The sequence below is a fragment of the Neobacillus mesonae genome, from assembly GCF_023715155.1.
Lineage (GTDB): Bacteria > Bacillota > Bacilli > Bacillales > Cytobacillaceae > Neobacillus > Neobacillus mesonae_A.
Genome location: NZ_JAMBNQ010000029.1, coordinates 1 through 57,671, shown reverse-complemented (window position 1 = coordinate 57,671; position 57,671 = coordinate 1). Strand labels below are relative to the sequence as shown.

The following is a 57,671-nucleotide window of genomic DNA, read 5'->3' as shown; positions in this document are numbered from 1 at the left end:
TATAATATAAATTTTGTGAAATAAAAAGTTTATAAACTTTATGGATTGTATGATATTTACCGATTTTATTAGTTGTATAAAGTTTATGTCTACTTTTCCTTAAAATCCCTCCCGAATCCTCCTTTTTTCTAGTCCATCCTCATTTTCTGCTTTTTGGTAATTTATGATATAGTGACATCGTACATGGTTAACTGGAAGGGTGATTCTTTTGGAGGAACTACCAATAGAAAAAATTAAACATATAGAAGATCAGTTCGTTGATAAGATTGCGGACAATATGCACACATACGGAGTCCCAGCAACAGTCGGACGTGTGCTGGGAATTATTTATATGAATAGAAAGCCAATGACACTTGATGAATTATCCCAAGCAACAGGCATGAGCAAAACCCGAATGAGTCAAGTCGTCAGAGAGATGGTTGATCTAAACATTGCAGAAAAGGTGTTTGAAAAAGGAAACCGCAAAGATTTATACAATGTAGAACAAGATTATTATCAAACTTTTGTTTCTTTATTCACTTCCAATTGGCAAAAAATCATTCAGAAAAACAAAATGTTTGAAAAGAAAATGTCTGCTGAACTGCAGATGTTATTAGAATGTGAAGAAAATAATGAAGAAATGGAACAAAAGATTAATGTTTTACTTAAAGAAACGAAAGAATGGCTGGATTATTATCATTGGTTAGCCCAATTGGTCGAATTTTTCGACAGTGGGGAAATCTTCAAACATGTTCCAAAGCCGTAATGTGCAAAGACTTACACGCAGGATGAAAAAAGAAAATGGGAATAATGCCATTTTCTTTTTTTTTATAAATTGAAACGTCAATCAGCAGTTTTTTCACCCCCGCTGATTGTTTGACTCAAATATCGTTGCTCTTGCACCGATAATGAGTCAGTAAAAACCAAATTAGCTCACCAACCGGACGCATGCGGCGGTTAATCCTTCTACTTTTGCTTCCTACTAACTCTAAGCATTGAAGCGGGATCTATACTGTCCGTTATAGCAGGATAACTTTTTAAAGGGAGGAATCATTCTTTATGCGAAAAAACGTGATTTTAACTTGTGCAGTAACCGGGGCAGGAGATACAACGAAAAAAAGTCCTCATGTTCCAATCACTCCTGAGGCAATTGCAAAATCTGCGATTGATGCGGCGAAGGCCGGCGCAACGATTGCCCATATTCATGTTCGTGACCCCAAAACAGGCGGGATCAGCCATGACCCTGCATTATTCCGTGAAGTTGTAGAGAGGGTCCGTGAATCAGATACAGACGTCATCTTAAATCTTACCTCCGGCGGCGGCGGCGATTGGATTCCGAGTGAGAAGAATCCATCTATAGGCGGTCCCGGAACAGACATGCAGACACCTGAAGAACGCCACGAACCGATTGCCGGCTGCCTGCCGGAAATTTGCACGCTGGACTGCGGCAGCTTAAATTTTGGCGATCAGGTGTACATCAGTACAACAGACTGGCTGCGCAAACAAGCCCGGCTTATCCAACAAAGCGGTGTAAAAGCAGAATTGGAATGCTTTGATACAGGTCACCTTCGTTTTGCCAATCAATTAATTGAGGAAGGCCTGATTGACGGCGATCCAATGTTCCAATTTTGCCTAGGCATTCCATGGGGAGCGGATGCCGATGCGGAAACGATGCTGTATATGCGTGACAAACTTCCCAAAAATGCACACTGGTCTGCTTTTGGCATCGGCCGAATGCAAATGCCAATAGCCATCCAGTCCATGCTTCTAGGAGGTAATATCCGTGTTGGTCTTGAAGATAATCTTTATCTTGATAAAGGCGTTCTTGCCACCAATGCACAGTTGGTAGATAGAGTGGTCAACATCCTATCTGGACTTGGTTCTGCGCCAATGACACCAGCTGAAGCACGAAAACATCTAGGATTAAAAAACCCACATGGAAAGGATGAATAACAATGGACAATCCAATCAAACAAATAACAGTAGTCGGGACAGGTGTCATTGGAAACGGCTGGATTGCCCGTTTTTTATCGCAAGGGTATGATGTTATTGCAACCGATCCGGCCGAAAACGCAGAAACGCGGATGCGGGAAGCAATTGACCGGTCCTGGCCGGCATTAGAAAAATTAGGTTTGGCCGCTGGTGCTTCAAAGGACAGACTTACATTCGAACCAGATTTAACCAAAGCTGTGGCATGTGCAGACCTGATTCAGGAGAATGCACCGGAACGGGAAGAAGTAAAACGAAAACTATTGGCCGAAATTGACCATCACGCAAAACCAAATGCCATTATTGCTTCAAGTACATCCGGACTGATGCCAAGTACTTTACAGGCAGATTGCCGTCATCCTGATCGGATTATCGTAGCCCATCCATTTAATCCAGTTTATTTAATTCCATTAGTTGAAATTGTCGGAGGGAAACAAACGTCATCCAAGGTTGTGGAAAAGGCCAGACAATTCTATCAATCTATCAATATGAAGCCGCTGGTCATCTCTGCTGAAATAGAAGGTCATGTGGCAGACCGCTTGATGGAAGCGATTTGGCGCGAGGCACTGCATTTAGTAAATGACGGAATTGCCACAACCGAAGAAGTGGATGCCGCTATTATCTATGGACCTGGTTTGCGTTGGGCTTTAATGGGTCCTTTCTTAACTTTGCATCTCGCCGGCGGTGAACAAGGGATGAAACATATGCTGGAACAATTCGGTCCTGCCTTGAAGCTGCCTTGGACCAAACTGGAAGCTCCTGAATTAACAGAGGAACTCAGTAACCAGGTGATTGGAGGCTGCGAACGCCAGACAGACGGCCATTCAATATCGTTTTTAGAAAAACGCAGGGATGACTTTTTGATTGAACTCCAGCAATTGCTTGAAAAATATTGGCCGGGCGCTAATTTGAACGGGAATATTTAGAAGGAGCAGATTCTCTAATATATAAGGTTCATTCGCTACTAGACGGGCAATTTCGCTAATATATTTCTATTCAATTTTTTAAATAAAAATTCCAGGGGGAAAACAAAATGTCACAAATCGAAAACCCTCTTTTAACTGAAACGGTCCGTAAAGAGTGGATTGATTACAATGGTCATATGAACGATTCAGCCTATGCTATTGTTTTCAGCATGGCAGTTGATCAGCTGATGGTGGAGTTAGGTATTGATGGGGTCTTTCGAGAAAAAAATCAGTATTCGATATACACATTGGAGACTCATCTATGTTATTTGCAGGAGGCCCATGAAGATCAGAAGCTGCGTGTCATTATCCAGCTGCTTGACTATGATACAAAACGAATGCATGTCTTTTTCACGATGGAAAATGACAACGGCGAACGACTTGCAACAAGCGAGCAAATGCTGATGGGAATGGATATGGAAAACAGTCGTCCCTCCCCTTTTCCTTCAGATATTCAAGCTAAAATTGAAAAACTGGGAGAATTATATCAAGATTGTCCCAAGCCTAATGAAGCTGGAAGGAAAATTGGAATACGGAAAAAATAAAACACTAAAAGGGATGCCCCTATTTTCGGATGGCATCCCTTTTTATTATTTATAATCGGTTAACTGACAAGCTTTGCTTTTTAACATTTCAAAATCACTAGCTTGATTGGCAGTCGTTTGTGTTTTATAAGGCGTTCTGTCACTAAAAGAACCTATTGGCTGCTCTATGAACTCTTTTGCTAATTACTTAGTCGTCTGTACGCCCTATTGGCTCTTTTTATATCTCTTTTACTAATCTATCAGTCGCCAACATATCTTATTAACTTCCCTATGAATGCTTTTTCTATTCTCTCAGACGTTAATACTCTTCATTGCCTTCCCAGAAACTGTTTTCCAATCCGCCTTCGACAATACTCATAAACACCTTATCAAAAATACGCTTCCCTATTGAATCCTCTCCAAAAATCTTTTCGTCCGTTCTTCTTTAGGATTCGTGAAGATTTCTTCAGGCACCCCGCGCTCCATAATCACACCCTGGTCAAAGAAGATGATTTCATCTGCAGCTTCTCTGGCAAATCTCATTTCATGTGTCACCACAACCATGGTCATACCTTCTTGTGCTAAGTCTTTCATGACCCGCAGGACCTCCCCTACCAATTCTGGATCTAGCGCAGAAGTAGGTTCATCAAACAGCATTACTTTCGGTTCGATCCCCATCGCCCGTGCAATCCCGACACGCTGCTGCTGTCCGCCGGATAATTGATGTGGATAATAATTGACTTTATCAGCTAAGCCGACCTTGGTCAGAAGTTTTACAGCCTTTTCCCTTGCATGCTCTTTTGAAATCTTTTTGACAATAACAGGTCCTTCCATTACATTTTCTAATGCCGTTTTATGGGGGAATAGATTATAGTTTTGAAAAACCATCCCTGTTAAACTGCGGAAATCCACTATTGATTTTTTATTTAACTTTTTCTGATTAAAATCCATTACTTTGCCGTCAATTTCAATGGTACCCGCGTTTGGAATTTCCAGCAGATTTAAACATCTTAAGAAAGTGGTTTTACCCGAACCTGAAGGACCAATCATTACAATTACTTTTCCCTTCTCTATCTCTAAGTTAATTCCTTTAAGCACCTCTAACTCCCCGAATGATTTGTGCAGATTTTTTATATTGATCATTGATAAAACTCCTTTTACTGCCGCCTTATTTTGTAACGTATCGTTCAAGTCTTGTTTCGAGTCTGCCTTGAATAAAGGATAAAATCGTACAGATCACCCAATAGATGATGGCTGCTTCAGTATAAAGCAGTAAAAATTCATAAGAAGTCGAGGCAATTTCTTGAGCTTTACGAAACAGTTCAGATACAAGTACAAGTGATGCCAGAGATGTATCTTTTATCAGGCTAATAAAAGAGTTGGATAATGGCGGGATTGATACCCTTGCAGCCTGCGGTAAAATAATCCGCTTTAAGCTCTGAGTATAAGTCATGCCAATGGAAAATCCTGCTTCCCATTGACCTTTTGGAATCGATAAAATAGCCGCCCGTATAATTTCTGACGAGTAGGCCCCCACACTTAATGAAAAACCAATAATAGCTGAAGGCAGAGGATTAATGGTCAAACCTAAATTAGGAAGTCCATAGAAAATAATAAATAATTGGACCAGCAATGGTGTACCACGGATGATGGAGACATAAAAGCGGGCAATCCAATTTAAAACTTTGATCGATGATAACCTTGCTAAGGCAGTTAAAACGGCAAGTATGATGCCTATGGCAAATGTGATTAGGCTTAATGGAATCGTATAGGTAATTGCTCCCTTTAACATCGGTAAAAGGGAGGATCCTGCCAAAGAGAGCAATTCTTCTGCACGTGCAGGATCCATCAAAACATTACTGAGGAGAAACATCTTCACCAAACCATTTTTTTGATTTTTTTAGGAACGCTCTGTCTTCTCTTATATCTATTAATACCCTATTTACTTTTTCCACTAGCCTGCCGCTGCCCTTTACAAATTGTAATCCCATGACATGGGGATTGTCTGTCTTCTTCATTGCTGACCTCCAAGTTTCCTTATTGGAATTTCCTTTAAAAAATGATGATTCAATTTACTATGATTTCCTTTTATTATGTATTAAATATGGTTACACCGTCTTAAACGTTTTTCTAATATTATTATCCTTTCACGATGATTGTATTTTATGTGAGTATTTTCACCATTTTTTTCAATATAAAATGGCTTTAGTCCAACTAACAAACACCCCAAACTTTTTATAAATGGAACAGTAAAAAGCGAAATCCTTTGCTTTTTACTGTTCTGCATGGTATTAGGTTAAATAAATCTTAACCATTTCCCTTCAATGCAGCAAGGACATGAATTGGTTCAGTGGCTGATGGATTTTTTAACAGTACCGCTGTCGTGGTTCCGCTGGCAGGCACCATTTTTACAACAGGCTGGTTGATGGTCAGATTGAAGGATGTTTCTGAAATGTTCATCGTCACATTTGAGTCCTGGGACGGACGTATTTGGCTAAAAATTTCAACGTCTACCCGCCCCGATGACACAAGTTGAAACCATACAATTACTTCACGAAAATTTGAGGTGTCATACTCCACTAATGCTGAACTGCCTGGAGGAATTTGATTTTCGGATGTGCCTGTTCTCGGGGCAGCCTGCAAAGAAGCTGCCACTGGATTTTGAACTGTCACAGGAAATGGGTTATCGGCGCCGCCCAGAATTCTTGAAGAACTGTCTACTACTTTGACAGGCAAAGCCTGCTTATTGGACAATCCTTGATTTACAACTAACGTTTTACTGCTTTCCTTTTTAGGCTTGTCCTTTTCATCTTGTTTTTGCTGTTTTTTTGACAAATCTCTCTCCCTCCTTAATAAACGAAATCTATACATTTTATGTTTGATCCCTTTAATTGAATAAGCAATGTAACATAGTCAAATCGCGGATTTTCTACTAATCTGGCAAGATGTGTTATTATCTAGAAAAGGAGTGAAAAATATGCAATATAAAAAATTAGGAAGCACCGGATTAAAGGTATCTAACCTTTGTTTAGGGACAATGGCCTTTGGAAGATGGATTGATGAAAAGTCCTCTGCTTCTATTATTGAAACCGCTTTAGAAAATGGGATTAATTTTATTGATACAGCCAATTTTTATGGACAAGGGCAGGATACTAAAAATCCCTATGGAACCGGGGAAAGTGAAGCAATTATTGGAAGAGCATTGAAGGGAAAACGGGACCAAGTGGTTCTTGCTACTAAAGTTGGATTACGGATGGGACCTGGGCAAAATGATGTGGGTTTATCCCGGACTCACATTATCCGAGAAGTGGAACATTCTTTAAAACGGCTGCAAACCGATTATATCGATTTATACCAAGCACACCACTTTGACCCAAGTACACCGATAGAAGAAACCTTACGGGCATTTGACGATCTTATCCGTTCCGGAAAGGTCCGCTATATTGGCTGTTCCAATTTTGCTGCCTGGCAAATTGCCAAAGCACATGGTATCAGCGAAAGAATGAATCTTGAAAAATTTATATCGGTACAGCCGCAATATAATTTACTCTCCAGGGAAATTGAAAACGAATTACTCCCATTCTGTGAATCAGAAGGAGTCGGCGTTCTTGTATACAGTCCGCTTGCAAGAGGGATGTTGTCTGGAAAATATAAAAAGAAAGAAGAATTTCCTCCTGAAAGCCGTGCTGCACATGGTGAAAGATTAATCAAACAATACTTCACCGATCGTAATTTCAGCCTTGTCAACCGCTATCAGGAATTAGCGGATCAACATGATGTCAGCCTGGTACAATTTGCAATGTCGTGGATATTAAACCAGCCGGCAGTTACCTCAGCCATCCTTGGTGCCAGCAAAGCTTACCATGTAACAGATGCTGTTAAAATCAGTGACTGGCAATGGCCGGAAGAATTGCTGAAGGAAGTTAATCAATTAACATAGCCAAAGAAAAGGCCCGTTCATTAGAATGGGCTTCAGTTATTTCATCATTTTTGTTCTAAGAAAATAGTATCCACAATTTTATTAACATGTATTTCGGTTGTATTAAATTGCGGAAACGCTAAATCCTCAGGTTTTATGATCATCGGTAATTCAGTGCAGCCTAAAATGATTCCTTCAATGCGATTACGCTCTACCATTTTCAGAATGATATCTTTAAATTTCTCTTTTGTCTCCTGCACGATGATGCCATTTTCTAATTCCTCAACAATTTTTCTATGAATATATTCCTGTTCAGCTAGGTTTGGAACATATATCTCTTTCTGATGGGAAATGAACGGTCTTTGAAAAAAGTCGTGTTCCATTGTAAACTTTGTTCCAATCAGTCCAACCCTCGCCATACCTAATTCTTCAACTCTTTTAAACGTCTCTTCCACAATACTGATCATTGGCACCTGAACCCTTTGCTGAACTTGATCGAACACAATATGAGGAGTATTCGCAGAGATTGCAACAAAGTCAGCCCCAACCCTTTCGAGCTTTTGGACCGCGTCCGTCAAATATTCAATCAAATCTTGTGTTTGTCCATGGCTGATGAAATGAAAAATTTTATACATATTAATACTATTGATGAAAAGTTCTGGCAAAGTTTCTTTACTGCCTTTTCGATTTTGAAACTTTGAAATGATTGATTGATAATAATCAACCGTTGATTCCGGACCTAATCCACCCACAATTCCAACCGTATTCATTCAGATTCCTCCCCGATAAAAACTGACTCCATTTTAACACATATTATTCAGATTTGGATTCTCTGATAAAAGTGATAAAATCCTGGGCCGCTCATTATTGACTTCTTTTTTGAACAGTTTAAACTTTTTAATAGGAGGCTGATGAACATGGCAGAGTTAGAATTTCCATTAAACGCAAAATGGTCTGGTACGGGTAAAGAAGGAGAAGGAGAAATTATAATCGGGGAACAAACCCTGACTTTTTCCGCTCCAGAGAACATGGGGGGAAAAGGGGTTGGACTTAGCCCGGAAGACTTCCTTATCGCTGGGGTTACGACTTGTTATAGCGGTACCTTATTTGCTGTTCTTAAGAAAGCTAAATTACCAGTAAAGGAAGTATCCATCCATTCGAAAGGCATTGTTACAGATTATCCTCTAAAATCAAAATTCAACGGTTTAATCGTCTCTCCAACCATCATTGGTGGTGAAGAAAGCCGGCTCGATGAATACAAGAAAGCAGCTGAAAAGGCACGCCAGCGCTGTTTCATTGGTAAAACGATTACAGGAAATGTTGATTATCGTGTTGGTGAAGTTTCCGTAAAATAATATTCTGAATGAAAAAAGGGGCTGTCCAAAAATTCGACAGTCCTCTTTTTCATTCTATTAAGAAAGGCAGCTTTCTAAGTCCGTCTGCCTTGTTATGAACCGCCAATTTATCAATAAGCTAAAGGTTGTCGTTATGTAGACCAATGACAAATAGGTTCCCTAGTACCACCAAAATGTTGTTAGTGTAAAATTCTGCGTATAAGATCCCCGTCACTGCCCAAGCTTTTTAGAAATGGCCTTTTGACAATATTCGAATGGCAACATTCACTTTATTAATCTAACAACCCTTTCCTATCCAAATATTCCTTGGCAACATCTGACGGTGCACGGCCTTCCACATTTACTTGATAATTCATTTCTCTCATTTCATCGTCTGTAATCCGACCTGCTAATTTATTCAGGGCTGCAGCTATTTCCGGGTATTGGTCCACAGTTTCTTTTCTTAACAGCGGTGCCCCCTGATATGGCGGAAATAGATGTTTATCATCTGCTAGAACTTTCAATTTATATTGGCGTAATTCACTATCTGTAGAATAAGCATCCACCAGGTTTATTTCGCCAGACTCAACGGCTACATAGCGCAATTTTGGTTCCATCGTAACGAGATTAGAAAAGTGGATATCGTACAATGATTGAATTCCCCGGTAACCATCTTCGCGGTCAGAAAACTCTAGAGTGAATCCGGCTTTTACATCATTTTCAATTGCCTTTAAATCTGAAATATTTTTCAGATGGTACTGATCTGCGAGCTTTTTTGAGACCGCCAAGGCATATGTATTGTTATATTTCATTGGTTTTAACATGACCATATTGTACTTTTTCAACAACCCGTCTTTTGCCTGCTGATATACTTTTCCACCATCAGTACTGTTTGCTGTTTCTTTTAAAAATTCAAGAATAGCTGTGCCTGTAAATTCAGGATAGATATCAATGCTTCCTGATTTCAGCGCATTAAATACAAACGAGGTTTTTCCGAGTCCAGGTTTGAGTTCCACTTTGAGGTCTGTTTCATTTTCAATAAGGATTTTATACATATTAATTAAAACTTCTGGCTCAGCGCCTAGTTTTCCAGCTATAACAATTTTTTTATCTTGATGGTGAAACATCGGGGTGACAATGATGGCTAGAGCTAAAACCGCTATACCCGCTATGGTGATCAGAGATTTCTTATACGATAGATTTTCAAATTTTTTAAGCAGATAATCAAAAAATATTGCTAATACAGCGGCAGGGATGGCTCCAAGGAGAATTAGATTGGTATCATTTCTATCGATTCCAAGCAGGATAAGATCCCCTAATCCGCCTGCACCAATTAATGCAGCTAGTGTGGCTGTGCCAACAATTAATACTGTGGCTGTACGAATCCCTGCCATAATGACTGGCATTGCAAGCGGTATTTCCACCTTTATGAGTCTTTTCCGAGTATCCATTCCCATGGCACGAGCCGCTTCTATTAAAGAAGGATCGACTTCTTTTATTCCAGTATACGTATTTCTCAAGATAGGCAGTAAAGCATACGCAACTAACGCAATAATGGCAGGCACTTTTCCGATTCCGAATAATGGAATAAGTATTCCCAGTAATGCTAGCGAAGGGATTGTTTGTAATATCGACGCCATGCCGATAATGACTTCAGCCGCTTTTTGTTTCTTAGTTAAATAAATGCCTAACGGGATGGCAATGATAACGGCAAAGAAAAGAGCAATAAAGGAAATCTGCATATGCTCCCATAATGCACCAAATAGCTGATCATTTCTTTCCTGTAATACTTCTACAAAATTATTCATTTGCCAACCCTCTATCTTGCAGTTTAGTGGAAAAATAGTGGATAACTGCCTGCCTATTTACCAAACCGATTTTTTCACCATTTTTTTCAACAATAAGCTGGTCATATTCGGATAAAAACTCCAATATCCCCTTCCATGAAGTTGAAATTGGGACAACAATGGAAGAAGCCTGCGATCGTTCTTTTTCATTCATCGGCAGCATAATTTCCGTCAAATGAATATCAAACATAGGGTTCCGATACTTTTTACCGACAAATTCTTCGACAAAGTCATTGACAGGATGATTCATAAGTTCTCCCGGCGTTCCAATTTGAACAACTCTTCCACCTTTCATAATGCAAATCCGATCCGCTAGTTTTAAAGCTTCCTGCATATCATGAGTAACAAAAACGGTAGTCTTTTTCAAATTCCTCTTTAATTCCATCATATCATCCTGCAGTTTTTCACGGCTGATCGGATCCAACGCACTAAACGGCTCGTCCATTAAAATGATTTCCGGGTCTGCCGCAAGAGCACGAATAACTCCAACCCTTTGCTGCTGACCACCAGATAATTCACTTGGTCTTCTGTCCAAATATGTATCCGGCTCCAGCCCCGCCATTTCCATTAGTTCCCGAACCCTATTTTTCATTTTTTCCCGGCCCCATTTTTTCATTTCCGGTACAACCATGATATTCTCTTCAATCGTCATATGAGGGAAAAGGGCAATCTGCTGGAGAACGTATCCAATATTCCATCTCAGTTCATGAACGTCATATTCTTTTATATCTTTACCATTAATTGTAATGGTTCCGTCTGATAATGGAATCAATCTATTAATCATTTTTAGTGTAGTTGTTTTCCCGCATCCGCTTGGTCCAATTATGACAAAAAACTCACCTTGGTTAATTTCAAAATTTAATGATTCAACTGCAGGCGTTCCATCCGGGTACATTTTTGATACATTTTTAAAGTTAATCATTGAATCCCCCCTTGTGCCTTATACTACTTAAATAATAGCAAACCCTTTTCACAGGTGTTGATTAGGCATTACACAATTGTATTTAAAAAATAGTGAGCGGCTTTAGAATGTTGAACATTTTTTAATAAAACAATACTAGGCTGCACGAATTGAACCAGGTCATTTATAGGAAGCGTCTTTATTTTGTTGTTAAAAATTTCATACACCTCAGACCTTGGTAAAATGGCTATGCCAATCTCTTCTGACACAAAATTTAATATTGAAAAAATATCTTTACACTCTAATACAATGTTTGGTACAAGCTGTTTTTCACTAAAAAAATTTAATATATTTTCATGCAATGAAAATCCTTCCATAGAACCCAACATTAGAATGGGAAAGTCATTAGCTTCTTTTAAGGTAATCGAGGTTTTATTAAACTTTTCATACCACTTAGCCGGCATGACGACTGTAAAGGGTTCTGGTTTTAACCTTTTGACTTCATACGGCAGCAGATTTGATGGAAGAAGCATAAGTGCTAATTCGATTTTCCGATTTACTAACAGATTTTCTAAATAGGAAGAGTCCCCTTTATAAACATGTATAAATACATTGGGATAGTTTTTTCTGTAAGCATAGATTATTTTTGGCAAATATTTGGCGCAGCTGGAAGAGATACCGATTGATAAAGATCCCTTCACTCCATCCTCAATATCCCGGATTTCCTGCTCAATATAATCCATGGCAGAAAGAATCTGGTTAGCATGTCTATATAAAGTGATTCCTGTTTCTGTCAGTTCCCATTCTGATTTGTAACGTTTAATTAAAGTTGTCTTTAACTCTTGTTCAAGCTTTTTCAACTGCTGGCTTAGTGGAGGCTGTGCCATATGCAGTTTCTCTGCAGCATGAGTAATATTTCCCTCATCCACGATTGTTTTAAAATATTTTAGCTGTCTAATATCCACACTTATCACCCAATCATATGAAAAACGTATGACATTATTATAAATAATATATTTTTCATATTCCAATGGAGTTGATATTATTTTCACATGGCATTTTGCTGTAAATTAAAAGAGGAGACTTGGTATGAAAGAAAAGTTATGGACAAAGGATTTTATCGGTATTACATCCGTTAATTTCTTTTTAATGTTAACATTCTATTTATTAATGGTCACAATTTCTGCCTATTCCGCAGAAAAGTTTGCTTCAAATGAAAGTGCAGCTGGCTTAGCCTCCAGTATTTTCGTCATCGGTGCTTTGGTCGGACGATTATTTGGGGGCAAATATTTGGAGATTATCGGCCGGAAGAAACTATTATTAGCTGGAATGGTTCTAATAATCATTTCATCTATTCTATATTTCTTAACAGGCAGTTATTCTATTTTAATTGCTGTCCGCCTTCTGCACGGTTTTGCTTTTGGGGTGGCTGGTACAGCAACAGGTACAATTGTTGCTCAGGCTATTCCACACACCCGTCGCGGTGAAGGGATTGGATATTTTGCTTTAAGTATGACAATCGCCACTGCCATTGGACCATTTATCGGAATCTTTATTTTGGAACACTTTCATTTTTCAATGATTTTTGTTTTTTGTTTAGTTTGTGCCGTAATTAGCAGCTTCATTAGCTTAATATTAAAAGTGCAAGAAATCACCATTTCCAAGGAAAACCTTGCTGAAATGAAAGGATTCAAATTATCTAACTTTATTGAGCGCAAATCTGTCCCTATTACATTAGCAGCAACGGTTACGGCATTTTGCTATGCTGGGATTATATCTTTCCTTACATTCTTTGCAGCGGAGAAAGGCATTACAGAGGCCGCCGGCTTCTTTTTTGTCGTATATGCTGCAGCTGTGCTTGCAACAAGACCTGTTACCGGACGTCTATTTGATACAAAAGGTCCAAATTTTGTCATGTATCCTTCGATCATTTCGTTTATCATAGGGATGTTTATTTTGAGCCAGGCTTCATCAGGTGTCATTCTATTAATTTCTGGTGCATTTATTGGATTTGGTTATGGAACCTATATGTCAAGTTCCCAGGCCGTTGCCATCAAAGAAGCACCGGCACATCGTGTGGGTCTTGCTACAGCAACCTTCTTTATTTTAACGGATATCGGTTTAGGAATCGTGCCATTCTTACAAGGTTATATCGTACCTTCTTTGGGATATAACGGACTATTCATCCTGCTGGCTATTTTGCTTATCATTTGTTTGCCTTTACATTATTTCTTATATGGAAAAAATGCTAGTGCTGTGGTAAATGAAAATGCTAGTACTGCAAAATTGGAAGAAACGGTTTAATCAATGTAATGAATGACAGAAAAAGGTCAGGCCCCCGGTGTATGAGGATCTGACCTTTTTTTAATGCCTTGGCCCCCAGATAATAACAGAAACCCCTATTAAACAAATAACAGCTCCAATCCAATCATATGTATCAGGTGTTTTTCGGTCTACGCCCCATCCCCACAAAACCGACAAAATGATAAATACCCCGCCATAAGCAGCATAGACTCTCCCGAATGACGGAAACTTCTGCAGTGTTGGGATGATTCCATATAAAACCAAAATAATAGCGCCAATGATTCCAAACCAGTATGGCCTGTCCTCACGAATCCATAACCAGACTAAATATCCCCCGCCTATTTCAGCAAGACCTGCAAGAATAAATAAAATAATGGCGTTCACGGTGGTTTCCTCCTATTTGGTATCACAAATGAACATTCTTTATCAGTATAACCTTGTATATCACCCGCGTGCCAATCTTTTAGACAAAAGTGGAATTCGAGAAAAAAGGGTACGAACCTAATGCTTGTCTTAATTATGCTTCATATAGATATAGTACAAGCTGACAAAAAGGGAATTGGGAGAATGAAACAATCAATACACAAGGGGGAGGACAGTCAAAAAAAACTGAGGCTGGCAGGAAGGAGGGAAATCTTCAGTGTTTTGGATTACAATCTTTACGTTTTTGATGACATTAGTATTTATACTCTGGAGACCAAAAGGCATAAATGAAGCAATACCTGCTACAATCGGTGCGATTATTATTGTACTTTGCGGGAGTGTTTCATTACAGGATCTGGGGATGATAACAGAAACGATCAGCGGTGCTGCCATTACAATCGTGGCAACCATTGTTATGGCCAATGTTCTGGAAAGCTTTGGGTTCTTTCATTGGGCAGCGGAAAAACTCGCGGAAAAAGCGAAAGGATCCGGGATCCGTTTATTTTGGTATGTTAATCTTCTATGCTTCCTCATGACCCTTTTCTTTAACAACGATGGCAGTATATTAATTACCACTCCTATCCTGGTAATGCTATTAAATAACATGGGGTTAAAAAACCAGCAAAAAGTTCCCTATTTATTATCTGGAGCTTTAATAGCTACTGCATCAAGCGCCCCTATTGGTGTAAGTAACATTGTCAATTTAATCGCCCTCAAAATCGTCCACATGGATTTATACCTGCATACAGCCATGATGTTTGTTCCCGCATCACTTGGGCTGCTGCTGCTAACTTGGTTATTATTTCTTCGTTTTAAAAAGGTACTTCCAAAAAAAATACCGACTAGAGTCAAAGGGTTAACACAACCATCCTATCATCCTCTCAAGCCCAGCATTGTCGAACATACGACCGTGAAGGAGCGCTCCAAATTCATGAGGAACGTTCTATTATTTGTATTTGCTGTCCGCCTTAGTCTCTTTGCCGCATCCTTCTTAAATATTCCTATTTCAATCATGGCAGTTATTGGCTCGTTAATTCTTTTAGGATGGAGATGGGTTCATTTAAAAATACCCCCTAATGACATGCTGAAAAAAACCCCTTGGTATATTATCGTTTTTGCCTTTAGTATGTATGTAATTATTTATGGATTAAATAATATCGGCCTAACAGAATGGCTCGTTCAATTCATGCATCCTTTAGTTTCTGGGAGCCTTCTCTATGCAAGCGTATTGATGGGGGTGCTATTATCAATCCTCTCCAATATTTTTAACAATCACCCTGCCCTAATGGTAGGAACTCTTACATTAGTCCAAATGAATCTGGATTCACTCACCTTAAAAATTGCCTACCTGGCAACGGTGATAGGCAGTGACATGGGATCACTGTTGCTGCCGATGGGAACACTCGCCACACTTATGTGGATGCATATTGTAAGAAAAGGTAAAGTAAAGATTACCTGGTGGGAATATATTAAAATCACCCTGGCAGTCATTCCGCCAGCCACATTATTTACATTAGTGATTCTCTATTATTGGGTTTACTGGCTTTTTGGCGGGGTGCTTTAAGGGAGGTATTGATAGGGTGACACCTCCCAAATTTTACTGAGACCATTTGAAAGTGGTGCCTAGAACCCATTCCTTTGTATAATAGAAGAACACCATGCAAAGGAGTAATGGAAATGGAATCTGTTTCATCCGTTTTTAAAAGAAACTGCCATATTGATTTGAGAGACGTTGACTTTAACAAAAAGCTGAAATTAAGTACGTTGTTCAGCTACTTTCAAGATGTTGCAAGCCTTGATGCTGAAAGTCATGGATTTGGAATTGAAACTTTGGAAAAAAAGTTTGGAGCAGCTTGGGTTTTAACCCGGATTCGTGTAGAAATTATTCGGATGCCAAGCTGGGATGAGGAGATTACCATTGAAACTTGGGCGCTTAAACCAAGTAAGATTGAATTTAACCGTGATTACCTTGTAAAAGATGCAAATGGCAATATCATCGTTCGAGCTGTATCCAAATGGGTGATTATGGATATTAAAGAGAGAAAATTAAAGCGCACGGAATTAGTTGAGTTCCCCTTCCAAGTAAACATAACTGAACGTGTAATGGAAGGCAGACTGGAAAAACTAAAGCATTTTGGGAAGCTGGAGCCGGCTTATAAGAAAATTATTGGATATAGTGATATTGATTTTAATGGTCATATAAACAACTCCAAATATGTTGACTATATTATGGATTGTTTTCAGGTCGAGGACTTGAAAAACCATTCCATTCAATCTATTGATATCAATTTTAACCAAGAAGCCTTACCTGGAGATTCTCTCGCACTCTTTAAGGATATTTCCAAATTGGATGAAAATATAATCTACATTGAAGGTGAAAATCAGTCAACCCAAAGCGTTGTGTTTAAATCCTTCATTATAATCAAATAGTGCCAAGAACCACCCTGATGCTGCCGGCTTTGCATCGACATTAGGGTGGTGCCTGGGACCCATTTATTGAATTGGCAGCTCTACTATAAAAATAGTCCCTTCCCCCTCTTTACTGGTAACACGAATCTGGCCGTCATGCAGATGAATAATGGTTTTGATGATAGATAAACCTAGACCTGTCCCCTCAGTAGTTCGTGCCTTGTCTGCCCGGTAAAAGCGGTCAAAGATCCTTTCTGCATCCTCCTGTTTCATCCCAATCCCAGTATCTTCAAAAATAATATACACGGAATGCCCCTTCTCTTTAATGGAGATTTCGATACCCCCATTTGGTTTATTATATTTAATCGCATTTGATAAAAGATTATCCCAAACCGTATTTAATAGAGAAGGATCACCCATTATCTCTACATCTGGCAAGGAATAACTTAACATTAATTCCTTTTCACCTATAGCCCATTGATTATTACGGATAAGATCCTTTAATTGGGTACCAACATTAATTGACTTTTTTGTCAAAACATGCTCATTCTGCTCTAATGAAGCAAGCAGCAATAATTGCTTCGTCAAACTGGAAAGCCTTTTAATTTCATCATTAATAATGGTGATATATTGATCCTTTTCTTCTTTGCTAATGACATCACTTTCTAGTAAATTGGTGTATCCTTTAATATTTGATAACGGTGACTGGATGTCATGTGAAATATTTGAAATAAATTCCTTCCTCATTTCATCCATTTGTTCCAATTGTCTTGCCATTCGTAAAAAACTATGGGAAAGTTCCCCTAACTCATCATGCCGTCTAATATCTAATTCCACATTGAATCGGCCATTTGCTAGTGATTTTGTTGCGTTAGTAAGGTTGGAAATAGGTTTAACTAAATATCTTGTCACAATAATCACCATGATAATCGTTAACGCAATCGATATTCCAAGAATCCAGCCAAATAAAACATGCATCTCGTTAAAAAGAAATTTAATATTAGGTCTCATAAAAAGCCCAAAGTTTTCACCATTATATTTGAGCGGCACTCCTATTGTATTCATTAATTCATTTGCAAAAAATCCGGTGACAAATGTTTTCTGGGGAAAATGCAGTATGCCATGATAAATATGACCATCCAATACAAATTCTTTGGTTGAATCAGCCAGTCGGTCGTCCCTGAAAGATTCACCAAAAAAAGTTTGGTTTCCTTGATCATTAACGAGACAAATTTGGTATCCTGCCGATGATAGACTTTCTAAATATTCCGTCAGACTGATCTCTGGGTGGCTTTCAGCAAAAGAAGCCATTTCTTGTGCTACTTTTGTATTTTTTAGATCATTATAAGACTTTAATTTTTCCTGATAATAGGTATTTGAGATAACAAACGCAAAGATAAAGCTGAGAACCATCATTCCAATGGTCATAACAACGAATTTTATATAGAGTGTTTTCATTTACGCTGGACCTCCAAAAGGTAGCCCACACCGCGTACAGTTTTTATTTGGAAGTCATCTGTCAGTTTAGAAAATCGCTGTCTTAGTCTTTTGATATGAACATCGACCGTTCTCTCATCCCCTTGAAAATCCAACCCCCATATTTGTTCAATTAAGTGCTCCCTGGAAAACACCTGCCTGGGATGTGAAATAAGATAGGATAAGAGCTCAAATTCCTTTAAAGGTAAGAGATATGACCGGTTCCCAATCTGAACCTCGTAGCTCTTTTGATTTATCGTTGTATTGCCCGTACGCAGAATCGATTCATCCGCTTGATGATCGTACCGCCTTAGCAAAGCTTTTATCCGATAGCTTAATTCCTTTGGTTCAAAGGGTTTAACTAAATAATCATCTGTTCCTGCTTGAAATCCCAGTTCTTTATCCTCGATTTGGCTTTTGGCAGTTAAAAGAATGACCGGTATATCATATAGATTTCTAATTTCTTTTGTTAATGTATACCCATCCATGAACGGCATCATTACATCCACTACCGCTAAATCGCATGATTCTTTCCGAAGGATTTCTAATGCTTCCATTCCGTCTTTTGCCTGGAATACTTTATAGCCCTGTTTCACTAAATGAATATCCAGCAGCTTTAAAATATTTTTATCATCGTCAACGATTAAAATTGCAGTCATAAAAATTGCTCCTATCTAGCTTTGTAAAACCTGTCCATCACTCATTTTAATGATATGGTCTGCAAATGGAAGCATTTCTTCATCATGTGTCACCATTAGTGTTGTAATGTTAAGGGTTCTCGTTACATTTAGGATTAACGTCATTACATCTTTTGACCGTTTTGAATCCAAGCTTGCCGTTGGTTCATCTGCAAATAGAACTTTGGGCTTATGAATAATAGCGCGCGCAATGGCAACACGCTGCTTTTCCCCGCCGGATAATGAAGATGGATAGGCATTCTTCCGATGATCCATTCCTACTAATTTTAGTATTTGATGTATTTCCTTTTTTTGTTCACGTTTATTTTTTTTAGATTCTGCCACATCCAGCATCAGCATTAATTGTTCTTCTACTGTGAGAAAAGAAACCAAATGAGCAAATTGAAAGACAAAGCCAAATTTCTCTGCCCGGATTTTACGAACTTGTTCAGCACTAAACTTGGTTAAGTTTTTTCCTTCAAATAGCACCCGGCCGTCTGATGCAGGCTGCAATCCTGCCGCTATGGTCAAAAGTGTGCTTTTGCCGGAACCTGATGCACCAACTAATGCCGTTATCTCCCCTTCACTAAGAGAAAGATTCACTCCTTTTAAAATCTCTTCCTTCACTTCACCATTAGTAAAACTTTTTCGAATTTCCTCCATTGTAAATAGGGCCATCTTACACCTCTCCTTGCTGAATTGCTTGCAATGGTTCCACCTTTTTAATCTGTATACCAGAAAACGTTGCCCCAATAAAACCAATCAATAGGAAAACCAACGACAATAGACCGGTAGTTTCAAGAGTTAAATGAAAAGGGACTCCTTTAGGTGCGGCCATATTAAAAACCTGGCTGATGACAGCAGATATTGAAATTGCCAAGACGGTTATAAACAACATTTGTGTCCACATCATTTGAAACAAAGTCATCGTTTTTACACCGATTGCTTTCAAAATTCCATATAACCCTATTTTTTGAACGTTCATCATGTAAAAAAAGATTGCAAATAACATGCCGCTAATGGCAACTAGAAACCAAATAATCATATTTAATGACATTTGTTCCGCCTTGTAACTCGAGATGGTTTGAAGAAATTCATTCTTTGAAAAGGACTGCAAACCGGCGAATTCTTGTTTAGGACCCTCTCCAGGGATAAATAGTAACTGCATATCATGAACTCGGTACATTTCTTGGTAGTCTTTCATATTAATATAGGCCACTGGTGCATGACTGAATTTACTCTCCTCCACAAATCCCTTTACCTTAAGCTTGCCGTTAAGCTGATTGTTCGTTAAAGTATCGCCAATTTTTATACCACTTTCTTCCAACGAACGATCCAGTATGACTTCTCCCCTTGTTACGTTTTTAAAGAGCTTAGAATCAGTCGATGTCACAAAAGCAACACTTCTTTGCTTCCCATTAAAGTCATTCAAGAATCCCATTTGGATGGAAAAGGCCGATGCATGTGGATGTTTGGTTAAAATGCTCTCCTGGAGGTTCTTATCTATACTTGATAGATTATAAGTTTGATCTGCCTCTTTCGTCATATAAATTTTGCCTTCCGGCAGCTTTTTAATTAAAGCGGCATTATCCTGTGATAATCCATTTGCCAGCCCAGATATCATAAACGTTAACAGACTTACGAGAAACACAATGGAACCTAAAATCAAAAATCTCACCTTATTTTTCTTCATTTCTTTCCATGCCATCTTCATCTTCATACCTCCATGCTTGTTGATAACCTTAGTTTATAACTGGAATATGAACGGAGAATGAACAAAAAAAGAGCCTGACACCACCCGCATTTCGTCGATAATATATCGATTATTCGGGTAGTGCCAGGCTTCTAACGTTTTTTCGAGATTTTATCCGACACTATGGGCAGTGAGACTGGTTCTTTTTACCGTTGTCTGCTTTTTTCATCCCACACGGGTAATAGAGGGTGATCCTTCTTACTGCCGGCCTCTTTTTTCTGCCTTCTTTGGCAATAGAAACCAGTACTTTTTACCGCTGTCCGCCTTTTTCTGCCTTCACGGGCAATAGAGACCGGCTCCTTTTACCGTTGACCTCTTTTTTCATCCACACGGGTAATAGAAACAGGGTCTTTTTACCATCTAGGCTATTAATGGGCAGTAGGGATGGATAACCAATAACCGGTATTCCTTACTTACCAGGATTAACATTAGTAAAAAATCAGTCTACATTCCTTCTATATTAAAGGAAGCAGCATAGAACTGATTCAAAGTCATTTTTATAACATTTTCAGCGCCATTTCCCTTTGAGCATGTGTCCATCCCTGCAGTCCTCCGGTATGGATAAAGAGAATGTTTTTGGCATCTTTAAAAGAACCTTTTTGAATTTCTGATACTAATCCGTAGAATGCTTTTCCTGTATAAACAGGATCAAGCAGAAATCCGTTCTCCCGGGCAATTTTCATGATAAAAGCAAGCTCATCTGGTCTGCTTTTGGCGTAACCATCGCCAATATACTGGTCATTTATCAAAATATCATTATATTCTTTCGGTGCTCTTAGGCCTGCATTGTCATACATTTCATTGAGTATTTCTGTAATGATTTCTACAAAAACTTCCGTATTATGGTCCACAGCAAAACCATGAATTTTTCGGTGCGCTCCCTGTTTCTGATTGGCATACCAAAGACCGGCATACGTTCCACCTGAGCCAACAGCAATGACAATCTCGTCAAAATGGATCCCCAAACTGCTTTCCTGCCGTGATATTTCTTCCATTGCTGCAGCATATCCCAAAGACCCTACAGCATTTGAAGCACCTACAGGAATCACATATGGTTTATAGCCCTGTCCTTTCAGATTCTTAACAATCGCATCCATTTTTTCTTCCCTGGATTCCTCGAGCGGGATCAAATGAACTCGGGCACCAAGTGCTTTATCCATAAACAGATTTCCTTCGAAGCGGGTTGGAATCTCTCCTCTGATAACAAGGTCACATCCTAATCCAAGCTTGGCGGCAACGGCAGCCGTTGCCCGGCAATGATTGGACTGGATGCCCCCCGCTGTAATAAGTGTGTCACACCCTTTTTGAAGCGCATCCTGAACAGAAAACTCAAGTTTTCTTACCTTATTTCCGCTTACTTCCGTTCCTGTAAAATCATCGCGTTTTAAATAGAGATTAACTCCCAGCTCTTCACCAAGATGGTCCAATTTTTGAATCGGAGTTGGCAGATTTGCAATATGTAGTCTTTCCATGTCAATTGCCCCTTTATTGTTTCTTGAAGCCGATAAATACCAAAAGCGAGTCTATAGAAAACCCGCTTTTTGCTAATCTAAATTGATTTTAAAGCCTCTTCGATTGGTGTATCTCCTGAGATTAAGTCAAATGAACGGCGGAATGTATTTTCTTCAGTTAATGCGGCCACTACCGTTTTGGCAACATCCTCACGCGGAATTGAGCTTCTTTGTACATTCTCTGCAGCCATTACTTTACCTGTACCAGGTTCATTGAGCAATCCTCCAGGGCGGACGATTGTATAATTTAACGGACTTGAAATAAGCATCCGGTCTGCATAATGTTTGGCAGCCATATATGGTTTAATTGGACTGTCCTTCCAGCTTTCACGGTTATGAGCTTGGATAGCACTGACGATTACATAGCGCATTGCCCCGGCTTTTTCCGCTGCCTCCATTGATTTTACCGCACCATCCAGGTCTACAAGCAAGGTCTTATCCAGACCTGTTTTACCCCCGGAACCAGCTGAGAAAATAACAGCTTCGCACCCTTCCATTGCTGCTGCAAGATCATCGACACTGCCTTCTAAATTAGCAGTAACCGCTTCAACCCCTGATTGTTTAAGAGCTTCGGCCTGTTCTTCACTGCGCACCATAGCTCTCAATGTATGTTCATCACTAGTTTGCAATAACTTGACAATATGCTTTCCTACCTGCCCATTGGCACCAATTAAAAATACTTTCACAAAGCATCACCCCTTACAAAAGTTTGAATACTTATATTATTTCAAAGATGGGGGCCAGAATCAAAAGAGGTGCCTAAGTTATTCAAATACAGATACCTGCCCCCGCACACCGCCTCTATAGAATTTCTTTTAAGTTCATTCCGCTTTCAATTAAAAACATACAGCTTCGTAAATACCAGGCTGACAAAACGCCTGTGAAGTTTTGTCCTTGTTGTGTTGTTTAATGACAATTAGGTCATCCTCTATTTCGACCCCTTTTCCGATAAGGTTTTTATAACTGGTATGATATCCTCAATGCGATTAATTTTCACATCAGCATGGTAAGTTTCCTTAACATCTCCAAATCCATAGAGACATCCAATAGTTGTTAAATGGTTTTTACGGCCTGCCTCTATATCGGAAAGGCGGTCGCCTGCGATTACCCCCTTTCCCATAAAGGAATAGGCATCTAACAAAATTCTGACTAAATCAACCTTGCTCTCTGTTCCTTGACCACCGGCACTATAAATCCCCTTAAAATACCCTTCTATTGAAAATACCTCTAAAACTTTGTGTACATATTCTTTACTCCCGTTACTTGCAATAAACAGAGGATATCCTGCTTGGTGTAACTCCTTCAGCGTTTCTTCTGCATGGGGAAAAAGCTTTCCTGATTTCGGTATGTATTCAAACTCTGCATCAACTAAGAGAAGAGCTGCTTCTTGAATCAATTCTTTACCGGCATTCGGCAGCAGCTCTGCAAAAATATCTTCTGTCACCATTCCAAGATATTGTTCATAATTTGTTGCAAAATTTATTTGAATTTCGTCCCGATATTTTTGCTTTAGCGTTTCTAATACTTTAGGAAATGTAAGATTGGTCAGCTCTTTACAATCAAATAAAGTACCATCTAAATCGAAAATGATAGGAAAATTTTTTTCTTTCACTAGTATCACCTTTTAAACTTTCATAGTTTATCAAATATTCCTCTTTTGTATAGGCTGGGGGATACATCCCCCAATTAATATTTATCAATAGTTGCTCCAAGAACAGAGGCCCTGATGAAATCAAGCTTTTGAAATCGTTTCAATTCGTTAGGTGCACCCGTTATAACGGCTCCATTTAAACGAATCTTTCCATTCGTCGCTTTGGTGTTTTCCTCCAATCCCATCAATGCTTCATTAATTGAACTTTTATGGTAACCTTGTTTTTTTACCTCTTCCAAAGTCTGGATAAATCCTTTTCCACTTTCTTCTGTAAAGGGCTGTTCTGGTCTGACCGCAAACCCAAAGGCACCCCCGCCGCCCTTCGTTTTTACATTATCATGTTCAAGTGTTGTTTCCATTCTTTCCATTTGGGCAGCCGTTGTGGTATCAACCCATAACCAATTGACGTTTTTCTGTCCAAGCTTCACAGCTGCCTCTGTCAGTGTCATCGGTTTTTTAAAAGAAAGAGCTACTTCAATTAATTTGTTCGTATCTAAGGTAACAGCGATATCGAGTTCATGTGGTAAATAGTCATAAGACAATTTTGGATAATAAAAATCAATTTTCCTTTCATTATTAAAATCATTGTAACGAACATATCTTTTTGCCTCTGGATCCAGTGAATTCATTTCCACCCTGCCGCTTCCTCTTTCAAGGGTTTCAATTCTTCCGAAAACAGGAATCTTTTTCAACTCTTTATCCCAAACAATCGTACGTCCGCCAATGGATTTCCTATATGTAGTCTCCGCGATAACACTAAAAAGATTATAGTTATAGGTAGATGAACTAGGTGAAATATTGGCCCCATGAATGCTGTTGTAAAGTGAATACTGGTTTGTTATCCGTTTATTTAGAATATATTGACTTCCCGAGAAAAGAATAACCAATAAAATCGATGTTGTTAGAATCGCTATAATAATATACTTAATCGTTTGCTTCCACTGTGATTTCTTTATGGCCTTTTGTAAGGTTGAATTACTCAAAAAATCAATTTCTTCCCCATTCTTTTCATGTCTATCGCTCATGGGTTACCTCCTTGTACATTTTCTCTAACTTTTTCCTGGCTCGAAATAAATTCGTTTTGATTGAACTAATACTTACTCCTAACAGTACTGAAATTTCTTCGTATGTAAGTCCTGATTGATATTTTAATAGAAGCAGTTCCTGAAAAAGCGGCTTTAATTGTGATACCGCTCTTCCAAGCTCCTTGTTTCTTTCCTTATTAAGGATGATCATTTCAGGCAGCTCTTCATTATCTATCTTTAAATTCTCTTCGTTGATATTCAGCATATATCTTCCATTTTTCCTGCATTGATCATAAAAGTAGTTCAATGCAACTCGAATTAACCAGCTGCGGATTTTTGAAGTCTTGATTGAATCAAAGTAAAGCAGGTATCGATAGGCCGCTTCCTGTACAGCATCTTCTGCATCCTCCTGCGAAACTCCCAATTTTCGAAGGTATTGAAACACGATATTAAGTTCTGAATTGAGATCTTTATTCTTTTTTAAATCATCCATTATCGTCCTCCTGTTTACAAGACGTATAACTCAATAAAAAGTTTACAATGGGTTGAAAAATTGTAACCATAAACCTTCTACACAATTATTAACTAACATGGGCCAATATCTATTCCTCCTTCACAATGGACACATACATTACTTTTGAATCGATTTGAGGAGGAGAATATAAATGTTTAGACTTTTGGGGATGGGTTACGGAGGGTATCCAGGAATATATTACGGCGGCTACCCGGGTGCAAGCTATGCCGGCTATCCAGGGTATTTTGGAACAGGGTCTGCCGGTTTTTCTGGCTATCCCGGTTATTTTGGAACAGGGTCCACCGGCTTTGCTGGCTACCCAGGTTATTTTGGTGCAGGGTCTACCGGTTTTTCTGGCTTTACTGGGGCAGGATTTGGAGGATACTTTGGCCGGTTTTAGTTGATTGATAAGGCAGACAAAAAATATACGATGAAAATGTTTTGTCCAAAATTTTTGAAAGGGCTGTCCACAGCCCTTTTTATCATAGGTGGATCATATCCTTTAGCTTAATAAAAATCCTTTAATAGACACAAATAATGAAAATAAAAAAACAATAACAAATAACCATCCGTTCATTTTTTTCTCTTTTCGAAATTCTTCTAAGCCCAAAATCAACATTGTAAGACCTAAGAGAAACATCATAATATAGTTAAATTGATAATTTTTAGAAACTAATCCGTAAGCAGCAAATAAAATAGTTACTACTGAAAAAATATAGCGCAGAATTTTTAACAAAAAATCACTCCCATTATATCTTTAAAAGAACCTATCTTCACCATGCCCTCATTGCATCCTTTAAAAATTTAATAAAAATAGATACTTCATCTGTTTCTACTTTTGTTAAAACATATGTACAAGATGAAGGAGGTGCAATTTTATCTGATTTAATTTCCACCAGCTTATTCATAGCTATTTCATCCTTCATCACAGTAAACGGCAGATAGGAAACTCCAAGTCCTTCTTCTATGAATCGCTTTGTCACTTCTACTTGATTCACCTTCATCGTTCGAACATTGGGATAATGTCTTTTCACATCTTTCAAAAGCAGATCCCAATAAACCGGGTGGTTATGAGTGATAAGTCTATAATTCTGTAATACCTTTTGTTCATCAAGAGAAATCGCCTCATTTGGTCCAACTAATTTGACAAACTCTTCATGTATAACATCACTTTTAATAGTTGTTTGAATAGGTACAATTCTTGTCAGTCCGACATCTGCTCTCCCTGCACTGATTTCCTCTCCTATATTGAAAGATTGCAAAACATTTATGATTACTTCTATATTTGGGTTGCTAAACATAAATTTACGCAGCATCGAAGGGAGAAATGAAGAGGCAATTTGCGGGGCTGCGGCAATCATTAACTTTCGATTATATCCTTGTTTCCATGATTCAAAGTCATTTAACCCCTGTTCATACTTAGCTGCTATCTCTCTAGCAAATGGAAGAAAATGAAGTCCCGCCGATGTGAGGGCAATCTTTTTCCCAGCTCTATCAAACAACTGTATATTAAGGTTTTCTTCAAGTCTTTTAATATGTTTTGTAATAGCAGGCTGGGTTAGAAAAAGCTCTTCTGATGTTTTACGGAAATTTTCATATTTGGCCGCAACAATAAATGTTTTAATCCATTTAATATCCATACATATCTCCACTCATAATAACTATTGGTTATTGAAATTATCTTTTTTTGTTAATATCCATTATGTATCCCCTCCATTATAATTGAATTATCAGATTAATACATTATCTTTGTAAGAACACGGGAGGAAAAAGAAATGGAATCCATACATATTGAAGAATGCACCTGGGATGCGAATTTATATGATACGAAACATTCTTTTGTTTCAAAATACGCGAATAGTATAGTTGAATTATTAGCTCCAAAACATGGGGAAAAAATTCTTGACCTTGGCTGTGGAACTGGAGATCTAGCCAATATCATTTATGAGTATGGAGCGGATATTATAGGGGTAGATAAATCTGAAACAATGATAGAACAAGCATCCAGTAAATACCCGCATATACAGTTCATGGTTCAAGATGCTGTAAGCTTAGACTTTCATAGTAAATTTGATGCTGTATTCTCTAATGCAGCACTTCACTGGGTGCTGCCAGCTAACAAAGCATTAAATGGTATTTATCAAAGTTTAAAATCAGGCGGCAGATTTGTTGCAGAATTCGGAGGAAAGGGTAACGTTCAAACGATCACAAATGAAATGATTCAGCAAATCAAAGAAAAAGGGTTAGAATTTAAGAATGAACAATTCCCTTGGTTTTATCCAAGTATTGCAGAGTATTCAACTTTAATGGAGAAAGTAGGATTCAGGGTAACGTTTGCTCAACATTTTGATAGACCAACACAATTAGAGGGTGATGATGGATTAAAAAACTGGATTGATATGTTCGCCAGTCACTTCTTCAATGGTATCCCTAAAAATACAAAAAACGAAATCATAGTAAATATTGAAAATAATTTAAAGAATACTTTATACAAAGACGGTCATTGGATTGCTGATTATAAAAGAATCCGTGTCGTTGGAATGAAAGAGTAAAATAGCAGGAACCAGCCAGCTTCTTACCTTATATATTGAAGAGCAGCAACATTAATACAAAAAGGAGAACACCAAAAGTTTTTCACCTTAGAGTTCTCCTTTAAAAAGCCTTATTTCCTTATAATATCTTACTTAAAAACGCCTTTGTTCTTTCATGCTGCGGGTTTCCGAATAATTCATTCGGTTCATTTTCTTCTACTATATACCCTCCATCCATAAAAATAACACGGTCGCCCACTTCCCGGGCAAATCCCATTTCATGTGTTACCACAACCATTGTCATGCCTTCTTTTGCAAGCTGTTTCATGACCTCTAACACATCTCCGACCATTTCCGGATCAAGTGCAGACGTCGGCTCGTCGAAGAGCATGATTTTTGGATTCATCGCCAGTGCCCTTGCGATGGCAACCCGCTGTTTTTGTCCTCCGGAAAGTTCCCCTGGATAGCTTCCAGCTTTTTCTTTTAATCCTACCTTGTCAAGCAGCTCAAGGGCCATTTTTTCAGCCACTGCTTTATCTTTAGAAAGAATTTTAATGGGTCCTAGTGTGATATTTTCTAAAACGGTTTTATGTGGGAACAGATTAAATTGTTGAAAAACCATTCCGACTTCTTGTCTTACTTTATTAATATTAATTTTGGGGTCGGTAATATTATGCCCGTTAATGACTACCTCACCACCTGAGATTTCCTCCAGGCGGTTTAGACATCGAAGAAAGGTACTCTTTCCTGATCCGGAAGGACCAATGACACAGATTACTTCTTTCTCCTGAACCTCTGCATTAATATCTTTTAAAACCTCTAAGTTCCCAAATGATTTTCTTAAGTTTTTTACCGTAATAATACTCATCGCAGCTCGAACCTCCTTTCTACAAAATTAGCCAGCAATGTTAATAAATATATGACGATAAAATAAATAACACCTACTGTCAGCCATATTTTAAATGCTTCAAAAGTTGCTGATGCTTGAATTTGCCCCTGCTGTGTTAAATCTGCAATACCAATAACCGATAATAAAGAAGTGTCTTTTAAACTAATAATGGACTGATTTGTAATGGTTGGGAGCATTCTTCTAAAAGCCTGTGGCAGAATAATATGACGCATGGTTTGAGATGCTGTAAAACCAATTGATCTGGCTGCTTCTGTTTGTCCTTTATCAATGGATTGAATACCTGCTCTGATAATCTCTGCAAAATAGGCCCCTGCATTGATGGCAACAGTGATAATTCCTGCTGCTGAATTGTTCAAAGAAATAATATGAAGTGAATTTAGGCCAAAATAAATAAAGAACAGCTGAACAATAAATGGAGTTCCCCTAATCGCATCAACATAGACCTTTGCAATCCAATTTAAGATTTTAATAGGTGCAAGCCGTAACAGAGCCACCACCAGACCAATTAAGAAACCAAGAATAATGGCAATAACAAATATATAAAGTGTAACTTGTAGTCCTTTTGCTAAAATTGGTAAAGATTCCATTATAATGTCCACTTTTTTCATCCCCTTTCAAGATAAGAAAAGCGTAAGCGCCTTTGAAAACAAGCGCAGGTTATTTGAACTCGAACTGCTCAAAGGAGCTTAACCGAGAGCGGAAACCAGCTGGACGCTCCTCGAAAAGACTAACGCTTTCCCTTCGTGCGGTGCTGCTGCTGCCGAAGCTTTCGTTGTAGAGCTGGACAATTTTAAGGCCTAAATTTAATACTTTCTTACTGTAGAAAAGGAGCGCGCTAAAAATGCGCGCCCCATATCCCTGTTTATTCCGCTTTCACGGGCTATTAAACCCCGTTAATTAATGTTTTACCTTATTTTCCAAGATATGTTTCAATAATTTTATCGTATGATCCGTCTTTCTTAAGTTCTTCAAGACCTTTGTTAATCTTTTCTAATACATCCTGATTTTGACCTTTCAAAACTGCAATACCATATTGGTCCCCATTTAAGCGATCACCCACAATTTTCAAACCAAGATCCTTCTGGGCAATAGCATAGGAGATAACAGGATAGTCTTCAATAAGCGCATCTGCATTTCCATTGGAAACTTCTTGGAACATTGCCGGGCTGTCATTAAATTGCACAACTTTAATTTGTAATTTTGATGCATTATCTTGTGCATATTTAGCACCTGTAGTTCCTTTTTTAACAGCAACCGTTTTTCCTTTAAGATCCTCAACTGATTTAATATCTGAATTATCTTTTTTAACCACTACGGTTAATCCTGCATCAAAATACGGAGTGGAGAAATCCACTACCTTTTTTCTATCATCCGTAATGCTCATACCGGCAATCGCTACATCCAGCTGACCAGCTTGCATGGCAGGAATAATACCGCCAAAGTCCATTGGATTAAGTTCAATTTTAAAGCCCTGATTTTTCGCAATGGCATTGATCAAATCAATATCGATACCCTTATACTCGCTTCCCTCTTTATATTCAAATGGAGGATAAGTGGTATCCACACCAACTTTATATACCTTTTCATTATCCGTCTTTGCTGCCTTCTCACCTGAAACTGCTTTTTCTCCGCCTCCACCGCAGGCTGCGATCATGAGCGTAAGAACCAAAAACAAACTAAATAAACCTAATTTTTTCATTCAATGCGCCCCCTTTTCTATTTTTTAAATTATTCCCAATAGAGAGAAAATACTATACTTTATTACTATATCACAAGTACTGGACCTTATAAAACTATTAGTTTTCTGTAATCAGCCATTTTCAAAGTAATCCTGTCACTTTTTATTTTCCGATTCCATCTCCCATTTTGCTAAATAATGCTTCTTTACTTTTCATTGAAGTTATATTATGATAATACTTGCATTTATTCATACTAAAACTATAGGTTATAGGGGTGAAACATTCTTGTCACATACAACGACCTTAAAAAAATCTTCACAACTAGAACAGAATTCATGGTCATATAAACCAACCACTATTGTTACAACCCTTCAGCCAATGCAGAAGAAATTGGTCTCGGCCGGAGTTCTAGTATCTCTTATTCTTTTAATCGCGATTGTCCTAACCACAAATTGGATTCAGGGCAGCCTATTTATCATTGGATTGTTATTGGGAGCAGCCTTACTGTACGCACGTTTTGGATTTACTTCTGCCTTCCGGCGGCTGCTTTCTGTTGGAAATACACAGGGGCTTCAAGCACATATGCTCATGTTTGCCGTCTCTACTACATTATTTGCCATTATCCTAAGCACCGGTTTTAGCTTTACCGGTCTATCACCAAAAGGGTATGTTTCTCCTGTTGGTGTTCCTGTTTTGTTTGGTGCTTTTCTGTTTGGAATTGGCATGCAGCTTGGAAATGGATGTGCTTCTGGAACTTTATATAATTTGGGCGGCGGTTCATCATCCATGATTTTGACGCTTTTTGCCTTTATTATTGGCTCAACCCTTGGGGCCTACCATTTCACTTTTTGGATGGAACAAACACCAACCTTGCCGCCTATTTCTTTAGCGGAGTCAACCGGCCTAGGTTACTTTGGCGCATGGCTTTTGCAAATGGTCGTATTCGCGGTTATTTATTGGATTACAGTTCAATTTGCGAAAAAGAAAAACCCTCCAACGATGAAGCCTCTTCCAACCACAACCGGATGGAAAAAGGTAATCCGCGGCTCCTGGCCATTATTTGCAGCCGGTATTGTTCTAGCCATACTGAATGCATTAACATTAACGGTTAGGGGAACTCCATGGGGAATTACATCTGCTTTTGCCCTTTGGGGAGGAAAAACCCTTATGGCTCTTGGTGTTGATGTTTCACAGTGGGGTTTCTTTTCGGGCGCATCTGGCGCATCACTTAAAAATTCGGTATTAGCCGATTCTACAAGTGTCATGAATTTTGGCATTATATTAGGGGCGTTTATCTCAGCCTCTTTCCAAGGCACCTTTAAACCTAAGAAAATCAAACCGGGTGTTGCCGGTGCCGCAGTCATAGGAGGACTTTTTATGGGGTATGGATCCCGTCTTGCATTTGGCTGTAACATTGGTGCCTACTTTGGCGGTATTTCTTCCTTTAGTCTTCATGGATGGGTCTGGATGGTTATGGCGATGCTTGGAACTCTCTTGGCTATATATATCCGTCCATTGTTTGGATTGAAAAATCCATCATCAAAAGACTCTTTTTGTTGATGAATAGTAAGGATTTTACACTATTAAATAAGAACAACAGCCTAAAACTTCTCAACTGAGATTTTAGGCTTTTTTCATTTTAATCTTTTATAGAACCCATATTGAGTAATAAGATAATATTTTTTGGTAAAATAAAAGTAATATCAAATGTGAGGTGTCTAGAAGATGGAAAAACTAATGTTTATTGAAACAGGAATGGGAATCGATGTTCACGGTCAGGATATTACGAAAGCCGCCGTTCGTGCGATAAAAAATGCCATTCATTATAATTCAATGCCGGGCATCCGGTCTGTGCTCCCAGAAAACAGCCTGGACAATATGGTCGTCAATGTTAAACTGGCGGTTCCATGTGAAAAAGACAAGCTGAATATCGATACCGTAAAAGAGGCATTGCCCTTTGGGAAAGTAACAGTAGAAGTTATGGACGGCGGAATGCTGACAACAAGCGGTATTGTTCTTGAAGAGAAAGGCGATAAAAACGATCAGATGTACATTGTTGTTGCAGCGGTTGAAGTTGGCTATTAATGTCGAAGGATTTCCGTTAGGAAGAGCATTTGTAACACAATAACAAGGAGAAGGGCATCCAAGCTATCCTGGCTGCCCTTTTTTCTTTACTCATATCGGATATTTTAGATAAATTCTATTGTATTGGAATCTTTAGGAGTCTTCCTCTAGTCTAAGATTCAGTTTGGCCGCTCACTCATTTTTGACTTTTTGGCTTATGGAAAGACATCATAAATATGAAGTTCCTCCATATCAAATACCTCTGATAATGAATGGCCTATTGATATCTTCCAATCATGCCGACCTAACTATTTAAGTGGATCAAGAGGAGAAATTCCGTGTGAGCATAGTAAACTCTATTCCCTATATCTCACCAAAGAAAGTTCATATCCTATCATGCATGGAGAATTCTTAATCCGCTATCCCCGATATTTAACTGCCAGCCCTTTTAGGAAGTTCCTGGCATATTTATCTCCGCATTCTTTATAATTTTTGTGTCCTTCTTTTCTTAATAAAGCGGAGAGCTCCCCCTTTGAAACCATGATTCCCGCCATTTCGAATATATCAAGGACATCATCTGTGGTTAATGCCAATGCTATTTTGACTTTCTTTAAAAGAAGATTATTCATGTTTGAACTTTTCTTAATAGAGGTTTCTGGTGAGGCGGGCTGACCTGGCTTCGGTTCCTGTCTTCCCCTTTTAAAAATAATAAGTCCATTTAAAAAGGAATCTAACATACTATTGTTAATTTTTATTTGATCGTCATTTTCAATATCATATTCATCTGATTTTATCAGAATCTTTACGACTTCGGGTACTGTTACATCTTCCCCGCCAAGTTTAAAGATCTCCGCCATTTCTTTATTTTTTATTTCCAGTGCATATCTCAATCGAATTAATATATCGTTATTATCCACAATAGGCCTCCATGTATTGTTTTTCATCTGTTCTCTGTAACACCAAACCAATCATTCTAATACTACTTCATTGTAAATTGGATTTCAAAATGTAAGTAATCATTCCCGTGACCGTACTAAAAAAAGGAGACCGAATGGGCTCCTTAACATTATTTATATATACATATACATAAATGTCTATTCCTTAGCAGCTGTGGGGACAAAGTTTAAACCTTCATTCTCCGTATAAGGTTTCTTATTTCATTTTTATATTCTTCAAATTTGTAAAGGGAGCTTTGAAAGTAACCAACCTTTTCATCTTCTTCATTCCATAAAGTGGTTTCAATGTACTGAAACTTCTCAGTTTCCCAATTCCCTATAGTTTTCAACGCAAAGTTATTTTCTAGAATCATACGGATTAATATTCTTGATGAACTTTTGCTGTCAATTACAACTTTAACTTCTTCCACTACCTGTATTGACAAGGTTTGTCGTAAGTATTCAAAGACCATCTTTAATTCACGATTCCGGTTATCCTTTAACAAAAATTCCATGAATTCCTCAAAGGTCATTTGAACGCCTCCCCTTCATTTGGTTCAATACCTTTTGCCTTTCATCACAAAATTTCCGATAAACTGAATCCGACTTACCATCCAGTCTTCCTTCTTTTTTAAAAACATCACCATGGTCTCTCATCATCTCGTCACATGCTTGTCTGCTTGTTATGCTTGGGTGTAATTTTGCTGCCCTTATCTTAATTATTTCGTATGATTTTGTCCCATTCCATCTTTTTGCCATTGAAGGATCAACTTCCTTTCACTGTGATACTAGACACTATGAAAGAAAATTTCCCTTTAGAACAAAAAGGGCGTAATTCCCCTTAAAGAAATTTTATGACCATTTTCGGAAATTAGAACTTAGTATAATAAATATATAAGGTAATAATTTTTGAAGCTTAGGTTCTAAAAAAAAATGTAATGAATAGATTGCATGTTTATTTAGATGTCCTGCATCTAAGTATGGATGGTCTAAATAGATCCAGGCCGAACGTTGTAAACAAATGGAATAAACTGTATATTTGATTAAAAAAATCAGGATATACGTTTATTTTAACATTCCGGCTTACTATGAAGGGTTAAGGACTTATAGGAGATGTGTTAGTAACAAAATAACAAAGGAGAAGGGCAGCCCATTACACTGGCTGCCCCTTTCTTCCCTCAATCACATATTGTACTCATTCTTTACGAATTTCTCCAGTGCCGGCAAGGAGCGTTCTACTTTTTCTGTATCAATACAATACGCCATTCGGAAATATCCCGGACATCCAAAGCTATCGCCGGGTACTAGAATTAAATCATATTTCAAGGCCTTCTTACAGAAAACATTTGCATCTTCCTCAAGCGCCTTTGGGAAAATATAGAAGGTTCCGCCTGGTTTCACACAGATAAATCCTAATTCGATTAATTTGTTATAAATTAAATTCATATTTCTTTCATAAACAGACATATCACTGGTTAAATCCACCACTTCTGAAACCGCAAGCTGGATAATGGATGGCGGGCAGTTGTGCCCAATCCCTCTTGAAATCTGTCCGCACATACTGACGATCAAGTCAGAATCTTTGCAGGCTGGATTTACCGCAATATAACCGATCCGCTCGCCTGGCAGTGAAAGTGATTTAGAATAGGAGTAACAGGATAGTGAGTTGTCATAATAGTTGGATACATATGGAGCATCCACCCCTTCGAATAAAATCTCACGGTATGGCTCATCGGAAATAATAAAAATTTCGTGTCCGTACTCTTCTTCCTTTTTGCGAAGAATTTCTGCCAGTTTTTTAACAGTTTCTGTCGAATACACCACACCCGATGGATTATTCGGAGTGTTAATCAAAACGGCAGACACCTTTTCCGTCAGCATTTCTTCAAATACAGTAAAGTTAATCTGAAAATCATCCATATTGGCAGGAACGACTTTTAATACCGCTCCGGTTAAATCGATATATGGATGGTATTCAGGGAAAAACGGAGCAAATGTCAGAATCTCATCTCCAGGCTGCGTTACAACGCGCAATGCATGGGCGATTGCTCCAGCTGCGCCAGTTGTCATAAAAATATGATTTTCTGTATACTCCATATCAAACCGTCGATTTAAAGATTGGGCAATTTTTTTCCTGACAGATGGGATTCCTAAACTAGGACTATATCCATGAAGCTCTGCCGGACTTTTAGTGTGTAACAAATCCAGCATGGTCTCTGTAAATTCTTTTGGAACCGGAACAGATGGATTTCCTAAACTATAATCAAATACATTTTCATAACCGATTTCCTTTCCCCTGGCCGCGGCAAATTCAGCCAGTTCCCTTATAACAGATTTACCCTTTAACATATTCTTGTATTGTTCAGAAATCATGTTTTCCCCTCCTAAATAAATATTTATCCTCATTAACTGGCAGTAAGACCACAACTTCAAGAATTCAAGTTAAACTAGAATGGTAAGCGGGGACCCACTGCCGCATGCGCCCGATTGGTGAGATAAAGCAAAACTTACCGATGCATAGCTGAGATTTAGTTGAGCAAATCAGGTTTATACTGACTCTTTGTCAGTACGATAGTGACGACATGAGAGACCATAAAACGGGAGTAACAATCAGCGGGAGATGGGTCCCCCCTTCCCACAGATTGAAGTTTCACTTTATAATCCATTTACAACATAATCGGGCCGTCTTCCCTCTAATGCCGCTTTAATGTTGAGCCAATTTTTCTTGTGTGCTCTGTAAAAATAGCTTGTTGTAATTCCGCCGATGTGAGGTGAAAAAATAATCCTGTCCTCAAATTCCTTTGGCAAATTTAAGAGAATATGGTCTCTTTGAGTTGGTTCAGGAGCAACAGTATCTAACCCGGCACCTTGAATTTGCCCGGAAATAATCGCATCGTACAATGCCTGATTATCTATGATTTCACCGCGGGCCGTATTTACAATATAGGCATTTGGCTTCATTTTGCTTAGAAATTCCCTGTTAATCATTCCTGTCGTTTCAGGTGTGACAGGACAGTGAATACTAATGATATCGCAGCTTTTTGCCATTTCATCCAAATCCAAATAAGAAACATGATATTCGTTTTCCACATCAACGGGCTTTCTTGTTTTGGTGTAATAATATGTATCACATTCAAATGGCTCTAATCTTTTTGCAGCTGCCTTTGCAATATCACCGAATCCAATCAGACCAATTTTGCAGTCAGCCAGTTCTTTGATTCCTTCCACCATCATTTGTTCCTTAATCTGAATTTGTCTGCATTCCCGCTCCGTACGGTCACCAACAATAATGTTACGAAGCAATGCAAGCATTAACAGCACCGTCTGTTCTGCTACTGCACCTGCATTGGCTCCTTTGCAGTTACAGACATATATGCCTCTTTCTTTTGCGGCTTCACAATCAATTCCGTTAAAACCAACACCTTCCGACTGAATGATTTTCAGATTAGGCATCTGTGAAATGACATGTCCTGAAAGGGTTGACATTGGGTCAATCGCAATCGCATCGGCATCAGGAGCAGCCTGCAGCAGCTCTTCATCACTTGCATTACGCGGACAAAAAACCATGTCCGCTTGCTTTACAAATTCTAAATCGGGCATATATTTGTTGTATCGATCTTCATTTCCAACTATTAATAGTTTCATATACTGCCCCTTTCTATCAAAAAGTAACGTTATTCCTATTATCAATCATTTCTATAATTATCATTTTAATCCCAAAATAGAATATTTACTAGATTATCTATATTTTTTAAAAATTCAATTCAGGTGGATTCGAAAGAAAACATGATATGTCTGTACTTTTTTGCAATGAAATTGGAAAATCTTATCCATTATCATAGTATGAGGAGGGAATATATATAAATATTTGGATTTAAATCAGGGACAGTGGTTATGATTGACGAGACTACAATTGCGATTGAAAGAACTGGATGAAAAAGTGCAACGAAAGTTTTTTTTGCAGGATGATCAATGGGACAGATGACGCATCGTTAACAGGATTGATTTTTTTGCTGACTTTTTGTTCATATGTGCCTCCGGGCTGCCCGCTCGAAATATTTTTAACTAGCAAGTGTACCGGAAATTAAACAATACTGCATCGTTGCAAAAAGAGTAAGAATTGAAGAAACTTTATCAATATCTTATTCGATTTATTAAATAATGAGAGAAACTAAATAGGGAGTTAAAATACATATGATTCTACTCCCTATTGTAGTTATCCTGTATAATCTACGTGAATTGTAATTTCCTCCTGCCGGCATGCTTTAAAATCGATTCAACAAACGCATTACAGCGATCAACATCTTGTTTTTGCAGCATTAGCTCTACTTTCAATACAGCGGCTAAGTGTGTGCGAACATACAGCATATCCCTGAACAAATCAACTGCACCGCAAAAATTGGGATAAAAACAATCTCCTGTTCCAAATACTCCTGTTATCATATCTTTACATCCAAGTGACTCTAATAGATGATAAAATCCCCGCATTTCTTTTGGTATTTCACCGTTTCCCCATGTATAAGTTCCTATCACAACTACATTATAATGCTTTACATACGATGCCTGAAATTCTTCAATTCTATAAATATCAATATCAAATGATTTTCTTAGAAAAATACGATAAATTTCCTCCGCTAATTCTCTCGTATTTCCTGTAATTGAAGTGTAAACCATTGCGATTTTCATATTACAATTCATCAAATCCATTGGACTGGGAAACTTTTGAATAGGTTCTTGACTTTTGCTCAAAGAAATCCGACTTTGTATCATTCATCATTTCATCACTAAAAACTTGAATCCATGGCATAGGATTGATTCTTTCTTCATAAAGGTTTTTTAAGCCAATCTGTCTTAATCGCTTATTAGCTAAATATTCAAGATAACGATCGAATTCATGTAAATCAATTCCTTTAATATCAGCTAAAATAAAATGTGCCCACTCTTTTTCGAGAACAACAGCCTCGTGAATCGTTTGATAGACATATTTACTATTTTCTTCTGTGTGAAGTTCAGGGTTTTCAGTTAAAAGAATCCGAATAAACTGAGCAATAAAATAGGCATGCTGCATTTCATCCCGTTGAATATAGCTAATCATCGTACTCGTTTTTAGCATTTTTTGCTGGCGGGCTAAGTGGTAGAAAAAAGCAAAACCAGAATAAAAATAAATTCCCTCAAGATTGATGGAGTTTACACCCAATTTAAACAACCTTTGAGGCGTAGGATGCTGCCTAAATTCCTCATACGCTTCTAAAATTAGCTGATTTCGCTTTCTTACAATGGGATCACTTTTTGCTTGATTAAACCGTTCATTTTGTTCATCTATCGAAACGAGCGAGCTCAATATATAAGAATACGATTCATTATGGACTGCTTCTTGCTGTGAAATGACTGCAAATATTGCTTTAAAGCTGGAGTCTGTCACATAATCCATCACTTGACTCATTGTCGGTGTTTGCAGGCTGTCAAGCGATGCAAGCTGTGTATTGATACGCAGGAACACATCTTTTTCTTGTTCACTAAGGGACTCCCATTGTTTAATATCATCCTGCATATTGATTTCCTGTGCCTTCCAGAAGTTTGATAAAAGAGTTTGATATAAATCATACATTTTAGGATAAGCAATGTCATTCCAATTTAGAAAGCCAGAAGACTTTCCATTGATAATTCCAGTTGATTTATTTGGATATTCAGGGTTTAGCAGCTTAATCTTAGTTAACGGTGTTTCCAGCATCAAGTTAATACCTCCTTATTCTTGTAACTAGCTTTGACATGCAGCACATTCTTTCATCTCACTTTGAGAAGTGCTTCTAACATAATAAGTCGTTTTCAACCCTTGCCTCCATGCTTCCATATGAAGATTTAAAAGGTCTTTTGCTTTAATATCATGACAAACATATAGGTTAAAGCTAATCGATTGATCAATGTGGTGCTGACGTGCTGCATTTTGCCGGATACTCCAGATTTGATCTAATTGATGCCTGGTTTTGCGATAATAATTGTAAGTGTGGTGATCCAAATCAGGCGCAGTAACCATGAACTTAAAATTTTTCTTCTCCTCTGCGTACTCTACAGCATACAAAGGATCAATCCCGTCTGTGGAACCGCCAATCTTCGCTGTTGATGAATTTGGAGCAACAGCCATCATCCACCCATTTCTAATACCGTATTTAGCAACGTCCTCTATTAATTGATTCCATCTTTCTGTCTTATATCTTTTCCGCTCAAAATACTTACCTGTTTGCCATTCTGAGCCTTCAAACATACTGTAGGCTCCTTTTTCCTTTGCTAATTCCATGGAAGAACGAATCGTATAGTAAGCAATATCTTCATAAAGCCGATCAGCATATAAAACTGCTTCCTCTGATTCCCAGAATATCCGCTCTAATGCAAGAAGGTGGTGCCAGCCAAAAGTCCCCAGCCCCACGGCGCGGTATTTTTTATTCGTCACATCAGCTTGTCCTACTGAAATAGAATTGAGATCAATGACATTATCCAGCATCCTCATTTGAATCGGGATTAATTTATCCAACACGTTAGCTTTTACTGTTTTCGGAAGATTGATAGAAGATAAGTTACATACAACAAAATCACCTGGTTTCCGAACAATAACAATATTGCCGTCTTCGTCCTTATATTCTTTAATAATTGTTGCAGCAGACATATTCTGTGTAATCTCCGTGCACAAATTGCTGCAATAAATGGATGTATATCCTCTACCCCTAATATGTTTGTTAGGATTTTGACGATTTGCCTCATCCCTGTAAAACATAAATGGTGTGCCTGTTTCTAATTGAGAAATCATGATCCTTGCCATAATATCCATCGCACGATACGTCTTTCGTGGAAGAAGGGGGTGCTTTACAGCCTCTTCATACTTTTCAGTAAATAAACTTTCATCAAACTCATCATAAAAATCCTCCAGGCCTAGAGGGCTTCCATTTTCATCCTTCCACCCCATCATTTGTTTTACTTGGTGGGGGCAAAAGGTATGCCACTGGCCAATACTTCTCCCGCGCTCATCCACTTCCTCCAGTTTCCTCATAAACAGATCAGGGATAGAAACACCCGTAAAAATATCATGCGCTTTTCTTCTTTCGTCACCATTATTTGTTTTTAGATCTAGAAATCCATTCATAATGTCCTTATGAAATACATCTAAATAAACAGCAATAGCCCCCTGCCTTTGACCCAGCTGGTCTACACTCACAGCTGTATCATTTATCAGCCGGATCCAAGGAACGACACCAGACGAGGTTCCTTTGAATTTCTTAATATCTGATCCCAATGCACGGACTTTCCCAAGATATATGCCTAAGCCCCCGCCATCCTTACTCAGTCTGGCGATATCCCAATTATTTAAATAAATGCTATCCAGCGAATCTTCTACCGTATCGATAAAACATGAAGAAAGCTGGCCAAAGCTTTTTCCTGCATTTGACAAGGTGGGAGTAGCTACGGTCATATACAAATTACTTAAAGCCCAGTATGCTTCTTTGACGTAAGACAAACGCCTGGTCTTTTGTTCATTCCTCATCAAGGTCATAGCGATAATCATAAACCGCTCTTGCGGCAGTTCATAAATATTTCCGTCGTAATCTTTGGCCAAGTATCGATCGGCTAGTAAAAATAATCCTATGTAATGAAATAGATGGTCTTTATCAGGATCTATTTCTTTACCTAATAATTGAATTTCTTCTTTTGAGTAATCCTGTAATAGCTCTTTAGAGTAAATCCCCATTTGCGTTAACTCAGAAATAAGTGAAAATAAATCGCCATACTTTTTCTCGTGAGGATATCCCCTGATTTCTGATACACTTCGATATAGCTCATGTAAGTATAGATTGGCTGCTACAAAGGTCCAGTCCGGCTTCTCCATTGAAATTTGATTTAATGCATAAAGCAGTGATTGTTCGTATAAAGAAGATTCCTCCAACCCCGATATTTTTTCATAAAAAGGGGACATGTCCAGGTTATATTTTTCAGAAGCGCATTTTATTGCCGATAAAACAGCATTCATCTCAAAATTAGTAACACTCATATACAGTTCTCCCTTGAAAGTTCATTGATTCTTATACGCCCCTCTTTTCTTTTTTGAGCGCTAAGAAATAAATTTTTTTCTTCCTCTGTTTCAGGTTCTACACCACTTACTGGAGTTGGGATACCCTCACTATTTACGGCAACCATTGTAAGAATGGCCGTTGTGGTTATCTTTCTCTCACCTGTTTCTATATTTTGACACTCTACCTTCACATACACTTCCATTGATGTTCTGCCAGTTGATATTACCACCCCTTCTAATATCAATATATCTCCTCCCCTGGCAGATGATAAAAAATTGACAGTATCAATGGAAGCCGTAACCACTACCCTTTTACTGTGTTTCATTGCAGTTATTGCTGCTATTTCATCGATACAGGATAGAACGGTTCCCCCAAAGATTGTTCCCAAATGATTAGTATCAGGTGGTAATACAAGCTTTGTTTGAACCGTTCTAGAAATACTTGCAGGGATTTTTTCATCCATACCAATTCCTCGTTTCTTTATATAAAAATAGATTGTAAACCTTCGAGGATGCTGCGCTGACAAACATATGTAAAACAGCAAAAAACCCATCTAAAAAGATGGGTTTGATAACGTAGAATAATCTATAAAAACAGTACACAATCACTGTAAATAGGTAGAATACCCTCGTTATACCTTCCCAACTCCCGAAGAAGATAATACGTATAATAATGGCAGGTCTCCTGACTTATGCCTCTTCTACTCTAAGCCCTTCCCGTCCTTAAGACAGTGGATCTGCTTATTTCGTTAGCATTTACAGTTGCGGGTACAGTTCTGGACTTTAACCAGATTCCCTATTAAGTCTATTCAGACACCATTTTTATTGGTTATTATCTATATTTAGTATTTTGATATAAACCATGATACTAAATATTGTACATTTTCAAATATAATATAAAATATTTACTTTGACAACCCTTTACTGATAGGACTGAATGTTAATAGATTTGATTAAAAAAAGCGAACAGCCTTCAGCAAGAGGTGTTCGCCTTCCATCCTAGCCCCAAATCTCTTTAGAAATATCTACAATATATTTCAGCTTCGCCCATTGTTCTTCTTCCGTTAAAATATTTCCGTGATGAGTAGAAGCAAAACCACATTGCGGGCTAATGCATAATTGCTCTAATGGGACGTATTTTGCTGCTTCATCTATACGTGCTTTAATATTTTCCTTATCTTCTAATTTCCCATGCTTTGATGTGAATACGCCCAGTACTACTTGAGGGCCGCCATCAGGAATGTATTCCAATGGTTTGAAATCTCCAGAACGATCATCATCATATTCTAGGAAAAATCCGTTTACTTTTTCTTTTGCAAATATGGTTGGAGCTATTTTGGCGTAACTCCCTTCAAATGCCCATTTAGACCGGTAGTTACCACGGCAAAGGTGAGTCGTTACGATTAAATCTTCCGGTTTATCTTCTAGTACACCATTCGCAACACGTAATGCTAAATCTATTAATTCTTCACGCGAATAGCCGCTGTCATTAAATGGAACTTTCGGTGCATTAAGGCCTGCTATATAGACATCATCCAGCTGTAAGTAGCGGCAGCCCGCATCATAAAATGCCTTGATGGCATTGCGATATGCTTGTATCACATCATTTGCATATTCTTCAATGTCTGGATAAATTTCTAGATTGCGGACACCTGCATTAAATAATTGATTGGGACTTGGAATGGTTTGCTTCTCAATTGCCCGCTCTCCAACAATTTCTTTAAACAAGGTAAAGTCCTTTACATGTGGATGATCCGGGTTAAACGAGATTTTTCCAGTCACACGGATATTGTACTTTTCAGTTTCCTCCCCTACGAATTGATAACCTTGTTCTGGAATATATCCTTCTATACCATTTAAATGTTCTAAAAAATCGGTATGCCAAAATCTGCGGCGAAATTCTCCATCTGTAACAGCTTTTAGTCCAACCTCAATTTGCTTATCAACAATTTTTTTAATTTCCTCTGTTTCAATTTCGTACAGTTCTTTAGCCGTAATGCTGCCTCCCTGAAAATCCTTTCTGGCCTTATGAATTCTCTCCGGCCGCAATAAACTTCCCACATGATCTGCTCTAAATGGAGCCTTCACCAGCGTCTTTGTCATAACGAATCTCCTTCTTTCTTTAAGTTTCATTTCTTAGCAGGCTGCTTCTTTTGAAGTAAGGTAAGTGTAGCATAGCCAAATCGTTATAACGTAACACCTAAAATCTATTTCTTGTTATAGCTTTAAACTATATCCGTTGTAATTCTTCTTCAATGGTTTCTTTCAAATATTGAATATAAATATTGGCCAACGAACTATTTTTTACATTTTTATGGGTAATATACCCTATATGAATCCTTTCCTCTACGTTTAATGGAACAGCAATAATGTCTTTACCATTTAATTTATGACTAATAACACCTGTTGATATGGTGTAACCATTTAAGCCAATCAGTAAGTTAAATAATGTAGCACGGTCACTCACCCGTATATTTTTCGGTCTGGAAAGAGTGCTAAGAATCTCCTCTGAAAAATAAAAGGAATTGTAATCTCCCTGCTCATAAGAAAGATAGGGATAAGGATATAAATCAGACAATGTAACAGAATCTTTTTTCGCCAGAGGATTGTTTGAACTAATAAAAATATGTGGTTTTGCTTCAAACAGCTCATGAAACTTTAAGTTTCCCTCTCTTAGAAACTTATGAATTACCTTTTTATTAAAATCATTAACATATAAAACACCAATTTCACTACGTAAGTTTTTCACATCATCAATGATTTCAAATGTCCTTGTTTCCCGTAAAGTGAACTCGTATTCCTCTCTGTGATATTCTTGAAGCAGCCGTACAAAAGCACTTACTACAAATGCATAATGCTGGGCGGATACAGAGAAATTTTGCTGTATGGATCTTGTCTTGGTATAGCGATTTTCAAGCAGTTCAGCTTGTTCCACTACCTGCCTTGCGTAACCTAAAAATTCCGTTCCTGCAGGGGTAATCAAAATCCCCTTATTGGTTCGTGAAAAAATCGTAATCCCTATTTCCTCCTCCAGCTCTTTTAGTGCGTTTGAAAGACTTGGCTGACTGATAAACAATCGCTGTGCCGCTTTGTTAATCGACCGGCTCCTTGCTACTTCAATCACATATTTAAGTTGTTGTAATGTCATCTTCCATCCCTTTTCTTTATATCATTTTTATTAAATTGAAAAAAAGGCGCTTTTAGTCTAGAGCACCTTTTTGAACATGAAACGAACGTTCATTTTATAGGACATTTAATGGTGGAGTACCCATGAATGCAGTGTAATGCTCCGTCCATTTTTTACATCCCCTTATGTAAGATTTCTAAAACAGTTCTTAATTCGGCTGCTGGAATCTGTCCAGGCGCTGATGCGCTCTTTCCAGCACCAAAAGTGAAAGCTGATCCAAACACTTCGCTGGCTAAGCGGCTGATTACACCTTTCCCTCCCATTGACATCGTTATCAACGGACGATTCGCATATTGGGTTTTCATCGTGTGAGTTGCATCGAGAAGAGTAATCACATCATCCACAGATGTCGGCATGACAGCGATTTTAGGAATATCTGCCCCATACTCCTGCATTTTGCACAATCGGGAAATAATTTCATCTTTTGGCGGAGTTTTTTCAAAATCATGATTTGACATGATGACATAAACGCCGTTTTCTTTTGCAATAGAAAGGATGGCATGGACGTTATGATCACCTGAAAACAATTCGACATCCACCAAGTCAATATTTTTTGTCAGGACAGCCGTTTGATTTAATTTTAGATAAAACGCATCACTAATCTCTTTATTCCCGCCTTCTTTATGGGTGCGGAAAGTAAACAGCAGCAGTTGATCCGAAAAAATATCTCTTAACTTGGCAATCAAATCTTTTACTGCTTCTAAATCTTCAACATTCTCATAAAAATCGACACGCCATTCCACAACATCCGGCCTTAGCTCCTTTACTAGTTCTGCCTCTTGTAGAATTAGTTCTTTTGTTGTCCCGACCAAAGGAACAATTATTTTCGGAATTCCTTCCCCAATCGTTATGTTTTTAATTTTCAAAGTGTTCATTTCTAGTTCCCCTCATATATTATAAAAAAGTAAACATTTCTATCGACCGCTGTCTCAAGTCAATTTCAGCTATTAATGGCCAGCCTCTTCCGAAATCGTAATCCGCAAAAGTTTTTCTGCTTCAGAACTCGTCGAAATCCCACAAATATAAATGGTTTAAAACAGTAAGTTTAAAAGCGAAAAATAATTCTTAACTTTTACTATTATTGCACATCTAGTTCAATATTTGTTCTAAATGGCAGGAAATTTAATTACTCCTAATTCAAAGCAGAATCATTCAGGCGGCTCAGTTCTAAATACTTTATCACCTATACAGTCGAAAAAATGCCTAGCTGATGGGCAGCTAAGCATTTCTTTTTGGCTGGAATTACATTTTAATTTTTAACTAACCGATTTAAAGTAAAATTTACAAATACTTATTCGAAAAGAAACTTCTTCTTTTTTCAAAGTAACCAAATCAGACATCTATCCTAGAATTTCTTTTGCTTTTTCCTTCATTTCCTTATAGCGTTCATTTAATAGATTTACGATTGTGTCATCAATCGTGAAATGCATCATAATGGCCTGTATTTCACGTTTAGAGAAACTGCCATAATCATGTATTTTATATCCTCTGCCATTAAGTTTATAACTTACCATAAAACTATCAGCTTTCCTTTCTTCTCTCGGATAAACTTGGACAAAATGAAGAACAGCTTCTTCACATAAACAATCTGGATTCATACAATAGGAATCTGAAATTAAAAATAACTTTCCGATATAAGCACAGTGAAAAAAATCGTTATCTTGATTAGGGAAAACTTCTGAATAACAAACAGTGATGCCCTTAGCCATCTTGTTTAGCACAGCATACATATTACCGCTCCTTTAATAATTTTAATCGGCAATATTCCCTCTTAGTCTAATTATGAAATTTTTTTTCTCTTCAGCATTTTAATTGGAAGTTATTTTAAAAAGGCATGTAAGCGGAGTTAAAATGATGAAAACGAAAGAGGAAGTTTGCGGAATTAATAGAAGTCAAATCTAATTTTAAAATTATTTATGCTTTTTTATTGTGGTTTCGACATTTTTCCACCTCCATTTTAGTAGAATTATATCACATTTGCTTTAGGTATTACTGCGTATATTCAGAAAACTTTCTACAAATTTGTGAACATTCTGCTGAATGGAAATGAATAGCTTTTTTGGCGATTCTTTTACTCATAAACCTTTTTAAAACCAAATGACTTTATCTCTAATGCACAGAAAAGAGGGATCTCTAGAATCCCTCTTTTCCTGAATACTATTGATGAATTAATTCTAAGAACGTGCAGATCGTTAAGATGCCCATATCAAAGTTTTCTAAGTGAAAATGTTCATTTGGAGCGTGCAAATTTTCACCTGGCAAACCAAATCCCATTAAGACAACGGGTGCATTTAAGGATTGGTTAAAATCCGTTACAATCGGAATAGAGCCGCCTTCTCTTTTGTAAACAGGCGGATTCCCATACACATTTTGATAAGCTTCAGCCGCTTTTTGAATCATTGGACTGTCAATAGGCGTTAAAAATGGATATCCCGTATCTTGTAGAGTCACTTTTACTGTACATCCTTTTGGTGCATGTTCCTCCAGATGCTTTTTAAGGGACTCCTGAATCTTTTTAGGATTTTGATTATTGACGAGACGGCAGGTTATTTTGGCATGGGCCTCGTTTGGAATGACGGTTTTTGTCCCTTCTCCCTGAAATCCGCCCCACATTCCGTTTATCTCCAATGTCGGCCGGGAACTGGTTCTTTCACGGTAAGGATAATTTTGTTCCCCTCCAGTCAAATCCGTTAAACCTAATGACTGTTTTAGTTTTTCTTCATCAAAACCCAATTCCTCAATCTGTTGTTTTTCAAGATCTGTTAATTCCTGGACATCATCATAAAAATGGTCAACATTGACCTTTCCATTGGAATCATGAAGAGTTGAAAGCAGCTGTACTAAAAGATGGTTTGCGTTCTGTACGCCGCCGCCGAACATTCCTGAATGTAAATCAGAATTGGCTGTTTTAAGGGTAAATTCCAGCGCGCATAGTCCCCTTAATGAACAAGTAATAGCTGGGACTCCTTTATCCCACATATCCGTATCAGAAATTAGGACTACATCACAGGATAGTTTCTCTTTATTTTCATTTAAAAAGGCTGGAAGATTAGGACTTCCGATTTCTTCTTCCCCTTCAATGCAAAATTTAATATTTACAGGCAATTTCCCTTCCGATTCCATTAGGGTCTCTACCGCCTTGATATGGAGGAACATCTGCCCTTTATCGTCTGTAGCCCCCCTTGCAAAAATCTTTTCGTCACGTACGTCCGGTTCAAATGGAGGAGTTTTCCATAATTCAATCGGATCAACCGGTTGTACATCATAATGGCCATATACTAACACAGTTGGAGCATTTTCCTGATGAATCCAGTCTGCATAAATAATGGGGTGACCTTTAGTCTCGATGATTTCAACATGCTCCATTCCAATGTTCTTCAATTTTCCTGCAATCCATGAAGCAGCTTTTTGAATGTCCTCTTTATGTTCAGATGAGGAACTTATGCTTGGAATGCGGAGCAATTCTTTTAATTCTTCAATATTTTTATCATGATTATTTGATAAAGTATCGGATAATTGGCTCATTTTATCACCTTTTCCATTTTATTTTCCACTACTTATTTTATACAAAAACATAGAGAAAACCTACTCAAAGGGTTGTTAAAAAATGTAACGGATTCCCCAAATGCATGAATACCATCAGCGGGGCAGATGATAGATATAGTTCGTTATAACCGAAAACAGTAAGGAAATCAGATATTTGTTAGAGGTGATTTTCCCTATTGAAACTTAACATTTTCCATCGTGTTGGATTAACATTACATGTCTTAAAATCGTCACTTGCGGGAGGAGTATCATGGTTTGCTGCTTCATGGATATCTCATAATCAACATCCTTACTTTGCCGCACTTGGTGCCATTCTTACCGTTCAGGTAACGGTGGCTAATTCTATTTACAAAGGAACTCAGCGTATCATTGGAATTTTTGGCGGCGTTATTGTTAGTATTATTGTTGGCAAATGGTTATATCCAACCCCCGAATCCATCATGCTCGTTGTCCTGATTGGAATGGCCTTCGCCACGGCACTCCGGCTGAAACCCGAGGCTATATCACAAGTGGCTGTGAGTTCTATTCTCGTACTTGCGTTTGGTAATACACCTGGATATGCAATAGACCGTATTATCGAGACCATGGTTGGCTGTCTCATTGCCATTTTGTTAAATATCGTGTTTATTCCTCCAAATCCTATTCCAGATGCTGAAAGACAGATACTTCATTTAAGTAAATATGCATGTACGGTACTTAAAAATCTGGCAATCGCTTATCGGGAACAGGCACTCCGGGCCATTGATATTCCATATGTGCAAGAACTTGTTGACGAGACGAAAAAAAGTTATGAAGCCGTACAATTAGCACACCAAAGTTTACGATATAGTCCTTTATTGTATAATCAAAGAGCTCGCGTTCTTGCGTTATCCGAAGTAATTGAACGGTTTGAAAGGATCACCATTCAAATTCGTGGAATTGCTAGAGGTCTGGTTGATATTGGCCGGGAAACACAGCCAAACGATCATTTAATTGAAGCGATGATATCAACTGCATCCTGTATCGGGCTTATTGCCAGCAAGGAAATATTCCATTCAAACGAACTTGTTAAGGAGCTGCAATCGTTAACTAAAGAAGCCATGACAAAACAAAATATCTGCTTACTAAGCTTTAAAGAAATCGAATCATTAGAACTGCTTAGAAATCTAGGCAGTATTTTAACTGACCTGCATAGGATTTTAGTTGAAGCAGACAGCGGTACCCAAATTGTCTCGAGGGAATTCGAATTTGAATGGACGCCGGTAAAAAGTTAAGTTTGTTCTTTAAAAAGGACATAAACATAACATGGTTATCGTATTTTTTGATAAAAGTTCATCTTCATTTCACCCTAAACTGTTCTATCTTTGAGAAATAAAAAATAAATATAGCCATTGGGAAGGAGTTGTATGAATGTTTAAAACCAACATTAAGAATCTATCAAAAATTGACATGCAGGTCACCACTTCAAACGAAAAGGAAATATCCCTTAATAATGGAACCAAGGTATTCAGTACTACATTAAAAAGAACTCGACCAATTCTTCCTGGTAAATAATAACCAATTATTCTGTAATGCCTTGTAAATAGAACGTTACTTTTGTAAAATTAAGCCAAATAAGGGGGCGATGCTTATTTGGCTTGGAAAGAGAAATTTAAACAATTTGGGTTACCAGGTTTCATTGTCTTTGTTATCATCTCTTTATTTTCAATTTATTTAATCACCAATAACTCCGAACTTCTAAGAGATCTCCACGTAAAAATGTCCAAGTTTATGACTTCAGATTTTTTAAAATACCAGAACGAAAAAGGTCCAATTTTACAAGCACTGCAATTTACTTTATTAATTTTAATTTATGGTTTATTTCTTTTAGGTTTGGTAAATGCTGTTTTAATGGTTAAGAATGTAATACTGAAAAGAACTCCTTCCATTATTTCACATAATGACAGTGAATTGTACTTAGAGCTCGAAGATAAGCTGGGAGATGTATTAGCAGCATTTGATCAACATTCTCCCCTTAGAGTCATTGATGAAAAGCTTACGATTTTTATGATGTCTCATCATGCAGAAATCAAAAGAATATTTGGTCTTCCAGAACGTCAGATTGAATTTGTCTGGTATTTTCAAGGGAAAAATAATGATGTCGAGTTGGTTTATTTAAAAACACCAATAGACATCGAAGGTGCAGCTAAATTAATTAACTCCGCGCTGGACATGCCTTATGTTCGGATACAAGAGCCTTCTGTCAACAACAGAATGGAATTACGGGAAAGTCCTATTAAACAATTTATTACTGTTCGAAATTACGGTAATTTAAAATTAGGACTAGCTGTATTTATCCTCAAAGAAAATATATTTACAAAAGACAACTTGAAGGAATTTATTTACTTTACATCGAAAATAATCTTGTTAGGAACGAATAACCGATTTTTAAGACATTTTAAAAGGAAAAAGAATTCAGGAAATTAGGAGACGGCTTTTATGGAGAGAACAGTCAAAGCAAACACCATTGGTTCCTCCACGATCAAACGCAACGGCGCGATTGTTAAAGGAACAAAAGGCAAGCGGATTGCCCATCTGAGCAATCTCAAGGAAGATGTTAGTATAGCTGCCAATAGAAAAAAAACACATGCATAAGAAAATTGCAAGCGTCCTCGGAACATGCAAAGCTTGTTCCTGCATGATTTTTCTTACCATAGTGGTAAGAGGGGGATAAGCACAAAACTCATCCATCAAGAAGGCTGCTCACCGGCCTTCTTGATGGATAGACTTATGTTTTTATGCCGCCAGGCGCAGGAGCTGGACAATTTTCGAAGCAGGAAGTTAAAAAAAAAGAAACGGCACTTAAAATTGTGCTGTTTCTTTTTTTCTATCTATAACCCCGCAATTTCGGGGATGGACTCTCTGCTAAGGAGTTCTGGCAAGAGGTCTGGGACAGGTAAATAAATGAAACCATTTCCCTCAAGTTTTGGTGAATTTCCTAATGGAACAGACCTCTTGATTAATTGGGCATATAGTTCAGGCTCCGTGAGATTCCTCTCAAAGCTTGAATTAGCTAATACTTTTATTAGAGCCAATGCTCCGGAAACATGAGGTGTTGCCATGGAGGTCCCACTTAATGATGCATATTTTCCATTCAAATAGGTTGATAGAATTTTTTCTCCTGGCGCCACTACGTCTACTTCATTATTTGAATTGGAGAATCTAGAAGGATTTCGTTGCAAGTCAATTGCACCCACACTGATTACTTCATTATAAGAACCAGGATAAGCAAATTCATCTGTCGAATCATCGCCATCCCCTTCATTCCCCGCTGCACAAACTACCAGAATATTGTTTTGCACTGCTTTTTGGATTGCTTCATGCAATTCTGGAACATCTACGGGGCCGCCCAGCGACATCGAAATAATATCAGCCTTTTGCTCGATTGCATAGTGAATTCCATTTATAATCCATTCGTATTGACCTGATCCGTTTTTGTCAAGAACCTTGATAATAAGCAAATTGGCCTCAGGCGCTACTCCCACAACACCGCGATTGTTTTGAATGGCAGCAATCGTTCCTGCAACATGGGTGCCATGGCCATTGTAATCTCTGTAAACCTCAGGATTTCCATTATCATCCTTTGTAAAGTTTCTTCCGCCAATAATCTGGTCTTTTAAATCCGGATGGGTTAAATCACAGCCAGTGTCCAAAATAGCAACTGTCATTCCTTTTCCCTTTGTTTTCTCCCAAATTTTTGGGGCTTGAATCATTTCAACCCCTTTAGGAACTTCATTGACCTGTTCTACTTGTTCAACTACTAGATACGGAATCAAACTTACCTTTCGCTCCATTTTTATTCCCTCCTATAGGATAAAGTGAACCTTCAATCAGTGAGGTTTTTTTCCACTCACACTGATTGATAGTCAAACCAATCGGGCTTTTACGGACAGTTATCCCCACTTGTACTTTCTGCTAGCGCTAAGTCTTAAAGTGGAGTTTATACTGCACGTTTAAGCGGGATAAAATTGAAGTCTATCAAGGATGTTATTAGTAGTTTAACAATTCCGACTATTGTTTAACAGTTACTTTTGAAGTATTTTTTAGAATTTCTCTATTATACAATACTACTAACTGGTTAATAGGTATCTGTATATAATCATAAAAATCTCCCTAAACGCCTACACCGCTTCTAAATAACACACTAGTTCGTGAAATGTTAACAAAATATTCACAACTTAAAGATTATGGGGTCAATTATTTTAATAAAATTGACTTGGAGTTTGAAATTTTTGGAAAGGATGTGGCATATGGCCTATAAGTCTCGAACTTTGCCTGAGGAATTAATCATTTTTAGAATATTAAATAAGCGAATGACTTTGTCCGAAAAGGATAGTCAAAGGTATTTCCACCTAAAAAAAGGGTATGAAGGGGAAGTACTATTTGATGAGTTAACCGAGAAACTTCAATGCGAATGCCTTATTCTGAACGATTTACTGCTCAAGGTAAATAATACTATCTTACAAATTGATACGCTGATTATTTTTTCAAAAAATGTCTACTTTTATGAAGTAAAGAATTTTGAAGGCAATTATTATTACGATGCTAAAATCAAATCGACTATATAAGCTCCCCAAGTCTGAATATAATAATCCTCTTCACCAAGTGAATCGAAGCGAATCCCTGCTTCGCCAATTGCTTCAAAATCTTGGAATTAGTTTAACGATTACCGGCAAGGTGGTTTTTGTTAATTCCAAATTTACCCTTTATCAAGCTCCCCTTGACATACCTTTTATTTTTCCAACGCAGATAGAGAGCTATTTAGAAAGACTGGGAATAACACCATCAAAACTAGATGGAAGACACAAGAAGCTGGCAGACAAAATTATTTCTCTTCATAATTAAAGATTCTCCCTATTCACCATTACCAACTTATGAATATGGACAGTAAAGAAAAGGGATGACCTGTAAAATCTGTGACTCTTTTGTGGTTTCAGTCCACGGAAAAAAATTTGTTTGTGGGGATTGTGGACATGAAGAGCCCGTTACAGCTGCTATTTTGAGGAATGTAAGAGAATATCAGCTCCTTTTTCCCAATAGAAAGATTACTACTAATATAATTTTTGAATGGTGTGGGGTTGTAAATTTAAAGAAAACAATTCGAAGAGCCTTAGAAAAACATTTTAAAAAAGTTGGGGTTCATCAATGGACGTATTATGTTTGAATATTGATGAAAGACTTTTTATACAGATCGGTCCTTCAACGGCTGGATGATGGACTTTTCTTCTGGTCTTTTACACTGATTGGTCCTTCAGCGGTTGGATGATGGACTTTTCTTCTGGTTTTTTACACTGATTTGTCCTTCAGCAGTTAGATGAAGGACTTTTCTTCTGGTTTTTTACACCGATTTGTCCTTCAGCGGCTGGATGAAAGACTTTTCTTCTGGTTTTTATACAGATTTGTCCTTCAGTGGCTGGATGATGGACTTTTCTTCTGGTTTTTTACACCGATTTGTCCTTCAGCGGCGGGATGAAAGACTTTTCTTCTGGTTTTTATACAGATTTGTCCTTCAGTGGCTGGATGATGGACTTTTCTTCTGGTTTTTTACACTGTTTAGTCCTTCAGCGGCTGGATGAAAGACTTTTCTTCTGGTTTTTATACAGATTTGTCCTTCAGCAGCGGGATGAAGGACTTTTCTTCTGACTTTTTACAATGATTGGTTCTTCAGCGGCTGGATGAAAGACTTTTCTTCTGGTTTTTATACAGATTTGTCCTTCAGCAGCGGGATGATGGACTTTTCTTCTGACTTTTTACAATGATTGGTTCTTCAGCGGCGGGATGATGGACTTTTCTTCTGACTTTTTACCCAGATTAGTCCTTCAGCGGCGGGATGAAGGACCTTTCTTCTGTTTTTTTAACAAGATTGGTCCTTCATTAATCTAAAAAAAGAAATATATAATCTTCCCGGGTAACTACTTCCTAGGAATAGCCGACAAAAAAGGATTATCAACTGCTGCAATAATGCTTTCGATTACTTCAGTATTTTCGTTTATTACAGCCAATCTGTTATAAAACCATGCTTACAATCACTGATGATAAAACACTAACTAATGTGGCCCCGTACAATAATTTTAAACCAAACCGGGCAACTGTATTCCCCTTCTCCTCATTTAGGCTTTTTACTGCACCTGCAATAATTCCAATTGAGGAGAAATTTGCAAATGACACAAGGAAGACAGAAATTATTCCAGTGGTTCGCGGGCTAAATCCTGCGTTCGTTTTTGCCAAATCCATCATAGCGACGAACTCATTTGTCACCAGCTTTGTTGCCATTATTCCTCCTGCTCGTACAGCTTCTGAAAACGGGATCCCCATAATAAAAGCAACAGGTGCAAAGATATATCCTAAAATCCCCTGAAATGAGATGCCAAAAACCAAATCGAAAACGTCATTGATTCCTGTTATTAAGGAGACAAATCCGATTAACATCGCCCCGACAATAATAGCTACTTTAAACCCGTCAATTATATATTCGCCTATCATTTCAAAGAAGCTTTGTTTCTCCTCTTGAATAATAAGAATATCTTCACTTCCTTCTATAGTATAGGGATTAATAATAGATGCAACAATAAATCCGCCAAATAAGTTCAGCATTAATGCAGTGACGACATACCTTGGTTCAATCATAGTCATATAGGCGCCTACAATGGACATCGAGACAGTCGACATAGCTGAAGCACATAGTGTATAGAGGCGATTAGAGGGAAGACGTCCCAGCTGCTTTTTAACTGTAATAAATACTTCCGATTGGCCTACCATAGCCGATGCAACTGCATTGTATGACTCTAACTTCCCCATGCCATTAACTTTACTTAATAACAATCCAATTGCTTTCATAATTATAGGCAGTATTTTAAAATGCTGCAAAATCCCAATTAAAATGGAAATAAACACGATAGGAAGCAACACATTTAGAAAAAAGGGTGCTTGGCCTTTATTTGCCATACCGCCAAAAACAAAAGATACTCCACTGTTAGCATAGGACAATAATTTACTAAAAATATCAGCAAACCCTTGGATTAAAATAAAGCCAAATTTTGTATGTAATAATAACCCTGCTAATAATACTTGAATAATGACCATTAAAATGATAGGTCTTATTTTTATATTTTTTCGATTATTACTTGCCAAATAAGCAAGTCCCAAAACAACAATTAATCCAAATAAAGCAATAACGTATTTCATGTTTCCTCCGATGCTGCAGTTATTTCTAGAAGTGTATTCCAAATCGGGGTACAATCCTAAAGATTTTCTTATTTTTTATCATTAAGTTTTTTTAAAAAATAAATTCATTAAAAGAGCTTATAAGCTAAAGATTTTATTTTTTAATATCATATTGACTCTTAAATTCGAAAATTTCATCTACAGCCTGGCGATACCCACCGGCTTTTCGCAAAGATTCCTTCATTTTTGCTGCAGCTTTGTGATAAGATATCTGAATTAACACATGTTCTGCGGCTTCACGTAGCTGTTTTTCCGATAAGCTTTCCATTTGCAGCTGAATCCCTGTCCCTGTATTGGCAACTTGACCGGCAATGACCGGCTGATCTGCGCTTTGCGGGATCACAATAAGCGGAACCCCATAATAGAGACCCTCGTGGACACTGTTCATTCCGCCATGTGTAATAAATAATTTCGAGTATTTTAGCAGCTCAATTTGTGGAACATAATTTTTTACAATAAAGTTTCCAGGTATCTCTTCCAAATCTGAAGTTCGAGTTTTTTCTCCAATCGACATGACCACAGTATAATCCGTGTTCTTAAATGCATCGAAGCACATTTTATAAAAATCCATCGCCTGATTAAAAACTGTACCTAATGAAATGTAAATTATCTTTTTCCCCTTGATTTCAGTAAAGTCGAAATCTCCAGAGGTTAACCGCTTAGAGATGGATGGACCTACAAATTTATAAGTTTGATCAAATTCCTTTCCAAGAGGTTGAAAATCCCTTGATGTATAAACGATTGTAAGTGGTGCAGGGTTGCAAAATACTTCATACGGAGAATGGATTTCCACCCCATATCTTTCTTCTGCCTTTGCCGCCAGCCTCTGATATTCAGTATAGGTTTCTGCAGGTATGTGTTTAGAAAGATGCAGCAACATTTCATCGAATGACGTTTTCATCTGGGCAAAAGAAGTACAGGAACTAATCGCTGGAAGTTGAAGGAGCCGGGCAAGTAAGCGGCCGCATCCAAACATCGAATCATGGATAATGTAATCAAATTTCTCTCCTTTAATTTGCTCGAGAACACTTGGTATCATAATATCTGCCGTATGTAAAAGACCATTGATTCTTTCAAGAAAATTATTTCTTCCTCCAGAGATAAAAGCATTTATAAATGTTTGAACATCAAACGTTTTGACAGTTGCACCTGTCTTCTCCATACGCTCTCGAAAATCCTCGATTGTAAAGTAAACTACCTCTTCCCCACGCTTAATCAGCTCTTGCACCACACCAATAGTCGGATTGACATGTCCTTCTGAACCGCCATTAATAAATAAAACCCGTGCCATGATAAAGACTCCTTCTATTCATTATTCTTAGGTAAAATTCCCCTATTATCCCAGCTCAAATTTATCATAGTCCTTGGAGATTTCAAATCCTTCTTACTTTGAAAAATCAATGCCTCTGTCTCAAATGAAATCATAGTAAAAACACTCATGGGAAAACAGGCTTACTTCTTATGTGGAGAAGCCAGTAAAATCACTGGTTAATTTAGGGGATTTTTACTATTGAATTTTAATGATAAATAAAGCCTATTGGCGACTGAAACTGGATGAATCAAGCATCCTAAGTCGCCAATAATGATTATTGACGACCGAATCTGGGTGAATCAAGCATCTTAGGCAGTCAATAAATGCTATTGGCGACCGAAATTGAGTAAATCAAGTGGCTTGGGTAGCTATGGAAGGCAACTTCCTTCAAAAAATTTAAATTCTGTTTTTCATCGGAGCTATGAAAGACTACTTCCTTCGAAAAATTTAGATTCTGTCCTTCATCTGGGCTATGAAAGACTACTTCCTTCGAAAGATCTGAATTCTGTCTTTCATCTGGGTTATGAAAGACTACTTCCCTCAAAAACTCCAAACTCTGTCCTTCATCGAAGCTATGAAAGACTACTTCCTTCGAAAAATTTAAATTCTGTCTTTCATCTGGGGTATGAAAGACTACTTGCTTCAAAAAATTTAGATTCTGTCCTTCATCGAAGCTATGAAAGACAAGTTCCTTCGTAAAATCTGATTTCTGTCCTTCATCGAAGCTATGAAAGACTACTTCCCTCAAAAAGTCCAAATTCTGTCCTTCATCGAAGCTATGAAAGACTACTTCCCTCAAAAACTCCAAATTCTGTCCTTCATCGGAGCTATGAAAGACTACTTCCTTCGAAAGATCTGAATTCTGTCTTTCATCTGGGTTATGAAGATAAAGTCCGTATAATTGTGTAAAAAAAAATGAGTCATTTTATTCATTCCTGGCAACACTGTTTTCAACCACGATAAACAATGAAAAGAGGAATAAAATGACTCAAGTACAGTTTAACC

60 protein-coding genes and 1 riboswitch are annotated in these 57,671 nt (G+C 37.9%); of the genes, 19 read left to right on the top strand and 41 right to left on the bottom strand.

Going from position 1 to position 57,671, the window contains the following annotated elements:
- Nucleotides 1–208 precede the first annotated feature (208 nt).
- The 4 genes from M3183_RS19580 to M3183_RS19565 all read left to right on the top strand — a co-directional run bounded on the left by M3183_RS19580 (nucleotide 209) and on the right by M3183_RS19565 (nucleotide 3,478).
- Nucleotides 209–745, top strand: coding sequence for a GbsR/MarR family transcriptional regulator (locus M3183_RS19580; RefSeq protein WP_251472310.1), 537 nt, complete (start codon nucleotides 209–211; stop codon nucleotides 743–745).
- A 293-nt stretch (nucleotides 746–1,038) separates the two neighbouring features.
- Nucleotides 1,039–1,932 (top strand): beta-keto acid cleavage family enzyme, encoded by an 894-nt coding sequence (locus M3183_RS19575; protein WP_251472309.1) that lies wholly within the window; start codon nucleotides 1,039–1,041, stop codon nucleotides 1,930–1,932.
- A gap of 2 nt (nucleotides 1,933–1,934) precedes the next feature.
- A complete protein-coding gene (locus tag M3183_RS19570) occupies nucleotides 1,935–2,894 on the top strand; it encodes a 3-hydroxyacyl-CoA dehydrogenase NAD-binding domain-containing protein (RefSeq protein ID WP_251472308.1) in 960 nt (319 codons plus the stop codon).
- Nucleotides 2,895–3,001: 107 nt separating this feature from the next.
- Nucleotides 3,002–3,478: a thioesterase family protein gene (locus tag M3183_RS19565; RefSeq protein WP_251472305.1), complete on the top strand. Its 477-nt coding sequence runs from the start codon at nucleotides 3,002–3,004 to the stop codon at nucleotides 3,476–3,478.
- 384 nt (nucleotides 3,479–3,862) lie between these two features.
- Here the strand turns inward: M3183_RS19565 and M3183_RS19560 are convergent, their stop codons facing one another.
- From M3183_RS19560 to M3183_RS19545, 4 genes are all read right to left on the bottom strand, one after another.
- Complete coding sequence (locus M3183_RS19560) at nucleotides 3,863–4,600, bottom strand: amino acid ABC transporter ATP-binding protein (RefSeq protein WP_251472303.1); 738 nt, start codon at nucleotides 4,598–4,600, stop codon at nucleotides 3,863–3,865.
- Between the two features lie 25 nt (nucleotides 4,601–4,625).
- Entirely contained in the window at nucleotides 4,626–5,330 is a 705-nt protein-coding gene (locus M3183_RS19555) for an amino acid ABC transporter permease (protein WP_285880458.1), read from the bottom strand.
- Nucleotides 5,314–5,475: a type 2 periplasmic-binding domain-containing protein gene (locus tag M3183_RS19550; protein WP_251472302.1), complete on the bottom strand. Its 162-nt coding sequence runs from the start codon at nucleotides 5,473–5,475 to the stop codon at nucleotides 5,314–5,316. Before M3183_RS19550 ends, M3183_RS19555 begins: the two co-directional genes overlap by 17 nt.
- 289 nt (nucleotides 5,476–5,764) lie before the next feature.
- On the bottom strand, nucleotides 5,765–6,292 hold the full coding sequence (locus M3183_RS19545; protein WP_251472301.1) for a hypothetical protein: 528 nt from the start codon (nucleotides 6,290–6,292) through the stop codon (nucleotides 5,765–5,767).
- Between the two features lie 142 nt (nucleotides 6,293–6,434).
- On the opposite strand from M3183_RS19545, the gene M3183_RS19540 reads away from it, so the two are divergent.
- Complete coding sequence (locus M3183_RS19540) at nucleotides 6,435–7,397, top strand: aldo/keto reductase (RefSeq protein WP_251472300.1); 963 nt, start codon at nucleotides 6,435–6,437, stop codon at nucleotides 7,395–7,397.
- A gap of 44 nt (nucleotides 7,398–7,441) precedes the next feature.
- On the opposite strand, the gene M3183_RS19535 is transcribed toward M3183_RS19540, so the two are convergent.
- Complete coding sequence (locus M3183_RS19535; RefSeq protein WP_251472299.1) at nucleotides 7,442–8,146, bottom strand: aspartate/glutamate racemase family protein; 705 nt, start codon at nucleotides 8,144–8,146, stop codon at nucleotides 7,442–7,444.
- Nucleotides 8,147–8,293: 147 nt separating this feature from the next.
- Here M3183_RS19535 and M3183_RS19530 point away from each other — a divergent pair, with 147 nt between their 5' ends.
- Entirely contained in the window at nucleotides 8,294–8,731 is a 438-nt protein-coding gene (locus tag M3183_RS19530) for an OsmC family protein (protein ID WP_251472298.1), read from the top strand.
- Nucleotides 8,732–9,003: 272 nt separating this feature from the next.
- Here the strand turns inward: M3183_RS19530 and opuFB are convergent, their stop codons facing one another.
- The 3 genes from opuFB to M3183_RS19515 form a co-directional block, all read right to left on the bottom strand.
- On the bottom strand, nucleotides 9,004–10,518 hold the full coding sequence (opuFB, locus tag M3183_RS19525; RefSeq protein ID WP_251472296.1) for an osmoprotectant update ABC transporter permease/substrate-binding subunit OpuFB: 1,515 nt from the start codon (nucleotides 10,516–10,518) through the stop codon (nucleotides 9,004–9,006).
- A complete protein-coding gene (locus M3183_RS19520; RefSeq protein WP_251472294.1) occupies nucleotides 10,511–11,479 on the bottom strand; it encodes an ABC transporter ATP-binding protein in 969 nt (322 codons plus the stop codon). Before M3183_RS19520 ends, opuFB begins: the two co-directional genes overlap by 8 nt.
- A 68-nt stretch (nucleotides 11,480–11,547) precedes the next feature.
- Nucleotides 11,548–12,423, bottom strand: coding sequence for a LysR family transcriptional regulator (locus M3183_RS19515; RefSeq protein ID WP_251472292.1), 876 nt, complete (start codon nucleotides 12,421–12,423; stop codon nucleotides 11,548–11,550).
- A 124-nt stretch (nucleotides 12,424–12,547) separates the two neighbouring features.
- On the opposite strand from M3183_RS19515, the gene M3183_RS19510 reads away from it, so the two are divergent.
- Nucleotides 12,548–13,762 carry an MFS transporter gene (locus M3183_RS19510; protein ID WP_251472290.1) on the top strand — a complete coding sequence of 405 codons (1,215 nt, stop codon included), beginning with the start codon at nucleotides 12,548–12,550 and terminating at the stop codon, nucleotides 13,760–13,762.
- 60 nt (nucleotides 13,763–13,822) lie between these two features.
- On the opposite strand, the gene M3183_RS19505 is transcribed toward M3183_RS19510, so the two are convergent.
- Nucleotides 13,823–14,146, bottom strand: coding sequence for a YnfA family protein (locus tag M3183_RS19505; RefSeq protein WP_251472289.1), 324 nt, complete (start codon nucleotides 14,144–14,146; stop codon nucleotides 13,823–13,825).
- A gap of 256 nt (nucleotides 14,147–14,402) precedes the next feature.
- On the opposite strand from M3183_RS19505, the gene M3183_RS19500 reads away from it, so the two are divergent.
- Together M3183_RS19500 and M3183_RS19495 are read left to right on the top strand one after the other, a co-directional pair.
- A complete protein-coding gene (locus M3183_RS19500; RefSeq protein WP_311315386.1) occupies nucleotides 14,403–15,749 on the top strand; it encodes an arsenic transporter in 1,347 nt (448 codons plus the stop codon).
- 113 nt (nucleotides 15,750–15,862) lie between these two features.
- The gene (locus tag M3183_RS19495) at nucleotides 15,863–16,615 is read left to right on the top strand and encodes an acyl-[acyl-carrier-protein] thioesterase (RefSeq protein ID WP_251472288.1); all 753 of its coding nucleotides are present in this window, start codon (nucleotides 15,863–15,865) and stop codon (nucleotides 16,613–16,615) included.
- 63 nt (nucleotides 16,616–16,678) lie between these two features.
- Here the strand turns inward: M3183_RS19495 and M3183_RS19490 are convergent, their stop codons facing one another.
- The 9 genes from M3183_RS19490 to M3183_RS19450 all read right to left on the bottom strand — a co-directional run bounded on the left by M3183_RS19490 (nucleotide 16,679) and on the right by M3183_RS19450 (nucleotide 25,180).
- Nucleotides 16,679–18,052, bottom strand: coding sequence for a sensor histidine kinase (locus tag M3183_RS19490; protein WP_251472287.1), 1,374 nt, complete (start codon nucleotides 18,050–18,052; stop codon nucleotides 16,679–16,681).
- Nucleotides 18,049–18,729 (bottom strand): response regulator transcription factor, encoded by a 681-nt coding sequence (locus M3183_RS19485; RefSeq protein ID WP_251472286.1) that lies wholly within the window; start codon nucleotides 18,727–18,729, stop codon nucleotides 18,049–18,051. Before M3183_RS19485 ends, M3183_RS19490 begins: the two co-directional genes overlap by 4 nt.
- A gap of 15 nt (nucleotides 18,730–18,744) precedes the next feature.
- Entirely contained in the window at nucleotides 18,745–19,425 is a 681-nt protein-coding gene (locus M3183_RS19480; protein WP_251472285.1) for an ABC transporter ATP-binding protein, read from the bottom strand.
- A 1-nt stretch (nucleotide 19,426) separates the two neighbouring features.
- Nucleotides 19,427–20,461, bottom strand: a complete 1,035-nt coding sequence (locus M3183_RS19475) for an ABC transporter permease (RefSeq protein WP_251472284.1) — start codon at nucleotides 20,459–20,461, stop codon at nucleotides 19,427–19,429.
- 536 nt (nucleotides 20,462–20,997) lie between these two features.
- Nucleotides 20,998–21,972 carry a D-cysteine desulfhydrase family protein gene (locus M3183_RS19470; protein WP_251472283.1) on the bottom strand — a complete coding sequence of 325 codons (975 nt, stop codon included), beginning with the start codon at nucleotides 21,970–21,972 and terminating at the stop codon, nucleotides 20,998–21,000.
- Between the two features lie 77 nt (nucleotides 21,973–22,049).
- Entirely contained in the window at nucleotides 22,050–22,697 is a 648-nt protein-coding gene (locus tag M3183_RS19465) for an SDR family oxidoreductase (RefSeq protein ID WP_251472282.1), read from the bottom strand.
- A gap of 242 nt (nucleotides 22,698–22,939) precedes the next feature.
- Complete coding sequence (locus tag M3183_RS19460) at nucleotides 22,940–23,623, bottom strand: HAD family hydrolase (RefSeq protein WP_251472281.1); 684 nt, start codon at nucleotides 23,621–23,623, stop codon at nucleotides 22,940–22,942.
- 74 nt (nucleotides 23,624–23,697) lie between these two features.
- On the bottom strand, nucleotides 23,698–24,687 hold the full coding sequence (locus M3183_RS19455) for an anti sigma factor C-terminal domain-containing protein (RefSeq protein WP_251472280.1): 990 nt from the start codon (nucleotides 24,685–24,687) through the stop codon (nucleotides 23,698–23,700).
- The gene (locus M3183_RS19450) at nucleotides 24,677–25,180 is read right to left on the bottom strand and encodes an RNA polymerase sigma factor (RefSeq protein ID WP_251472279.1); all 504 of its coding nucleotides are present in this window, start codon (nucleotides 25,178–25,180) and stop codon (nucleotides 24,677–24,679) included. The genes M3183_RS19455 and M3183_RS19450 overlap by 11 nt, the downstream gene beginning before the upstream one ends.
- Nucleotides 25,181–25,352: 172 nt before the next feature.
- Here M3183_RS19450 and M3183_RS19445 point away from each other — a divergent pair, with 172 nt between their 5' ends.
- Nucleotides 25,353–25,601 (top strand): spore coat protein, encoded by a 249-nt coding sequence (locus M3183_RS19445; RefSeq protein WP_251472278.1) that lies wholly within the window; start codon nucleotides 25,353–25,355, stop codon nucleotides 25,599–25,601.
- A 102-nt stretch (nucleotides 25,602–25,703) separates the two neighbouring features.
- On the opposite strand, the gene M3183_RS19440 is transcribed toward M3183_RS19445, so the two are convergent.
- Nucleotides 25,704–25,937, bottom strand: coding sequence for a YczI family protein (locus M3183_RS19440; RefSeq protein ID WP_251472277.1), 234 nt, complete (start codon nucleotides 25,935–25,937; stop codon nucleotides 25,704–25,706).
- A 37-nt stretch (nucleotides 25,938–25,974) separates the two neighbouring features.
- Nucleotides 25,975–26,841 carry a LysR family transcriptional regulator gene (locus M3183_RS19435; RefSeq protein ID WP_251472275.1) on the bottom strand — a complete coding sequence of 289 codons (867 nt, stop codon included), beginning with the start codon at nucleotides 26,839–26,841 and terminating at the stop codon, nucleotides 25,975–25,977.
- A 135-nt stretch (nucleotides 26,842–26,976) separates the two neighbouring features.
- On the opposite strand from M3183_RS19435, the gene M3183_RS19430 reads away from it, so the two are divergent.
- Nucleotides 26,977–27,753 carry a class I SAM-dependent methyltransferase gene (locus tag M3183_RS19430; protein ID WP_251472273.1) on the top strand — a complete coding sequence of 259 codons (777 nt, stop codon included), beginning with the start codon at nucleotides 26,977–26,979 and terminating at the stop codon, nucleotides 27,751–27,753.
- 118 nt (nucleotides 27,754–27,871) lie between these two features.
- Here the strand turns inward: M3183_RS19430 and M3183_RS19425 are convergent, their stop codons facing one another.
- The 3 genes from M3183_RS19425 to M3183_RS19415 form a co-directional block, all read right to left on the bottom strand.
- Entirely contained in the window at nucleotides 27,872–28,600 is a 729-nt protein-coding gene (locus tag M3183_RS19425) for an amino acid ABC transporter ATP-binding protein (protein ID WP_285880439.1), read from the bottom strand.
- Nucleotides 28,597–29,250, bottom strand: coding sequence for an amino acid ABC transporter permease (locus M3183_RS19420; RefSeq protein WP_285880437.1), 654 nt, complete (start codon nucleotides 29,248–29,250; stop codon nucleotides 28,597–28,599). The genes M3183_RS19425 and M3183_RS19420 overlap by 4 nt, the downstream gene beginning before the upstream one ends.
- A gap of 302 nt (nucleotides 29,251–29,552) precedes the next feature.
- Nucleotides 29,553–30,341 (bottom strand): transporter substrate-binding domain-containing protein, encoded by a 789-nt coding sequence (locus M3183_RS19415; protein WP_251472269.1) that lies wholly within the window; start codon nucleotides 30,339–30,341, stop codon nucleotides 29,553–29,555.
- Nucleotides 30,342–30,699: 358 nt separating this feature from the next.
- Between M3183_RS19415 and M3183_RS19410 the strand changes: the two genes are divergently transcribed.
- Nucleotides 30,700–31,881, top strand: coding sequence for a YeeE/YedE family protein (locus tag M3183_RS19410; protein WP_251472319.1), 1,182 nt, complete (start codon nucleotides 30,700–30,702; stop codon nucleotides 31,879–31,881).
- A 165-nt stretch (nucleotides 31,882–32,046) separates the two neighbouring features.
- Entirely contained in the window at nucleotides 32,047–32,406 is a 360-nt protein-coding gene (locus M3183_RS19405; RefSeq protein ID WP_251472267.1) for a Lin0512 family protein, read from the top strand.
- Nucleotides 32,407–32,804: 398 nt separating this feature from the next.
- Here M3183_RS19405 and M3183_RS19400 read toward each other — a convergent pair whose 3' ends face one another.
- The 14 genes from M3183_RS19400 to M3183_RS19335 all read right to left on the bottom strand — a co-directional run bounded on the left by M3183_RS19400 (nucleotide 32,805) and on the right by M3183_RS19335 (nucleotide 48,091).
- A complete protein-coding gene (locus M3183_RS19400; protein WP_251472317.1) occupies nucleotides 32,805–33,302 on the bottom strand; it encodes a YehS family protein in 498 nt (165 codons plus the stop codon).
- 206 nt (nucleotides 33,303–33,508) lie between these two features.
- Nucleotides 33,509–33,853 (bottom strand): hypothetical protein, encoded by a 345-nt coding sequence (locus M3183_RS19395; protein ID WP_251472265.1) that lies wholly within the window; start codon nucleotides 33,851–33,853, stop codon nucleotides 33,509–33,511.
- A complete protein-coding gene (locus M3183_RS19390) occupies nucleotides 33,843–34,079 on the bottom strand; it encodes a hypothetical protein (RefSeq protein WP_251472263.1) in 237 nt (78 codons plus the stop codon). The genes M3183_RS19395 and M3183_RS19390 overlap by 11 nt, the downstream gene beginning before the upstream one ends.
- A gap of 423 nt (nucleotides 34,080–34,502) precedes the next feature.
- Nucleotides 34,503–35,693, bottom strand: a complete 1,191-nt coding sequence (locus tag M3183_RS19385) for a pyridoxal phosphate-dependent aminotransferase (RefSeq protein ID WP_251472261.1) — start codon at nucleotides 35,691–35,693, stop codon at nucleotides 34,503–34,505.
- Nucleotides 35,694–35,975: 282 nt separating this feature from the next.
- Nucleotides 35,976–36,965 (bottom strand): NAD(P)-dependent oxidoreductase, encoded by a 990-nt coding sequence (locus tag M3183_RS19380; RefSeq protein WP_251472259.1) that lies wholly within the window; start codon nucleotides 36,963–36,965, stop codon nucleotides 35,976–35,978.
- Between the two features lie 585 nt (nucleotides 36,966–37,550).
- The gene (locus tag M3183_RS19375; protein WP_251472257.1) at nucleotides 37,551–38,006 is read right to left on the bottom strand and encodes a flavodoxin domain-containing protein; all 456 of its coding nucleotides are present in this window, start codon (nucleotides 38,004–38,006) and stop codon (nucleotides 37,551–37,553) included.
- Nucleotide 38,007: 1 nt separating this feature from the next.
- Nucleotides 38,008–39,051, bottom strand: coding sequence for a ribonucleotide-diphosphate reductase subunit beta (locus M3183_RS19370; RefSeq protein WP_251472315.1), 1,044 nt, complete (start codon nucleotides 39,049–39,051; stop codon nucleotides 38,008–38,010).
- Between the two features lie 27 nt (nucleotides 39,052–39,078).
- Nucleotides 39,079–41,358: a ribonucleoside-diphosphate reductase subunit alpha gene (locus M3183_RS19365; RefSeq protein WP_251472255.1), complete on the bottom strand. Its 2,280-nt coding sequence runs from the start codon at nucleotides 41,356–41,358 to the stop codon at nucleotides 39,079–39,081.
- The gene (locus tag M3183_RS19360) at nucleotides 41,355–41,843 is read right to left on the bottom strand and encodes an acyl-CoA thioesterase (RefSeq protein WP_251472253.1); all 489 of its coding nucleotides are present in this window, start codon (nucleotides 41,841–41,843) and stop codon (nucleotides 41,355–41,357) included. The genes M3183_RS19365 and M3183_RS19360 overlap by 4 nt, the downstream gene beginning before the upstream one ends.
- A 194-nt stretch (nucleotides 41,844–42,037) precedes the next feature.
- A riboswitch (cobalamin riboswitch) is annotated at nucleotides 42,038–42,215 on the bottom strand.
- A 163-nt stretch (nucleotides 42,216–42,378) separates the two neighbouring features.
- Nucleotides 42,379–43,482 (bottom strand): 5-methyltetrahydropteroyltriglutamate--homocysteine S-methyltransferase, encoded by a 1,104-nt coding sequence (locus M3183_RS19355; protein ID WP_251472251.1) that lies wholly within the window; start codon nucleotides 43,480–43,482, stop codon nucleotides 42,379–42,381.
- 127 nt (nucleotides 43,483–43,609) lie between these two features.
- Nucleotides 43,610–44,527, bottom strand: a complete 918-nt coding sequence (locus M3183_RS19350; RefSeq protein ID WP_251472250.1) for a LysR family transcriptional regulator — start codon at nucleotides 44,525–44,527, stop codon at nucleotides 43,610–43,612.
- Nucleotides 44,528–44,679: 152 nt separating this feature from the next.
- Nucleotides 44,680–45,441, bottom strand: coding sequence for a type I 3-dehydroquinate dehydratase (aroD, locus tag M3183_RS19345; protein ID WP_251472248.1), 762 nt, complete (start codon nucleotides 45,439–45,441; stop codon nucleotides 44,680–44,682).
- Between the two features lie 465 nt (nucleotides 45,442–45,906).
- Nucleotides 45,907–46,296, bottom strand: coding sequence for a hypothetical protein (locus M3183_RS19340; protein WP_251472246.1), 390 nt, complete (start codon nucleotides 46,294–46,296; stop codon nucleotides 45,907–45,909).
- Nucleotides 46,297–46,723: 427 nt separating this feature from the next.
- Nucleotides 46,724–48,091: a dipeptidase gene (locus tag M3183_RS19335; RefSeq protein WP_251472244.1), complete on the bottom strand. Its 1,368-nt coding sequence runs from the start codon at nucleotides 48,089–48,091 to the stop codon at nucleotides 46,724–46,726.
- 197 nt (nucleotides 48,092–48,288) lie between these two features.
- On the opposite strand from M3183_RS19335, the gene M3183_RS19330 reads away from it, so the two are divergent.
- The 4 genes from M3183_RS19330 (at nucleotide 48,289) to M3183_RS19315 (ending at nucleotide 50,725) form a co-directional block, all read left to right on the top strand.
- A complete protein-coding gene (locus tag M3183_RS19330; protein ID WP_251472242.1) occupies nucleotides 48,289–49,365 on the top strand; it encodes an FUSC family protein in 1,077 nt (358 codons plus the stop codon).
- A 136-nt stretch (nucleotides 49,366–49,501) separates the two neighbouring features.
- The gene (locus M3183_RS19325) at nucleotides 49,502–49,645 is read left to right on the top strand and encodes a hypothetical protein (RefSeq protein ID WP_251472240.1); all 144 of its coding nucleotides are present in this window, start codon (nucleotides 49,502–49,504) and stop codon (nucleotides 49,643–49,645) included.
- A 78-nt stretch (nucleotides 49,646–49,723) separates the two neighbouring features.
- Nucleotides 49,724–50,557 (top strand): hypothetical protein, encoded by an 834-nt coding sequence (locus M3183_RS19320; protein ID WP_251472238.1) that lies wholly within the window; start codon nucleotides 49,724–49,726, stop codon nucleotides 50,555–50,557.
- A 12-nt stretch (nucleotides 50,558–50,569) separates the two neighbouring features.
- Nucleotides 50,570–50,725 carry a hypothetical protein gene (locus M3183_RS19315; RefSeq protein ID WP_251472237.1) on the top strand — a complete coding sequence of 52 codons (156 nt, stop codon included), beginning with the start codon at nucleotides 50,570–50,572 and terminating at the stop codon, nucleotides 50,723–50,725.
- Nucleotides 50,726–50,961: 236 nt separating this feature from the next.
- Here M3183_RS19315 and M3183_RS19310 read toward each other — a convergent pair whose 3' ends face one another.
- Nucleotides 50,962–51,924: a S8 family peptidase gene (locus M3183_RS19310; protein ID WP_251472235.1), complete on the bottom strand. Its 963-nt coding sequence runs from the start codon at nucleotides 51,922–51,924 to the stop codon at nucleotides 50,962–50,964.
- A gap of 393 nt (nucleotides 51,925–52,317) precedes the next feature.
- Between M3183_RS19310 and M3183_RS27340 the strand changes: the two genes are divergently transcribed.
- Together M3183_RS27340 and M3183_RS27335 are read left to right on the top strand one after the other, a co-directional pair.
- Complete coding sequence (locus tag M3183_RS27340) at nucleotides 52,318–52,698, top strand: nuclease-related domain-containing protein (RefSeq protein ID WP_311315385.1); 381 nt, start codon at nucleotides 52,318–52,320, stop codon at nucleotides 52,696–52,698.
- Nucleotides 52,652–52,975 carry a nuclease-related domain-containing protein gene (locus M3183_RS27335; RefSeq protein WP_311315387.1) on the top strand — a complete coding sequence of 108 codons (324 nt, stop codon included), beginning with the start codon at nucleotides 52,652–52,654 and terminating at the stop codon, nucleotides 52,973–52,975. Before M3183_RS27340 ends, M3183_RS27335 begins: the two co-directional genes overlap by 47 nt.
- A gap of 1,161 nt (nucleotides 52,976–54,136) precedes the next feature.
- Here M3183_RS27335 and M3183_RS19300 read toward each other — a convergent pair.
- From M3183_RS19300 to M3183_RS19290, 3 genes are all read right to left on the bottom strand, one after another.
- Entirely contained in the window at nucleotides 54,137–55,315 is a 1,179-nt protein-coding gene (locus M3183_RS19300; protein WP_251472234.1) for a NupC/NupG family nucleoside CNT transporter, read from the bottom strand.
- Between the two features lie 133 nt (nucleotides 55,316–55,448).
- Nucleotides 55,449–56,645, bottom strand: coding sequence for a macrolide family glycosyltransferase (locus tag M3183_RS19295; RefSeq protein ID WP_251472233.1), 1,197 nt, complete (start codon nucleotides 56,643–56,645; stop codon nucleotides 55,449–55,451).
- Between the two features lie 337 nt (nucleotides 56,646–56,982).
- Nucleotides 56,983–57,474, bottom strand: a complete 492-nt coding sequence (locus M3183_RS19290) for a hypothetical protein (protein ID WP_251472232.1) — start codon at nucleotides 57,472–57,474, stop codon at nucleotides 56,983–56,985.
- Between the last annotated feature and the right edge of the window lie 197 nt (nucleotides 57,475–57,671).

Bases quoted from the DNA above. Each gene is read 5' to 3' on its own strand.
- M3183_RS19470 (WP_251472283.1), bottom strand. From the start codon at position 21,972: ATGGAAAGACTACATATTGCAAATCTGCCAACTCCGATTCAAAAATTG.
- aroD (WP_251472248.1), bottom strand. From the start codon at position 45,441: ATGAACACTTTGAAAATTAAAAACATAACGATTGGGGAAGGAATTCCG.
- M3183_RS19435 (WP_251472275.1), bottom strand. From the start codon at position 26,841: ATGGATATTAAATGGATTAAAACATTTATTGTTGCGGCCAAATATGAA.
- M3183_RS19495 (WP_251472288.1), top strand. From the start codon at position 15,863: ATGGAATCTGTTTCATCCGTTTTTAAAAGAAACTGCCATATTGATTTG.
- M3183_RS19535 (WP_251472299.1), bottom strand. From the start codon at position 8,146: ATGAATACGGTTGGAATTGTGGGTGGATTAGGTCCGGAATCAACGGTT.
- M3183_RS19455 (WP_251472280.1), bottom strand. From the start codon at position 24,687: ATGAGCGATAGACATGAAAAGAATGGGGAAGAAATTGATTTTTTGAGT.
- M3183_RS19410 (WP_251472319.1), top strand. From the start codon at position 30,700: ATGCAGAAGAAATTGGTCTCGGCCGGAGTTCTAGTATCTCTTATTCTT.
- M3183_RS19405 (WP_251472267.1), top strand. From the start codon at position 32,047: ATGGAAAAACTAATGTTTATTGAAACAGGAATGGGAATCGATGTTCAC.
- M3183_RS19385 (WP_251472261.1), bottom strand. From the start codon at position 35,693: ATGATTTCTGAACAATACAAGAATATGTTAAAGGGTAAATCTGTTATA.
- M3183_RS19315 (WP_251472237.1), top strand. From the start codon at position 50,570: ATGGAGAGAACAGTCAAAGCAAACACCATTGGTTCCTCCACGATCAAA.
- M3183_RS27340 (WP_311315385.1), top strand. From the start codon at position 52,318: ATGGGGTCAATTATTTTAATAAAATTGACTTGGAGTTTGAAATTTTTG.
- M3183_RS19310 (WP_251472235.1), bottom strand. From the start codon at position 51,924: ATGGAGCGAAAGGTAAGTTTGATTCCGTATCTAGTAGTTGAACAAGTA.
- M3183_RS19365 (WP_251472255.1), bottom strand. From the start codon at position 41,358: ATGAGTGTTACTAATTTTGAGATGAATGCTGTTTTATCGGCAATAAAA.
- M3183_RS19450 (WP_251472279.1), bottom strand. From the start codon at position 25,180: ATGGATGATTTAAAAAAGAATAAAGATCTCAATTCAGAACTTAATATC.
- M3183_RS19550 (WP_251472302.1), bottom strand. From the start codon at position 5,475: ATGAAGAAGACAGACAATCCCCATGTCATGGGATTACAATTTGTAAAG.
- M3183_RS19300 (WP_251472234.1), bottom strand. From the start codon at position 55,315: ATGAAATACGTTATTGCTTTATTTGGATTAATTGTTGTTTTGGGACTT.
- M3183_RS19295 (WP_251472233.1), bottom strand. From the start codon at position 56,645: ATGGCACGGGTTTTATTTATTAATGGCGGTTCAGAAGGACATGTCAAT.
- M3183_RS19360 (WP_251472253.1), bottom strand. From the start codon at position 41,843: ATGGATGAAAAAATCCCTGCAAGTATTTCTAGAACGGTTCAAACAAAG.
- M3183_RS19540 (WP_251472300.1), top strand. From the start codon at position 6,435: ATGCAATATAAAAAATTAGGAAGCACCGGATTAAAGGTATCTAACCTT.
- M3183_RS19530 (WP_251472298.1), top strand. From the start codon at position 8,294: ATGGCAGAGTTAGAATTTCCATTAAACGCAAAATGGTCTGGTACGGGT.
- M3183_RS19425 (WP_285880439.1), bottom strand. From the start codon at position 28,600: ATGAGTATTATTACGGTAAAAAACTTAAGAAAATCATTTGGGAACTTA.
- M3183_RS19575 (WP_251472309.1), top strand. From the start codon at position 1,039: ATGCGAAAAAACGTGATTTTAACTTGTGCAGTAACCGGGGCAGGAGAT.
- M3183_RS19565 (WP_251472305.1), top strand. From the start codon at position 3,002: ATGTCACAAATCGAAAACCCTCTTTTAACTGAAACGGTCCGTAAAGAG.
- M3183_RS19395 (WP_251472265.1), bottom strand. From the start codon at position 33,853: ATGACCTTTGAGGAATTCATGGAATTTTTGTTAAAGGATAACCGGAAT.
- M3183_RS19560 (WP_251472303.1), bottom strand. From the start codon at position 4,600: ATGATCAATATAAAAAATCTGCACAAATCATTCGGGGAGTTAGAGGTG.
- M3183_RS19420 (WP_285880437.1), bottom strand. From the start codon at position 29,250: ATGAAAAAAGTGGACATTATAATGGAATCTTTACCAATTTTAGCAAAA.
- M3183_RS19375 (WP_251472257.1), bottom strand. From the start codon at position 38,006: ATGAAAATCGCAATGGTTTACACTTCAATTACAGGAAATACGAGAGAA.
- M3183_RS19340 (WP_251472246.1), bottom strand. From the start codon at position 46,296: ATGTATGCTGTGCTAAACAAGATGGCTAAGGGCATCACTGTTTGTTAT.
- M3183_RS19475 (WP_251472284.1), bottom strand. From the start codon at position 20,461: ATGAAGATGGCATGGAAAGAAATGAAGAAAAATAAGGTGAGATTTTTG.
- M3183_RS19490 (WP_251472287.1), bottom strand. From the start codon at position 18,052: ATGAAAACACTCTATATAAAATTCGTTGTTATGACCATTGGAATGATG.
- M3183_RS19325 (WP_251472240.1), top strand. From the start codon at position 49,502: ATGTTTAAAACCAACATTAAGAATCTATCAAAAATTGACATGCAGGTC.
- M3183_RS19355 (WP_251472251.1), bottom strand. From the start codon at position 43,482: ATGACAAAGACGCTGGTGAAGGCTCCATTTAGAGCAGATCATGTGGGA.
- M3183_RS19430 (WP_251472273.1), top strand. From the start codon at position 26,977: ATGGAATCCATACATATTGAAGAATGCACCTGGGATGCGAATTTATAT.
- M3183_RS19335 (WP_251472244.1), bottom strand. From the start codon at position 48,091: ATGAGCCAATTATCCGATACTTTATCAAATAATCATGATAAAAATATT.
- M3183_RS19555 (WP_285880458.1), bottom strand. From the start codon at position 5,330: ATGTTTCTCCTCAGTAATGTTTTGATGGATCCTGCACGTGCAGAAGAA.
- M3183_RS19370 (WP_251472315.1), bottom strand. From the start codon at position 39,051: ATGCTGGAAACACCGTTAACTAAGATTAAGCTGCTAAACCCTGAATAT.
- M3183_RS19485 (WP_251472286.1), bottom strand. From the start codon at position 18,729: ATGACTGCAATTTTAATCGTTGACGATGATAAAAATATTTTAAAGCTG.
- M3183_RS19445 (WP_251472278.1), top strand. From the start codon at position 25,353: ATGTTTAGACTTTTGGGGATGGGTTACGGAGGGTATCCAGGAATATAT.
- M3183_RS19570 (WP_251472308.1), top strand. From the start codon at position 1,935: ATGGACAATCCAATCAAACAAATAACAGTAGTCGGGACAGGTGTCATT.
- M3183_RS19390 (WP_251472263.1), bottom strand. From the start codon at position 34,079: ATGGCAAAAAGATGGAATGGGACAAAATCATACGAAATAATTAAGATA.
- M3183_RS19380 (WP_251472259.1), bottom strand. From the start codon at position 36,965: ATGAAACTATTAATAGTTGGAAATGAAGATCGATACAACAAATATATG.
- M3183_RS19415 (WP_251472269.1), bottom strand. From the start codon at position 30,341: ATGAAAAAATTAGGTTTATTTAGTTTGTTTTTGGTTCTTACGCTCATG.
- M3183_RS19510 (WP_251472290.1), top strand. From the start codon at position 12,548: ATGAAAGAAAAGTTATGGACAAAGGATTTTATCGGTATTACATCCGTT.
- opuFB (WP_251472296.1), bottom strand. From the start codon at position 10,518: ATGAATAATTTTGTAGAAGTATTACAGGAAAGAAATGATCAGCTATTT.
- M3183_RS19350 (WP_251472250.1), bottom strand. From the start codon at position 44,527: ATGACATTACAACAACTTAAATATGTGATTGAAGTAGCAAGGAGCCGG.
- M3183_RS19480 (WP_251472285.1), bottom strand. From the start codon at position 19,425: ATGGCCCTATTTACAATGGAGGAAATTCGAAAAAGTTTTACTAATGGT.
- M3183_RS19520 (WP_251472294.1), bottom strand. From the start codon at position 11,479: ATGATTAACTTTAAAAATGTATCAAAAATGTACCCGGATGGAACGCCT.